Source organism: Cyanothece sp. BG0011, assembly GCF_003013815.1.
Lineage (GTDB): Bacteria > Cyanobacteriota > Cyanobacteriia > Cyanobacteriales > Microcystaceae > Crocosphaera.
The window spans coordinates 1-57671 of sequence record NZ_PRLH01000005.1 but is presented as its reverse complement, the minus strand read 5'-3'; the positions used below and the strand labels follow the sequence as shown (position 1 = coordinate 57671).

The 57671-nt window shown below is 39.0% G+C and carries 19 protein-coding genes and 1 pseudogene (1 of these 20 running past the window's edge); 9 read left to right on the top strand and 11 right to left on the bottom strand.

What is annotated here, in order from left to right; genetic code table 11:
• The 11 genes from C4E06_RS01815 to C4E06_RS01765 form a co-directional block, all read right to left on the bottom strand.
• Nucleotides 1-1860 carry part of the coding region annotated (locus C4E06_RS01815) for an AMP-binding protein (RefSeq protein ID WP_157951098.1) on the bottom strand (this coding region is incomplete at its 3' end). 428 nt of the annotated region lie to the left of the window's left edge, so 1860 of the 2288 annotated nt are shown.
• Nucleotides 1861-1904: 44 nt separating this feature from the next.
• Entirely contained in the window at nt 1905-7631 is a 5727-nt protein-coding gene (locus tag C4E06_RS01810) for a non-ribosomal peptide synthetase (protein ID WP_107666521.1), read from the bottom strand.
• A complete protein-coding gene (locus C4E06_RS01805; RefSeq protein ID WP_107666520.1) occupies nt 7631-10936 on the bottom strand; it encodes a non-ribosomal peptide synthetase in 3306 nt (1101 codons plus the stop codon). Before C4E06_RS01805 ends, C4E06_RS01810 begins: the two co-directional genes overlap by 1 nt.
• Nucleotides 10937-10995: 59 nt before the next feature.
• The gene (locus tag C4E06_RS01800; protein ID WP_107666523.1) at nt 10996-11991 is read right to left on the bottom strand and encodes a TauD/TfdA family dioxygenase; all 996 of its coding nucleotides are present in this window, start codon (nt 11989-11991) and stop codon (nt 10996-10998) included.
• 46 nt (nt 11992-12037) lie between these two features.
• Nucleotides 12038-21544, bottom strand: a complete 9507-nt coding sequence (locus C4E06_RS01795) for a non-ribosomal peptide synthetase (protein ID WP_107666519.1) — start codon at nt 21542-21544, stop codon at nt 12038-12040.
• A gap of 54 nt (nt 21545-21598) precedes the next feature.
• Nucleotides 21599-26050: a type I polyketide synthase gene (locus tag C4E06_RS01790; protein WP_107666518.1), complete on the bottom strand. Its 4452-nt coding sequence runs from the start codon at nt 26048-26050 to the stop codon at nt 21599-21601.
• Between the two features lie 31 nt (nt 26051-26081).
• Nucleotides 26082-29573, bottom strand: a complete 3492-nt coding sequence (locus C4E06_RS01785) for a non-ribosomal peptide synthetase (RefSeq protein WP_107666517.1) — start codon at nt 29571-29573, stop codon at nt 26082-26084.
• Nucleotides 29574-29622: 49 nt separating this feature from the next.
• Entirely contained in the window at nt 29623-33657 is a 4035-nt protein-coding gene (locus tag C4E06_RS01780; RefSeq protein ID WP_107666516.1) for a type I polyketide synthase, read from the bottom strand.
• Between the two features lie 86 nt (nt 33658-33743).
• Nucleotides 33744-38507, bottom strand: coding sequence for a type I polyketide synthase (locus tag C4E06_RS01775; protein ID WP_107666515.1), 4764 nt, complete (start codon nt 38505-38507; stop codon nt 33744-33746).
• 56 nt (nt 38508-38563) lie between these two features.
• Nucleotides 38564-41884, bottom strand: coding sequence for a type I polyketide synthase (locus C4E06_RS01770; RefSeq protein WP_107666514.1), 3321 nt, complete (start codon nt 41882-41884; stop codon nt 38564-38566).
• Nucleotides 41885-41933: 49 nt separating this feature from the next.
• Nucleotides 41934-43988: an AMP-binding protein gene (locus C4E06_RS01765; RefSeq protein ID WP_107666513.1), complete on the bottom strand. Its 2055-nt coding sequence runs from the start codon at nt 43986-43988 to the stop codon at nt 41934-41936.
• Between the two features lie 468 nt (nt 43989-44456).
• On the opposite strand from C4E06_RS01765, the gene C4E06_RS01760 reads away from it, so the two are divergent.
• From C4E06_RS01760 to C4E06_RS01720, 9 genes and pseudogenes are all read left to right on the top strand, one after another.
• On the top strand, nt 44457-45848 hold the full coding sequence (locus tag C4E06_RS01760; RefSeq protein WP_198648220.1) for an efflux RND transporter periplasmic adaptor subunit: 1392 nt from the start codon (nt 44457-44459) through the stop codon (nt 45846-45848).
• A 47-nt stretch (nt 45849-45895) separates the two neighbouring features.
• Nucleotides 45896-48970 (top strand): efflux RND transporter permease subunit, encoded by a 3075-nt coding sequence (locus tag C4E06_RS01755; RefSeq protein WP_107666512.1) that lies wholly within the window; start codon nt 45896-45898, stop codon nt 48968-48970.
• 21 nt (nt 48971-48991) lie between these two features.
• Nucleotides 48992-49762: a thioesterase II family protein gene (locus C4E06_RS01750; RefSeq protein WP_107666511.1), complete on the top strand. Its 771-nt coding sequence runs from the start codon at nt 48992-48994 to the stop codon at nt 49760-49762.
• A gap of 233 nt (nt 49763-49995) precedes the next feature.
• Complete coding sequence (locus C4E06_RS01745; RefSeq protein ID WP_107666510.1) at nt 49996-50649, top strand: MotA/TolQ/ExbB proton channel family protein; 654 nt, start codon at nt 49996-49998, stop codon at nt 50647-50649.
• The gene (locus tag C4E06_RS01740; RefSeq protein ID WP_107666509.1) at nt 50633-51034 is read left to right on the top strand and encodes a biopolymer transporter ExbD; all 402 of its coding nucleotides are present in this window, start codon (nt 50633-50635) and stop codon (nt 51032-51034) included. Before C4E06_RS01745 ends, C4E06_RS01740 begins: the two co-directional genes overlap by 17 nt.
• 344 nt (nt 51035-51378) lie before the next feature.
• Nucleotides 51379-53883, top strand: coding sequence for a TonB-dependent siderophore receptor (locus C4E06_RS01735; protein ID WP_107666508.1), 2505 nt, complete (start codon nt 51379-51381; stop codon nt 53881-53883).
• A 145-nt stretch (nt 53884-54028) separates the two neighbouring features.
• The gene (locus tag C4E06_RS01730) at nt 54029-55111 is read left to right on the top strand and encodes an ABC transporter substrate-binding protein (protein WP_107666507.1); all 1083 of its coding nucleotides are present in this window, start codon (nt 54029-54031) and stop codon (nt 55109-55111) included.
• 2 nt (nt 55112-55113) lie between these two features.
• A complete protein-coding gene (locus C4E06_RS01725; protein WP_107666506.1) occupies nt 55114-56433 on the top strand; it encodes an MFS transporter in 1320 nt (439 codons plus the stop codon).
• Between the two features lie 202 nt (nt 56434-56635).
• Nucleotides 56636-57259 (top strand): annotated as a pseudogene (locus C4E06_RS01720) (MFS transporter); the annotation flags it as partial.
• Nucleotides 57260-57671 lie beyond the last annotated feature (412 nt).

Sequence of the window (57671 nt, the reverse complement as noted above, 5' to 3'; positions counted from 1 at the left end):
ATGAAGGTAGTTAAGGAGTTGTCGGTGTTCGATGGCCACCCCTTTGGGTTGTCCCGTAGAACCGGAGGTAAAGATAACATAGGCTAGGGTTTCAGGGGTTAGTTGAATGTGAGGATTTTGGTTGCTATTTTGGGCGATGGTTGGCCAATCTTTGTCTAGATCAATAACTTTATAATTGGGTAAAGATTGGGGGGTAACTAGAGATTTTTGTGTGATTAAAATGTTGGCTTTTGCTTCTTTTAGCCGTTGTTGGAGTCCGGCAAAGGGAAGGGCTGAATCGATGGGTAAATAGGCTGCCCCTGCTTTAATAATGCCTAACATGGCGATGATCATTTCTAAGGAGCGATCGCCATAAACAGGGATGGGACTATCGGGTTTAACACCGAGTTTTATTAAGTAATGGGCGAGTTGGTTGGCTTGTTGGTTTAATTGTTCGTAGGATAGTTTTTTGTCTTCATAAACCAGGGCCGTATTTTGGGGGGTTTGTTTAACTTGTTGTTCAAATTTTTCTTTAAATGAGGTTAACTCATTATGTTTAGTTTTGGTATTATTTAATTCAATTAGTAATTCATTAATATGGTTATGATTGAGTATTTCTATGTCTTTGATTTGGGCGTTAGGATGGGTAAAAATGTTCATTAATAGGGTTTGAAAATAGTCAGCAAACCGTTGGACTTCTTCTAAGTTGAAGAGACTAGCATCATAATAAAATTGAGTTTTGAGACTATTTTCTTGGAGGAGACAAAAGAGTTTTAGTTTAAAGCGATCGCTACAGGTATATTGTTGATATAAACTGATAGTTATGTCATCACCTTGATACTGTTTTTCCTGGGTTTGAAATTCAAATGCTATTGGCGTAATTTCGTTTTTATCTCCTAAGTAATAGTCTTGCCAAGGACGATGATTACTAACGGTTTCATGGGTTTTTATTAGTAACTCATTTAAGGTCATTGATTGATCAATATGACTATAAACAGGAATCGATTTATCAACTAATCCTAAGATGTCTTGTAGTTCTTCATAAATTCTTCCCTTGTAGTTATGATTAACAACAATATGGGTTTCATTGGTTAGTTTTGATAGTAAAGTTTGCCAGCAAGTGAGAATAAAGTTATCAATAGTGACATTATAACTTGTAGCAAAACTTTTTATTTTTTCTGTAATTTCTCTACCAATTTCTAATGTATAGGTTTTCGGATTGAAAGAGTTTGAATTTTGCTGTTCAAAAGGAAGTTTTAAACTAGGTTTAGGGTGTTTTTTTTCTTGTTGCCAATAATTAAAGCCTTCGGTTGCCTCTTCTTCTTCTAATAGTTCGTTTTGCCATTCAGAAAACTGTAAATAGTCAATAATTTCGTCATTATTATCTTTTTGATGATAAATATTATAAATTTCTTGGGTTAAATTTTTTAGGGTTTCTGCATCGCCGTTTAATGCAGGTAAACTAATCAGTAAAAAATGTTTGGTTTCTGAAACCGTTAATAAGGATAAATAAAATAGGGTCGTTTCCTCTAGGTTATTTAACTTTTCTCGATGGGTTTGAAAAATATTTTCAATGGTTTGATCAAGGAATTCAGGGGAAGTTTTATCTTGTTGCCAATGGAGATAAAAAAATTCATTGACAACTTGGACAGGTAACTTAATTCCTTGAATTTGTTTATAATTTGTTCTTAGAATATCATATCTTTTAATCAGGGTTTCTAGAGCATTTTGTAGGCGATTAATTTGTAAGTTGCCTTGTATTAAAAGGGCAATTTGTGAACAAAATGGGTTACTAAAGGTAGAGTTAACTGTTTGTTGTTGTAACCATACATATTTTTGTTGTGGGGAAAGACGAAATCCTTGAATCGTTTGATTAATCATGTTGGTATCCTCTTCTTAATTTAAAAAGTATTTGATTTTGAAATTTATCTATCTGCTAAATTGACTAAATTGCCCATTGCTACAACAATTTTACGCTTTCCCTGGTAGGGATTTCGACTATGAGCAGTTAGCATATTATCTAACATCAAAATATCGCCTTTTTCCCAAGGAAAACTAACCGATAAGTCTTGATAAATTGTTTTGATTTGGTTCATCACTTCATCTTCAATGGGTGAACCATCCCCATAGTAAACATTTCTAGGAAGCCCTTCATAACCAAAGTTTGATAATAAAGATTGGCGAATATCAGGGTCAAGAAAAGAGATATGATGTAATTGAACTTGATTAAAAAAGACAGATTCTTGAGTGGTAGGATGTTGAATAATAGCGGGACAAACTTTCTTAGTTCTTAACCCATCATTAGGCAACCATTCCCAGTCAATGGTATTTTTTTGACAATATTTTTGGACTTCTTGTTTATCATCTGTCTTAAAAAAGTCTTGCCAGCTAACGTCAAAGTCTTTGATGTAATTACGGACATACATTAACTGTTTTTCTTCTAAGGTTTTTCTAATATTACTATCAAGGTTTTGATAAATTTTTCGACAGTCAACAATGGGGGTTTCTCCTCCTTTTTCCGCAGGTTGAACACAGAAAAACCAGATTTTTTGTGGCCAACTATTGAGATGAGAACTTTCGTTATGAAATAAGATAGCTTTATCGGCCGGATAAGGGGTTGAACCGTAAACTTTATTACTAATTCCTTCTCTGGGTAAGTCTCCGTAATTACCAAATAAATCAGGACAAATGGCTTGAGATAATGCTTCAAAATCAGAGACTTTATTAAAGTTAAATCCTCTGAATAAAATTGCCCCATGTTGTTGTAATTTTTCTTCTAAATAGGGTCGATTATTGTTTGCCCATTCCATGATATCAATATCATTAATATTGGGCTTAATGATTAAGGGTAAGGGTTCATCTGGTTGAAATTGTTCGGTTTTAATTAATTGTTCGGAGGATACCGCGACAGCTTTAGGTTGAATACGTTTGAATTTTTTAAACTTATTAAGTTTGGCTTTTTCTCGTTGAGATTTTTGTTCAATTTGTTGCTGTTTTTCGGCTTCGCTTTGCATTTCTAATTCCTCAATAGTTAAGTCTGGGTTGTTAACAATGCTTTGTAAAAGGGTTTGAAAATGATTAGATAATTGATAAACAGTAGAAGGGGTTAAGATGTTACTTTTATATTTCCAAGTTCCTTTAATTCCTTCGTTAGTTTCTTCTATAAATAAAACGAGATCAAACCTTGCTTCTCCTTCATAAAGTTGCACCGGTTTAAGGGTTAAATCTGATAATTCTAAGGGGGGAACGGGGGCATTTTGAAACACTAAAAGAACTTGAAATAAAGGAGTTTGGTCAAGACTTCTTTCGGGTTGTAAAAGTTCGACCAGTTTGGCAAAGGGAAAGTCTTGATGGGCGTATGCTTCTAGGGTAGTTTCCCTAACTCGTGATAGTAATTCTCTAAAAGTAGGCTTTCCTGATAGGTCATTTCTTAACAAAATAATGTTAATAAAAAAGCCGATTAATGCCTCAGTTTCTTTATGGTTACGGTTAGCAACATCCGTTCCGATGACGAGATCATCTTCTTTTGTATAGCGATATAATAAGACGTTGAATGCAGCTAAAATGGTCATAAATAGGGTGACACCAGATTGCTGTGAAATCTTATTAAGTTGCTCTGATAAAGTAGGAGAAAGGGTAAAAGATTGAGATGTATTAGATAGGTTTTGACCTGGAATCTTTCTAAGCTTTTTATTGATCTCAGCAAGGTTTAAAGTAGGAAAATGACCTAATTTTTCTAGCCAGTATTGAGATTCTTGTTCTAAAATCTCCCCTTGTAACCATTGCTGTTCCCAGTAAGCAAAGTCAGCATATTGTATGGGTAATTCCGGTAAAGGTGAGGGCTTATCTTGACAAAAAGCTTGATATAAGCTAGAGAGTTCTTTAACAATAACCCCACTTGACCAAACATCAAAAATAATATGATGCAAAGAAAAGAGTAAAATGTAACTCTTTTCTTCTAATTTGAGTAACTTAGTTCTCAATAAGGTATCCTGTTCTAAGTTAAAAGGGGTTTCGGTCTCTTGGATGGCAATTTCTTTTATTTTTTCCTCTTTTTTCTCTTCAGATACTAACTCTAAGTTCTCTTTTTCTAAAAAAATATAAACTTGAGAATTGATCACTTGAATGGGTTGACCATTATTCGTTTTAAATGTGGTTCTCAGGGCTTCGTGTCGTCTCACAATTTCATTGATACTCTTTTCTAATGCCTCCTCATTTAATTGTCCCTGTAACTGAATCGCCCCTGACATATTATAGCTATGATTTCCAGGATCAAATTGATCTAAAAACCATAATCTTTGTTGAGCAAAAGATAAGGGTAAGGGTTGCTCTCTAGACACTTTCTTAATGCTTGATTTGGCTGTTGTCTTGTGGTTATTAATTACTTGACTTAACTGGGAAATGGTAGGATATTCAAAAAGCGATCGCAAAGAAATTTCTATGTTTAATTGTTGTCGAATTCTAGAGATAACTTGAGTAGCTAATAAAGAATGTCCTCCGACGGTAAAAAAGTCATCATTAATGCTAAGTTTTACCCCTAAAATTTCTTGCCAAATGCTGACTAATTCTTTTTCTATAGGAGTGTTAGGGGGAGTAAATGTTTTATCTGTAAAGGTTTTATTAGGTTCAGGTAAAGCCTTGCGGTCAATTTTTCCGTTAGGGGTTAAAGGAAATTCATCTAAAGAAATAAAAGCCGAAGGTATCATATAGTCAGGTAATTTGTTCTTTAAATAACTCCTTAACTCTTCCCTGGTAATATTGTCTGGTTGTTTAGGAATATAATAAGCCACTAAACGATTAATTCCTGATGCTTCTTTTTTAGCAATGACCACAGCATTCTTGAGTGCTGAATGTTGATTTAACTGGCTTTCTATTTCCCCTAGTTCTATTCTAAAACCTCTGATTTTTACTTGATAGTCACTTCTGCCGATATATTCTACTTTGCCACTGGGTAAATATTTGGCTAAGTCTCCTGTTTTATAAATTTTCTCCCTAACTCCCTGCTCCCTGCTCCCACCTTGAAAAAAGGGACTATTGATAAATCTTTCTTCCGTTAAGTCTGGGCGGTTCACATAACCCCTTGCTAACCCATCTCCGCCGATATAAAGGTCTCCTGGTACCCCGACAGGTACGGGTTGTAAATGGTTATCTAGGATATATATTTGAGTATTATTAATCGGACGACCAATGGTGATGTTGTCTGCTGATTCTATTTTTTGAATCATTGACCATACGGTGGTCTCTGTTGGCCCATACATATTCCACAGTTCACCACTTTTTATGAGTAAGTCTTTGGCTAAAGTTTGACTCAAAGCTTCCCCACCACAGAGTATTTTTAAGTCTTTCTTTCCTTTCCATCCTGCATCTATTAACATCTGCCAAGTGGCCGGCGTTGCCTGCATGATACTGGCGTGACATTGGTCTATTTTCTCACTTAAGGCAACTCCATCCATAGCAGTTTCTCCACTGACTAAGACGACTTTTGCACCAGTTATTAAAGGTAAGAATATTTCTAACCCTGCGATGTCAAAAGATAAGGTGGTTACTGATAGTAAAACATCGTGAGGGTTTATCCCTGGTTGTTGGGCCATGGACCAGAGAAAGTTAACAATAGCTTGGTGGGATATTTCCACCCCTTTGGGTTTTCCTGTGGACCCAGAGGTGTAGATAATGTAGGCTAAGTCTTGGGGTGTCCGGGGTTCGGGGTTCGGGGTTCGGAGTTCGGAGTTTAGAGTTAGGGTATCAACTTCTATGATAGTTCGACTCTTGCCTCTTGCCTCTCCCCCCTTACTAAGGGGGGGTAGGGGGGGTTGCCCTTCCCCCCTTACCAAGGGGGGGTAGGGGGGGTTGCCTTCTTTTGACTGAGTTAAAATAACCTCAACTTGACTATGTTCTAAAATATAATTAATACGTTCAGAAGGATAAGCCGGGTCAAGAGGAATGTAGGTTCCTCCTACTTTGAGAATGGCTAAAAGTCCGATGACCATTTCAAGAGAACGTTCCATACAAATGGCCACTAAATCGTTAGGTTTAACCCCTGATACTTGGAGATAATAGGCTAATTGATTGGCTTTTTCATTGAGTTGAGAATAAGTTAATTTTTCGTTGTCAAATTCAACAGCAATGGTGTGGGGGGTTTGGTTAACTTGTCTTTCAAATAGTTGGTGTAAACAATCATTTTTAGGATAATTAGCGTCGGTTTTATTCCATTTAATTAACAGTTTCTGTTTTTCTAATTCTGTTAATAAATCTAAGGTTTGAATACTCTGACGAGGATGGAAAAGAATATTATTTAATAGGGTTAAAAAATGTCCTACCATTCTTTGGATGGTTTCGGCTTCAAAGAGGTCTGTTTTATACTCAAACATCCCCCATAACCCTTCCTCTGTCTCTTCCATGTTCAAGGATAAATCAAATTTTGCTGTTTTCCATTCCTTCTCTATCACCGCTACGGATAACCCAGGTAAGGAAAGGTTTTCTTTTGCCGTATTTTTCTGTAAAGTAAACAGCACTTGAAACAAAGGAGAATGATTTAAATGACGTTCGGGTTGTAATTGTTCGACTAATTTTTCAAACGGAAAGTCTTGATAGTCATAAGCATCTAAACAAACTGTTTTAACTCGATTTAATACCTCTAAAAAACTCGGATTTTCTGATAAGTCGGCACGAAAAACTAAGGTATTTAAGAAAAAACCAATTAATGGCTCAATTTCTGGGTGACTGCGGTTAGCAATGGGAGAACCGACACAGATATCTTCTTGCTGAGTGTAGCGATACAGTAAGACAAAAAATGCACTTAACAAGACCATAAATAGGGTGGCATCCTCTTGCTTTGCTAAAGCTTTTAACTGTTGTGTTACCTCAGAAGGCAACCTAAAACATTGACTGGCCCCGTTAAAGGTTGAGGTGAGGGGACGGGGTTTATCCGTGGGCAAGGATAAGGGAGTAATATGGGCGAGTTGCTGTTTCCAATAGTCCAGTTGATGGGCTAAGGCTTCCCCTTGGAGACGTTTTTGTTGCCAGTGGGCGAAATCGGCATATTGAATGGGTAAAACGGGCAGAGGGGACGGTTTTCCCTGGGAAAAGGCGTGATAAAGTTGTCTTAGTTCTTCGATAAAAACCCCTTTTGACCAAGCATCGGACACAATATGATGGAGGTTAAGGAGTAGTATGTATTCATTTTCAGTTAAACGCAACAGTTTTAAGCGAATTAAAGGACTTTTAGCCAAGTTAAAGGGGGTTTCTTCCTCTTCTCGGCTGATGCGTTCCACTTCGGTGGCGGTTGCTTCTGGCGACTGTCCCCGCAAGTCGATAATAGGAATGGTAAGGGTGACCTCAGGAATCACTCGGGCCTGGGGTTCTCCTTCAATTTCGGTGAAACTGGTTCGTAAAACTTCATGACGCTGGACAATCTCATGAATACTGTCCTCAAGAGCCTGAAAATTCAGTTTTCCTGTTAATTTTAATCCCCCAGGCAAGTTATAAGCGCAACTGTCTGGGTCCAACTGGGTGAGAAACCAGAGTCTCGTTTGCGCTGATGATAAGGGTATCTCATCAGAGTTGTCTCGTGGGGGAATACCTTGAGGTGAGGCAGTGTCTACCCCTTCGTCTTCGAGGAGATATTCAAATAATTCTAAGTCTTCTGCACGCATTATGGTTGTCCTCCTTGTCGTTTTTGTGCCAGCAGTCTTTGTTTTTCTTCGGGGGATAAACTGTTTAACTTTTTCAGGGTTTGGGCAATCTTTTCGGTTTGGCCAGGTTTGGGTTCACGGGATACTAGGGTTTGGCTTAAATGGGTGATGGTGGGGTCATCAAACAAGTCTCTTAGGGTTATGTCAGCGCGGAAGGTTTGACGAATACGGGCAATGAGTTGCGTGGCTAATAAGGAATGTCCTCCAAGGTCAAAAAAGCTGTGATTGACTCCTACTTTTTCTAAAGAGAGTAAATCTTGCCAAATATGGCATAAAATCTCTTCTATAACAGTGTTAGGAGCAACATAGTTAAGTTCAGGGCTGTTTCTATTGGGGGCAGGCAGTTGTTTATGGTTAATTTTGCCGTTGGGGGTTAAGGGTAAGGTGTCCAACCACAGAAAATGGTTAGGAATCATGAAATCGGGGAGTTTTTGCGCTAAAAAGTGTTTTAATGTTTGGTTTTCGGGTTTTTCTTCCCCTACACTGATAAGATAAGCCACTAAACCAGGGTTTCCTGGGGATGCTTCCCAAGGGGTGACGACGGTTTCTTGTATCTGGGGATGTTGTCTTAAGGCGGCTTCGACTTCCCCTAACTCGATACGAAAGCCTCTTATTTTAATCTGGCGGTCTTTTCTTCCTAAAAATTCAATGGTTCCATTGGGTAAATATCGGGCTAAATCCCCCGTTTTATACAGTTTTTGACTCAAATACTTTCTCCCTACTCCCTGCTCCCTGCTCCCTGCTTTAAAGAAGGGATTCTCGATAAATCGCTCTTCGGTTAACTCTAGCTGATTGAGATACCCTCTAGATAGGTTATCCCCACCAATATAGAGTTCTCCTGCGACCCCAATAGGAACCGGTTGCAAGTATCTATCTAAAATGTAGATTTGGGTGTTAGGGAGAGGAGTCCCCAAGGGAACGGTGTTCAAGTCGCTGACGGGTTTCTCTGAGGTGACGGGATAGGTTAACACGCCGATGGTGGTTTCGGTGGGGCCATAATGGTTATAGATGGGACAATGGGGAGCATATTGTTTTATTTTTTGGATTAATTGCCAGTTTAACCCTTCTCCCCCTAAAATTAGCCGTTTTTTAGGTAAAATCTTCTCAGGATGTTTAGCCGCGATTAATAGGGTAGATAGGTGCGATGGGACAATCTTTAAACAGTCAATGGGATGACGGTCAAAATATTCGGCGAACCTTTCTGCATCCATGATTCTATCTTGGGAGATAATATGGACACAGCCGCCTGTGGACAATGGCGGAAAAATAGCCGTATTGCCTAAATCTGCTGCAAAACTAGACACATTAGCAAAACGACTCTCTGGGGGAAAGTCTAGCTTCTGTTGAATGCCATAGACGTAGTTACACAGTTGTTTATGTTCGACTCCCACCCCTTTGGGTTTCCCTGTTGAACCCGATGTATAGATCACATATACTAAATGTTCGGGAGCCACTGGAATAGTGGGGTTGTCGGTAGATTCTTGGGCAATGTTATCCTCTTCTTGGTCTAAATTCAATATTTTGACAGGAAGATTAGCTAAATTTTGCTTTAAATGCTCTTGAGTAAGGATTAAACTGGCTTTAGCATCTTCTAAGCGCAATTTAAGAGCTTCTTGGGGTAAGGTTGCATCCAAGGGAAGGTACGCCCCCCCTGCCTTGAGAATAGCTAACATTCCGATGATAAAGTCAAGGGAACGCTCAATAAATAGGGGAACAATGTGATCAGGTTTGACTCCTTTTTTGATGAGATAATGGGCGAGTTGATTGGATTTTTGATTTAATTGTTGATAGGTTAATGATTGATTTTCGTCAACAATAGCAAGTCGTTCGGGTGTCTGTTTTGCCTGTTGTTCAAATTGTTGATAAATTAGGTTTTGAAAGGAATATTCTTGGGTAGTTTGATTAAATTGGTTTAAAATCTTCTCTTTATCTTCGAGGCTGAGAATGTTTAATTTATCGATGGGTAAATTTGATTTAACAATAAGGTTTTGTAATAAGATTTTATACTGATTACACAGCATTTTAATAGTTTTACTGTCAAATTTATTCTTATCATAAGCTAAAAATAGGTTTAAATTATCCGTTTGCTGTTGAATAAATAATTTAAGTTTAAAGGGTTCCGTAACACTTATCTTATCAATCAAAGAAAAAGAAACATTGTTAACTCTCTTTTCTGGTATGGACTCATCCCATTCAAAAGAATAGGACAAAATACTTTGATTAATTTCTCTTTCTTTTTCCTGAAAAGTATTCCAGGTAAAATAGTCTTGCCATTTCTTATTTTCTGAATCATTCAGTTGATTAAGTTCTAGTATTTCCAAAAAGGTTGATGTTTCCTTTAACTCAACTTGATCCGGTAAATATTTAGCAAATAACCCGATACCTTGTTCTAATTCTTCGTAACTACGTCCCTGAGTTTTTCTACCCAAGAAAAAAGATGGTTTTCCAGTTATTTTATAAATAAATGTCGCAAAACTGCTATAAAAGAAGTTTTCTAAGGAAATATCACAGCTTTCTGCCAATTGTTTGATCTTATCCCAGAGTTCAGATGATAGCTCTATTCTCTCTAACTGGGCAGTAAAGTCAAGACATTGTTGATTATATTGTTCAATAACTAAAGAAGAAAGTCCTTCATATTGCTCTCCTTTTTCGCGCCAAAAGGATCGAGCGATCGCCCCTTCTTCGTCTTCTAAAAGTTCATGAAACCATTCAGCAATATCAGCATATTGTATCTCGACATCTGCTAAACTTTGACCCTTATAAGCGTCAATAATTTCTTTAACCAAGAGGTTAAAAGACTGACTATCTCCACATAAAGCAGATAGACGAATCAGTAAAATAAACTTATCATCTAATACTCTCACTAATTTAAACTTAATGGGAGGAAATTTATCAAAGTTAAATAGAACTTGATTAAACTCAGTTTGTACAATGTTAACAGATTTTACTCCTTTTTTAGAATCAATTTCTCTTAAATCTTCCTCTTGCCAGTCTAATTTAGGGGTGGTTATTATCTGCTGAAAAGGAATACTCATTCCTGGCAAACAAGGGAAGATTGTCCGCAAAATTTCATGACGCTCCATGACTTGATAAATAGCCATTTTTAGACGTTCAATATCAAGATTACCCTCAATAGTTAGGGAACCGTTCACTTGATATTGATAACTAGACTCTAATCCTTGTAATAACCAAATTCTTTCTTGTTGAGGGGATAGGCGAAATCCCTCATTCATATCTGGTTGTAAAGATGTTTCAATCTCTGTCATGGTTATTGCTCCTCACTCTCAATAGAGAATAACATAGTTAAGAATATTTATCAATAAGTTTATCCCATTGCCACAACCACTTGCCGGGAACCAGAAAAAGGCTGGCGGCCGTGAGCGGTCAATAAATTATCAAGTAGTAATAAATCCCCTGACTGCCAAGGAAAGCAAACTGCTTCTTGTTCATAAAGATGACGAATTTCTGCTAATACTGAATCTTCTATCGGTTTACCATCGCCATAATAGGTATTACGGGGTAATTCTTCCTCTTTTAAAACAGCTAAAAGGTTATCTTTAACCTCTGGTTGTAAACTAGAAACATGGAATAAATGAGCTTGATTAAACCAAACCATTTCTTGTGTGTGAGGATGCTTAACAACAGCTTGACAAACTTCGCAGGTTCTGAGGTTATTTCCTCTCCATTGAAAGTCAATCCCTGCTTGTTTACAATAGGCTTCAACTTTAGCTTTATCATCAGTTTGAAAGACTTTTTGCCAAGGTAAGTCTAGTTTATCGCTATAGTTTCTAACATACATTACCCCTTTATTCTGAAACTTATCCCGAATTTTAGGATTAATTTTATTAAATATTTTTCGACTATTAGCAATAGGAGTGGCTCCCCCTTGTTCGGCTGCTTTAAGACAATAAAAAGCAATTTTTAAAGGGTAATTTGATGTATAAGACATCTCATTATGTAAGGAAATTGATTGATTAGAAGGATATTCTGTAGAAGTATAAACTTTACCGTCTAGCTTACTTCTGGGAGTAGAACCGTAAGAATAATCAAGGAGATGACCAAACACAGAAGTCATAAATTTTTCAAACTTCTCCACATTTCCTATCTCAAATCCTCGGAATAAAATAGCACCCTCTTGCTGTAAATGGTGATCAATCAAATCCCTATGATTAAGACTCCAAGATATCAGATCAATTCGCTCTTGTTGTGTTTCTATGACTAAAGGAATGGCACAATTATCTAATAAATATTGTTTCGTTACTTGAGCATTCGATAGATTAATAGAGCGCCGTTTAGTGGTTTTAAAAGTTTTAGGTGTCATCATTTTAATCTGAATTTTTTAACAACAAGCTGAGATAATTCCTTAATTATTGACGTTTGCGACGTTTAAGTTTTTGACGCATATTAGACAATAAAGCTTGTTCTTTTTGGGCTTTTCTTTCCTGTCTTTTCTGGTCAATCATAGCTTTGATATCAGTTAAATGTTGATCAGGATTATTAACTAAAGCAGTCAAGATTAGTTTAAAATCTTCTTGCATAGTAATGATCGTATCTTGATTAAATAAGCTGGTTTTATATTCAAAATAACCAGTCATTACTCCTGCTTTTTCTGACAATCTTAAACTTAAATCATGACGAACTGAGCGGTAATTAATGTCTCTTCTTTTCCAGCTTAAATCCTGTAAAACTAAATTAGAACTTAGATCCTCATCCATAACAAACCAGACTTGAAATAGGGGATTATAGCTTAAATTTCGGTCAATATTTAATGCTTCAACTATCTTCTCAAACGGTACTTCTTGATGGGAATAAGCATCAATAGCCATGGTTTTAACCCTTTGCAAAAGTTCTCTAAACGTAGGATTTCCTGAACAATTTGTACGTAATACTAAGGTGTTCACAAAGAATCCAATTAGGTTTTGAGTTTCTTGTCTTTGCCGATTGGCAATGGGAGAACCGAGACAAATATCCTCATCTTCACTGTAAGAATATAACAAACTATTGAAAGCAGTTAATAAGGTCATAAATAAAGTTGATCCTTCCCTTTGACTCAAGGTTTTGAGTTGCTCTGTCAACTGAGAAGATAATTGAAACTCTGAGCTATTTCCTTGATAATTTTGTTGTTGAGAACGAGGGTTATCAAGGGGGAAATTTAGGCAAGTGGGGGCATCTTTTAATTGATTTTTCCAGTAATTTAATTGTTGCTCAAATGACTCTGTTTTTAACCATTTTCTTTGCCAGATAGCATAGTCAGCGTATTGAATTTTTAGGGGAGGTAAAGATAGTTGTTCTCCTTGACAATAGCTCTGATAATAAGTCGATAGTTCTTGAATAAATAGCCCAATTGACCAAGCATCAGAGACAATATGGTGCATGGCAATCACTAAGATATTTTCTTCTTTTTCTAGAGGAATTAGGCTGACTCTAATTAAACTATCTTGACTTAACTCAAATGGTTTTGTTGCTTCTTTATCAATCAATTCTTGAAGATTATCATCAGAATTGACTGATAAAACTTTAATTTTAAAAGATGATTCTGAAAGGTCATTATTAATAACTTGAATGGGTTGTCCTTCTTGAGTTGTAAACCTTGTTCTTAAAATTTCGTGACGATTAATAATAGCATTAACACTATTTTCTAATGCTTCTAAATTCAAAGAACCGCTTAACTGTAACGCTCCTGCCATGGTATAGGCTGAGTTTGAGCCTTCTAGCTGTTCAAGAAACCAAAGTCTTTGTTGAGAGAAAGAAAGGGGAAGGAATGAAGAACGATTGCTGACTTCAATAGGTAATAATTCAACCGCTTGTTTATCTTGAGAAGCGGTTTCTATTGCGCTGCTAAAAGTTTCAATGGTTGGGTTTTCAAATAAATGCTTAATGGGAACTTCTACTTTCAACATCTCTTGGATTTTTGAAATCACTTGAGTCGCTAATAAAGAATGTCCTCCTAATTCAAAAAAGTTACTATTAATACTTACTGAATTTAAACCGAGTACCTCTGACCAAATAGCAGCGATCGCTTGTTGAATTTCTGTTTGAGGAGGGACAAAGTTATCATTATCACTTAACACAAATTCGTCAAGTTCAGGTAAAGCCTTACGGTTGATTTTTCCATTCGGGGTTAAAGGAAATTCATCTAAAGAAATAAAAGCCGAAGGAATCATATAATCGGGTAACTTTGTCTTTAAATAACTCCTTAACTTTTCATTAGTGACACTCTCTTCTTTTTTGGGAATATAATAAGCCACTAAACGGTTAATTCCTGATGCTTCTTTTTTAGCAATGACGACAGCATTCTTGAGTGCTGAATGTTGATTTAACTGGCTTTCTATTTCCCCTAGTTCGATTCTAAAACCTCTAATTTTTACTTGATAGTCACTTCTGCCAATATATTCTACTTTGCCACTGGGTAAATATTTGGCTAAGTCTCCTGTTTTATAGATTTTCTCCCTAACTCCCTGCTCCCTGCTCCCACCTTGAAAAAAGGGACTATTGATAAATCTTTCTTCTGTTAAGTCTGGACGGTTCACATAACCCCTTGCTAACCCATCTCCGCCGATATAAAGGTCTCCTGGTACGCCTACAGGTACGGGTTGTAAATGGTTATCTAAAATATAAATTTGAGTATTATTAATCGGACGACCAATGGTGATGTTTTCTGCTGATTCTATTTTTTGAATCATTGACCATACGGTGGTCTCTGTTGGCCCATACATATTCCAGAGTTCACCACTTTTTATGAGTAAGTCTTTGGCTAAAGTTTGACTCAAAGCTTCCCCACCACAGAGTATTTTTAAGTCTTGTTTGCCTTGCCATCCTGCATCTATTAACATCTGCCAAGTGGCCGGCGTTGCCTGCATCATACTAGCGTGACATTGGTCTATTTTCTCACTTAAGGCAACTCCATCCATAGCAGTTTCTCCACTGACTAAGACGACTTTTGCACCAGTTATTAAAGGTAAGAATATTTCTAACCCTGCGATGTCAAAAGATAAGGTGGTTACTGATAGTAAAACGTCGTGAGGGTTTATCCCTGGTTGTTGGGCCATGGACCAGAGAAAGTTAACAATAGCTTGGTGGGATATTTCGACCCCTTTGGGTTTTCCTGTGGACCCGGAGGTGTAGATGATGTAGGCTAAGTCTTGGGGGGTTAGGTGAGGGGGTGGGGTGTAGGGTGTAGGGTGTAGGGTGTCGGGTGTGGGGAGGGAGAATATAGTATTAATATCGATGATCGTATATTTTTTACTCTTGCCTTTTGCCTCTTGCCTCTTGCCTTCTTTTGACTGAGTTAAAATAACCTCAACTTGACTATGTTCTAAAATATAATTAATGCGTTCAGAAGGATAAGCCGGGTCAATAGGAATGTAGGTTCCTCCTACTTTGAGAATGGCTAAAAGTCCGATGACCATTTCAATAGAACGTTCCATACAAATGGCCACTAAATCGTTAGGTTTAACTCCTGATTGTTGCAAGTAATAGGCTAATTGATTGGCTTTTTCATTGAGTTTAAAATAGGTTAATTGTTCCCCTTGAAATTCAATAGCTACTGCATCAGATGTGTTTAAGACTTGCTCTTCAAATAATTGATGAAGACATTTATTTTTTGGATAGTTTGCTTTGGTTTTATTCCAATCAATTAATAACTGTTTCTTCTCTTTTTCCGTTACTAATGATATTTTCTGAAGGGAGTGGCATGGATTTGTCGCTATAGCGGTTAATAATTCCTGGAAATGAACGACCATCCGCTCAATGGTTGAAGCTTCAAATAAGTCTGTATTATATTCTATTTCTCCAGCTAATTCTCCTTGAGTTTCTTTCATGGATAAAGTCAGATCAAATTTAGCAACCCTATGTTCTCTGTCTAAAATGTCTAGGTCTAATCCTGATAATTCTAACGTTTGATTATTAGCATTTTGTAAGATAAACATTACCTGAAATAGAGGGGTATGACTTAAATTTCTTTCGGGTTGCAATTCCTCCACTAGCTTTTCAAAAGGAATATCTTGATATTGATAAGCTTCTAAACATACCTGTTTAACTTGTTCAATTAATTGATGAAAGTTTAAGTCATTAGAAAAATCGATTCTCATCACTAATGTGTTAACGAAAAAACCAATTAATGGCTCTATTTCAGCGCGATTACGATTAGCAATAGGAGAACCGATAACAATATCTTCTTGACGACTATATTTTGACAATAATAAACCCCATGTGCTTAATAATGTCATGAATAAAGTTGCCTCATTTTCTTGACTTAATTCTTTTAATTTCTCAGTTAATTCCTGATGTAATTGAAACGTTTGACAACCACCATTAAAAGTTTGTTTTGGCGGACGAGGATAATCCGTCGGGAGTTCTAATAAGGGAGGAATTCCCCTTAATTGATGTTTCCAGTAATTGATTTGATTCTCTATAATCTCCCCTTGTAAATAATCATGTTGCCACACCGCAAAATCTGCATATTGAATGTCTAAGGTCGGTAGAGAGGGGGTTTCCCCTTGACAATAACTTTGATAAAAAATTGATAATTCTTTGATAAAGATATCAAGGGACCAACCATCTGAGATGATATGGTGCAGGGTGATGAGTAAAATGTTTTCCTCCTTTTCTAAGGGAATTAAACTCACTCGAATGAGATGATCTTGACTTAAATCAAAGGGGTTTGTTGCTTCTTGATTAATTAATTGGTTAATCTCAGTGTCTGGGTCAATTTCTAAAATCTTAATCTCAAGATATTGGTCTGAGGAAACATTTTTAATAATTTGGACAGGTTTCCCTGCTTGAGCCTTAAAATTGGTTCTTAAGACTTCATGACGGGCAATAATAGCATTAATACTGTTTGATAATGCCTCAATATTGAGAACCCCTTTTAACCGTAATGCCCCTGAAAGATTATAGGCAGCATTAGTCTCTTCTAATTGTTCAAGAAACCATAATCTTTGTTGTGCAAATGATAAGGGTAATTCTCCCTCTCTGCTGACAGAACGAATGGGCGGAATATTTATATTAGTGTCAGCTTTGTTCAATTGTTCAGCTAATTTAACCACGGTTGGGTGTTCAAATAGAGAACGTAACGGCAATTCTACGGATAAACTTTGACGGATCTTAGAGATAACTTTAGTGGCCATTAGAGAATGTCCCCCCAATTCAAAAAAGTTATCCTCAATGCCCACTTGTTCGACATTTAGCACTTGTTGCCAAATATTGACGATGATTTCCTCTACAGGGGTACGAGGGGCAATATAGGGGGTTTCGGCCATGGCCTTTCCCTGGTCCGGAAGGGGTAACGCTTTGCGATCGACTTTCCCATTAGGATTAAGGGGTAGTTCCTGCAAGGGAACCCAGGCCGTAGGAATCATATAGTCGGGTAACTTTTCTTTGAGAAAGTCCCTGAGTTGCTCAAGATTCAAGGAATCATCTTCACTGATGACATAGGCAACTAAGCGTTTGTCGTTAGGAAGTTGTTCCGTTGCTATCACCACCGTTTCTTTAACTTGAGGATGGCTATTGAGTACCGATTCAATTTCTCCGAGTTCGATGCGGAAACCGCGAATTTTCACCTGGCGATCGACACGGCCGATAAATTCAATATTGCCATTGGGCAACCAACGAGCGAGATCCCCCATTCGATACAATTTTTCGGTCTTGTCTTGACTAAAAGGGTTAGGAATAAACTTATCCTGGGTTAACTCCGGTCGATTCAAATACCCCTGGGCCAGTCCATCACCTCCCACATATAGCTCCCCTGTCAACCCTGGGGGTAGAAGATTGCCATTGTTGTCGAGGATATAAATTTGTGTGTTGGCAATGGGTTTGCCGATGGGAATGGTATTTTTTTTGAGATATTCTTCTAAATCTGCGTTGGGATCTTCGGTAAACCTCAAACTTATCCCTTCTTGAGCTATTGCCGTCATCTCTGGCATAACCAGGTTGTCTAAAAGATTAACGTTAAGGTTTCCTTGATTTCTTGCTTCAATTTGATAAGCAATTCTCAATTGATCCTCAAGTACCCGATGTAAATCCGATGCTGTTGTATTAGGATTCGATAAAACGGTGCGAAAGACCACAATTTCTTGACCATAAGCAGGGTCAAGCAAGGTTGTTTTTGAAACAAAGGTTCTTCCTTGTTCAAATTGTTCTTTTTGTATCTGTTGATTGAGTTGATTAATGCGTTGAATCTCATCATCACTCAAAGCTTTTTGCTGAACTTTTTCTCTTAAATCATCGGGAATATATCGATAATTAACAATATTCAAAACCGGTTGTCGAATCAGTTCCAATGGCTCTAAACGGTCAATGAGTTGAGCGAAATATTGGGCTTTTTCGATGCCATTATTAATGAGGATCTCATATCCCTTTTTACCAATAATATGAAGGGCCCCATGCAAACATAAAGACAGTGCCGATCGCGACCCTTCAATGGTGAATCTGCCGACATCGTAGGTGTTTCTCTGAGCCTGATAACGGGCGGTGGTTGCAGCAAAGTTTAAGAGTTGGGGATCTTTAAACAAACAAACACTAATACCTTGGGGTAAGTAGAGTTGTTTATGACCGCAAATGGTGACAGAATCGGCTTTTTCGATCCCTTTTAATTTTCCTTTATGCTTGTCAGAAAAGACTGTCGGGCCGCCCCAAGCACCATCTACATGAAAATGAATGTTATATTTTTGGGCAATCTCTCCTAATTCTGATAAGGGATCAATTTCCCCGGTTTCGGTTGTTCCGGCAATACCCACCAAAGCCAAAATATATAATCTATTGTTCCGACATTCTTCGATTTTTGCTTCAACTTGGTTAAGGTTTAATTTACCGTCACTATTACTATCAATCAAGACAATATTATTGGTTCCTAAACCCAACATTGAAGCAGCTTTATTGAGGGAGTAGTGCATGAGACGAGAGCCAATAATTACAATGTCTTCATAGCCTTTTTTACTGAGAACCTGATAAAGACTGTCTCTTGATAACTCCCAAGGATTTTCTGTATTTAATAATCCAGCATTGCGGGCGCATAATAGGGCGCTGATGTTGGCCGTTGTGCCGCCAGTGGTGACAAGGCCCAAATTACGATTGGTTTGTTGAATATTTTCTTGATAAAAGTCCTCTGAGAAGTTATAAACCAGACGATGCAACATGGCGATCGCCTCTCTTTCTACGAATAACAACGACTTGGATGTCTCAATTTTGACCAGATTTTGATTCAACTGTGAGATCAGCTTGCTCATATCGTGGAGAAAATCCGGCAAAGCTGAGGTCATATGTCCGATGAAGGTGGGGGAACTGGTATCAATGACGTAGGGTAGCACTTCTTGGCTAAATTGCTCATAATAGTCATCAACGGTGACCGGATATAAAGGCAACTCACTGCGTTGAAACTGTTTCGCCAGCATATCCGAACTGACACCGGGCCGGGTAAAGGGTTTCTGCTCCCCATCTTCAGATGCACCCCGAACCACTTCGGGTTTGAAATATTGCAGGATTCTTTGACCGGTTTCCCAAAAATTCACCTCAAAATAGGTAACATCGGCGGACACTTCTGAGGAACCGTAAAGATTAAACAATCTCGCCGCGCTCAGTGTCTGGTGAAATTCTTCGGCTAAACTTAGGGGCAACGCTTCACCACTACAAAAGAAATATTTAAGCGATCGCAGGTCCGAAAGTTCTTGAGGCGCACTATCGATCATTGCTTTGAGTAAGGAGGGAACCAAAACAAGTCTCGTTACGTTGTGTTCTTTTAATAAGTTCATTAACCCCAAAACATCTCCCCGGCTCTCCTTGGGAACGATGATCAGAGGAATGCCTTGTAAAAGGGGCAAAAAGATTTCAGCAACATGATCGACAAAATTAATCGAGGTTTTCTGCACACAAACCTCATCATCCGCAAAGGGGAGACTCTCCCACATCCAATGTAAACGATTAATCAGCCCCCGCATCTTACCGAGAACCCCTTTCGGTCTTCCGGTTGAGCCAGAGGTATAAATAACATAAACTAGGTCTTCTAAGGTGGCATCACTGGCTAAGTTTTCGCTGCTTTGTTGAGCAATAGCCTGCTTATCCCTATCCAGACAAACGATCTGAGCTTGTTGAGGGGGAATTTTGGCAATTAATGGCTCTTGAGTCAACAAAATCTGCATCTTAGCATCTTCCAACATATACGTTAGTCGTTCTTGGGGATAGTTGGGATCTAAGGGTACATAGATCCCATTGGCTTTGAGAACCCCTAGGACACTCACCAAAAGCTCCATAGAAGGTTCAAAACAGATGCCGACGAGAACCCCTGAGTCAACCCCCAAAGAACGCAAATAATGGGCTAGTTGATTGGCCTGTTGATTCAGTTTTTCATAGGTTAATTGTTGCCCTTGAAATTCCAGGGCTACTGCATCAGGGGTCTTTACAACTTGTTCTTCAAATAACTGATGAATACCTTTATCTTTTGCATAATCAGTTTGAGTATGATTCCATTGGTTTAATATTTGTTCTTTTTCAAAGGAGGTTAATAGGCATAAATTATTAATCGGTTGTGTCGGATTGGTCGAAATTTCTACTAATATGTTTTGAAAATGACCGATCATCCGTTCAATGGTTGCCGGTTTAAATAAGTCACTTCGATATTCTATTTTTCCCCTTATTCCCTCTTGGGTTTCTTGCATTTCTAGGGTCAGATCGAGTTTAGCGACAATATTTTCTTTTTCCCTAATTTTAAGGTCTAATCCTGGTATTTTAAACTTTTGATTATTAGCATTTTGTAAAATAAACATCACCTGATAAATGGGATGGTTGCTCAAATTTCTTTCAGGTTTTAAGGTTTCCACTAATTTTTCAAAAGGGACATCTTGATTATCATAAGCATCGAAACAAACTTGTTTGACTCGCTGTAATAATTCGCTAACAGTGGGATTATTGGATAAATCGATTCTTAACGCTAAACTATTGACAAAAAATCCAATTAATGATTCTATTTCGGTTCGATTTCGATTAGCAATAGGAGAACCAATAACCAGGTCGGTTTCTTGACTATATTTTGAGAGTAAAATTGACCAACCTGTTAGTAATGACATGAATAATGTTGTGCCATTGTTTTTGCTGAGATGCTGTAATTTTTCGGTTAATTCTTGAGTTAACTGAAAGTGTTGACAACTCCCTTGATAGGTTTGTACAGGAGGACGAGAATAATCAGTTGGCAGTTTTAATAAGCTCGGACTTCCCTCTAATTGATCTTTCCAGTAATTAAGTTGATCAATAATAGCATCTTCTTGAATATAATTATTTTGCCACAGCGCAAAATCTGCGTATTGAATTTCTAAAGGAGGAAGGGGAGACGATTTTTCAGCACAAAAAGCCTCATATAATACGGCTAGTTCTTCCATTAAAATTTTACCTGACCAACCATCGGCAATAATATGATGTGAGGTAATAATTAATAAATTTTCTTCTTCATTAAGCTGTAATAATTTTAGTCGAATCAGAGGAATTTCTGTTAAATTAAAGGGGGTTTTTACTTCATTAATAGCGGTTTTTTTAATAACACGCTCTTGTTCTGTTGCTACAAGATCAGTTAAATCAATGACCGGCAATTTTAAAGTTAAATTCGGTACAATCACTTGAAAAGGTTGACCCTCTTCAGTTGTAAAAAGGGTGCGTAAAATTTCGTGACGACGGACAATTTCATTAAAGCTTTGTTTTAACTTAGAAATATCAAGTTTCCCTTTTAGTTGAATGATAAACTGTTCATTATAGGCAAAACTATCAGGTTCTAATTCTGCTAAAAAGCAAAGTCTTGCTTGACCCGAAGAGGTTGGGAAAATAAAAATATCTTCTGAATGAAATTTGTCGAGATAATTATTAATTGAAATGATTTCTTGTTGATGGTTCATGATAATCAAATAATTAAAGTGAAAGGATAAAATGTTATTATTGAGTTTTATTTTTTATTTTTTCAAACGATAGGAATCACGAGAAACGGCAGTGATTTTTGATGGTTTCTTTTCAGGTGATTTTGAATTGGTTTTGTCTAAAAAATTAGCCAAATCAGCAATCATTGGATAAGCAAAGAGTTCTCTGACTGACAATTCAACTTGTAAAGCTTCTTGTAAACGAGATGTCACTTGTGTCGCTAATAAAGAATGTCCTCCCAATTCAAAGAAGTTGTCATAAATTCCTACTTTTTCAGTGCCTAAAATATCTTGCCAAATCTCAGCAATAATTTGTTCTTTTTCATTACGAGGAGCAACATAAGCATTACCTAAGTTGGGCCGAGAATAGCTTTTTTTGGTTTGATGATTATTTCGATTTTTAGCCGTTAATTGATTTTGAATAGTCTGATGAATACTCATCATTTTTGGTAGGTTGCGGGTACTAACAATAATTTGAGGAATCTCTTCAGCTAAAATACGATTAAATGCTTCAATTCCTTCCTGGGAAGTGATACCTTGCTGTAAATGTTCTTGATAACTTTCCTGATGTTGATACGCTGACGCATTAGTGACCCCTAAACCAACTTCTTGCCAAAAATCCCAGTTAATGGCTACAGTAGAATACTGAGAGTTTCTATTAGCAAATCGGTCAAGAAAAGTATTAGCTGCTACATAATCAACTTGTCCAAACCCTCCCATAATTGTACTAACCGATGACCATAAATAGAGAAAATCTAAGGGAATCGTTTGACAGAGTTTTTCTAAGATTAAAGTTCCTTTGATTTTCGGGGCAAAAATGGGGTCAGAAAGAGTTTTAGTTTGTTCTTGAATCACTCCTTTTCCTAATAATCCTGCTGCGTGAATAATCCCATGAAGACAACCAAATTTTTGATAAATTTTATTAAAAGCTTCTCTCATTTGTGTTTCATCAGATACATCTGCTTGTAAGAGGAGAACTTCGGAACCCAGTTGTTCTAATTCTTGTATTTTTTCCAAGTTACTTGAATTAGTAGAACGACTTAATAAGACTAATTTTGCTTGGACTGTTTTGGCTAAATATTCAGCTAAAACTAAACCAATACCTCCCGTTCCTCCAGTAATTAAATAAACCCCTTCTTGTCGCAAACGAGATGGGTTTTCTCTCTTTTCTAAAGGTAGTTCTTCATAATGCTCAATCCAGCGATAATTACCCCGATAAGCAATAATAGAATCTTGCAGAGGTGTGGTTAATTCAGCAATGAGATTATCGATCAATTTTTGCTCTAATTTATTGCTAGATAAGACAAGATCAATGCTTCTAGCAGTTAGATTAAGATATTCTTGGGGAATAACTTTAACAGGCCCCAATAAGGTCGCTTTTTCAGGACAAATTGTTTCTTCTCCTGTCACTTGTTGCAGTTGCTGAGAAACAATATTAAGACATAAAGGATGCTCTACATTACGATGGCCAATGGTTTGAATCAAATGAATAATTGATTGATATCCTAACTGTTGAGATTCGTCAAATGAGTTAACAGAATTGACTGTCCATAGATGAGCAATTATCGGATTTTTGTTAGTTTTAAATAGTCTCTCTACTACTGTTTGATAATGCTCTTTAATATTAGGATTAATAACATAATGCTCTTCATTAATTTCTTTGAATTCTTCCCCAATTTCCACTTGAATAATGTCTTGATTATCCTCATTTTGAAGACGTTGAATAATTGCTTTTCCTAACCCACAATTATCTACAAAGAGTAACCAACAATTATCACTTTGTTTTAAATTAACTGAGGGGGTTTTTGATCGCTTCCAAGAGGGAAGATAGAACCAATCTTTAATCTCTGATTTTTGAGTATTACTAACTATTTGAGACGCTTGAGATGGTTCGATCCAATATTTTTGACGTTCAAAGGGATAAGTCGGTAAAGGAATGCGATCGCGGTCTTCTTCTTGATAAAAATTATCCCAATTAATGTCAATTCCAGTTAACCATAATTGCCCCAATCTTTCTAAAATAAAGGCAAGATCAGACTGATTATCTTTAGGGTGACGAATGGAAGATAAAATCGTTCTTTGGGGATCAATTTGTTTGGTTAAAGTGGTTAATGTTCGTCCTGGTCCCACTTCTAAAAAGATAGATGAAGACTGTTGCATTAATTGAGTCATTCCAGGAGAAAACTTAACAGGTTGGCGTAAATGTCTTGCCCAATAAATGGGCGCAGTTGCTTCTGTCTCTTTTATCCAGTTTCCGGTTACATTAGAAATAAAAGGAATACTTGGAGCATTTAAAGAAACGGTTTTAACTAATTCTGTAAATGGCTTAATTATTGGCTCCATCATAGGAGAATGGAAGGCGTGAGATGTATGTAAACGTCGATAGGTAATCGATGTTTCTGTTAACTTAGTTTCTAATTTTTTGATCTCCTCTAACTCACCAGAAACAACACATAAGTTAGGACTATTAATGGCAGCTAAGGACAGATTATCATCTAAAAACCTCTCGATTTCTTCAGAAGACAAATTAACTGATAACATCGCACCAGATGGCAATTGCTGCATCATTTTACCGCGATTAGCTACCAACATTAAAGCATCTTCAAGACTGAAGACATTAGCCAAACAAGCCGCCACATATTCCCCAATACTATGACCGATCATTGCTTGAGGAATAATCCCCCAAGACATCCATAATTGAGCTAAACCATACTCAATCACAAATAAAGCTGGTTGAGTTAACGCCGTTTCTTGTAATTGTTTTATCGCTGTTTCTATGTCTTCAGAATCAGGATAAATAATCTCTTTTAAATCAACATCAAGATGAGATTGTAATAACTCAAAACAGTGATCACAAGTTTCTCTAAAAACTGTTTCAGTTTCATATAACTCTCGTGCCATATTGACATATTGAGACCCTTGTCCCGTAAACATAAAAATAACAGGACGATTACTATCTCTTGTTTCTTGGGTTAAGATTCTTTTGCCATCATCAGACGTTAAAATAGTCACCGCATCATCTAGATTTTCAACCACCATCATCCGTCGGTGTGGGAATTGTTTTCGACCCACTTGTAAGGTATAAGCAACGTCAGCTAAATTGATATCGGAATGTTGACTTAAATAGTCCCCTAAATTATGAGTTGCTGTCTCTAAAGCACTGTCAGTTTTTGCTGATAATAACAGTAATTGATGGGATCTTGAATTAGTATTTTCTGGTAAGTTGGGAGCCTCTTCTAAAATGACATGAACATTGGTGCCGCCAATACCAAAAGAACTAATCCCTGCCCGACGCGGCATATTTTCAGGTTGCCATTCTTTTAACTTTGTATTGACATAAAAAGGACTATTTTCAAAATCAATTTGAGGGTTCGGTTGTTCAAAATGCAAACTCGGTGGCAATAACCCATGTTTCACTGCTAAAACTGTCTTAATTAACCCGGTTATCCCTGCGGCTGCGTCTAAATGCCCCACGTTGGTTTTTACCGAACCGATGGCACAATAACCCTGCTTCTGGGTACTGCTAAACGCCTCTGTCATGGCAGACACTTCGATAGGGTCCCCTAAAGCTGTTCCTGTGCCGTGTGCTTCAATGTAAGTAATGGTTTCAGGGTCCACCTCAGCTATCATCTGAGCCGCCTTTAATACCTTCACCTGTCCCGTTTCACTGGGGGCAGTGTATCCCACCTTCATGGCTCCGTCATTGTTCATGGCAGAGCCTTTAATCACTGCATAGATGCAATCCCGATCAGCGATCGCATCTTCTAGGCGCTTTAGGGTGACAACGCCCACCCCATTACCCCCGACAATGCCTTTTGCATTGGCATCAAAGGTCCGACATTTGCCTTCAGGAGAAACCACTTCCCCTGGGCATAAAGTAGTCTCATTTTGCGGTATTTTGACAGAAACCCCTGCGGCTAGGGCTATATCACATTCTCCTGCGAGTAAGCTTTGACAGGCTAAGTGAACCGCTACTAATGAACTCGAACAAGCGGTTCCCACACTAACACTGGGCCCTGTTAAATTCAATTTATAGGAAACCAAAGTCGGCACATAATCTTTATCAAAACTGATCACATTTTGTAGGCCATCTCGACTATCAAATTTTTTAGGATGGACATAAATATTATTGATCCAATAGGTACTTAATCCCACCCCGGCAAAGACACCAATGGGACGTTTTTCTCTTTCGGAATCATACCCTGCGGTTTCTAAGGCTTCCCAGGCTGTTTCTAATACAAAACGATGTTGAGGATCTAACATTTCGGCTTCTCTGGGATTAAAACCAAAAAAGGAAGCATCAAATTTCTCCACATCTTTTAAGATTGATCCGGCTTCGATTTTTTCCCCATTGTTTTGAGAAAAGATAGAAGTCAATTCTTTACCATCTAGAAGGTTTTGCCAAAAGTCTTCTACACTGTTACTGCCTGGGAATCTTCCCGAAACACCGATAATTGCAATTTCTAAGCCGTTTTGTTCAAAGTTCATGATAGTTAATAGTTAATAGTTGATTAAAATTTTAATTTCTTTTAAGTCTTTTTCGCCTTTCTTGAATGCGATTTTTGCCTTTTTTGATATTGTTAGCTAATTTTTGATTATCATGGGCTTTATTCTCTGAATTGTCTTGTTGATTTAAGTAATTAATAAAGGCTGTAATTGTGGGATATTTAAACAGTTCAACCACAGAGAAGTTTTTACTATTTTCTGGTAAAGACTGCTTTAAACCATTATAAACTTTAGTAATAAGTAAGGAATTTCCTCCTAAGTCAAAAAAGTTACGATTAACGCCTATTTTATCTACTTCTAATACTTCTTTCCAGGTATCAGAAATAATTTTTTCTAATTCTGTTTGTGGAGCAACATAATTATCATCGTTGCTATCATTAACCTCATCAAACTGCGGTAACGCTAGGCGATCAATTTTTCCATTAGTGGATAAAGGAAATGAGTCTAAAAAGAAGAAGTAAGAAGGAATCATATAATCGGGTAACTTTTCTTTTAGATAAGTTTTGATTCCTTCAACTTCAGGGCATGAATCAGAGTGAGGAATGAGGTAGGCACTTAATTTTCCATTACTATAATTAACTAAAGCAGATTTTATGTCAAGGTGTTTCAACAAAATTGACTCAATTTCTGACGGTTCAATGCGATGACCTCTGATCTTAATTTGAAAGTCAACTCGTCCTAAAATTCTAATATTGCCATCAGGAATATAACAACCTAAATCCCCTGTACCATAAATTATTTCTCCTGTTTTTGGATGAATAATAAATTTTTCGTGGGTTTTTTCTTCGTTATTCCAATAACCCTTTGCTACCTGGACACCAGCACAATACATCTGACCCGGAACTCCCACCGGACAATCTTCTAATCGTTCATTCAAAACATAATATTTACTATTCCCCATGGGTTTACCGTAGGGGATACTCTTCCAGTTGGGATCAACCCTATCCACTTCGTAACCAATGTTCCAAATGGTGGTTTCCGTCGGTCCGCCTATACTTAAGAGTGTCACCCCCTCGATCAATGATTTTAAACGGTTGGGTAAACTTAAGGGCAACCAGTCACCCCCCAAAATAGCTAATCTTAAACTGTCTGGGGCTGAATCTTGGTTATTTTCTAAGTATTCTAGCAACATCTCCATCATGGTCGGTACAGAGTTCCACAGGGTCACATTTTCTTGCTGCATCAACTCGGTCCAGTGTTGGGCATCTTTCACCCTCTCAGCATCGGGTAATACAATGGCGGCCCCGGCGCTTAACGGTCCGAAAATGTCATAGACTGAGAGATCATGATTAAGGGATGTTAACGCAAGGATGCGATCGCTTTCCTTCACCCCAAACCGTTGATTTGTATAGGTGACAACATTAACCACGTTACGATGAGGGATCATCACTCCTTTGGGTAAACCAGTGGTTCCGGAGGTGTAGATGACGTAGGCGAGATCGTCGGGGGTGTGTACTTCGGCAAGCTCAGCAACAGGGGTGTGGGGTGTGGGGTGTCGGGTGTGGGGTGTCGGGTTTTTATCGACAGAGATGATAGTTCGACTCTTGCCTTCCCCCCTTACCAAGGGGGGGTAGGGGGGGTTCCCTTCTTTCGACTGAGTTAAAATAACGTCAACTTGACTATTTTCTAGAAGATAATCAATGCGTTCTTGAGGGAGATTGGGATCAATGGGAACATAGGCAGCCCCAGACCCTAAAATGCCCATAACTGCTACAATTTGCTCCCATCCTTTTTCCATCAACACAGCAATTAATTGATTGGGTTTGGCCCCTAACTGCTGGAGTTGATGGGCGATCGCAGAAGCTTGTTGATACAGTTGTTCATAGGTTAAAGTGCGTTTTGATGTAATCACCGCCGCATTATCTGGGGTTTGACGGACTTGTTTAGTAAATAAGTCCCATAACGTCACATCAGGTAAAGCCATCTCGGTGGCGTTAATAGCCTCCCTTTGGGCGACTTGAGAGGCAGGGAGTAAGTCTAAGCTGGTTTGCTGCCAAACGTCTCCAGAGGTGGCTAACTGTTGCAGCAACGAACAATAGGACTCAAACATATCATTGATCATACCTGGGGGGAATAACTCGTCTACCGCGTCCCAGGTAAAGTTTAAACAGCCCTGTTGTTCACTGACTTGATGATCAAGCCAAACTTGTGACGCTTGACTGACTCCATACACCATTTTACCCAGGCGATCAAAGGTGGAAGTGCCTTGTCCCAAGGCTTCAAACCCTAGGGTACTGGTAAAAACAATGGGCATAGCGGTGGGAACATCTCTGCGAAGACGGTTTAATTCTCGCATCACCCGAACCCCACTAAAATAGCGATGATCCAGGTCTTGCCATAGTTGTTGTTGCAGTCGTTGGGCCCGTTGTTGAAAGGTGTCTAGGGCTGAGTTATCCACAGACAGAAGAGTGACAGAGGTAAAGTCCCCTAAAATGTTGTGAATGTCAGGATGAAAGGGAAGACGGTTAAATAAGGCTAAATTTAAGGTAAATTGGGGACTTTTTCCCCATCGGGTTAACACTTCACTAAAGGCAGCCAGTAACACCCCCGATCCGGTCATGCCCAACTGTTTGGCCCGTTGTTTTAACTGTTGCCAAGTACGACGATCCAATTCACCCTTAAACCGTTGACATTGATGTTTTTTAATAGTGGTTGGATTTTTGGCTAAAGGGAGATCAGGGGCAGGGGGTAAACTGGAAATTCGACTTAACCAATAATCACGGGATTGTTGATAAAGTTCCGTTTCTTGTAAGGCTTTTTCAGCATAAATATAGTCCCGAAAGGTAAACTCTAAATTAGGTAAACTGGCTTGAGAATCTTGAGAGAGTTGAAACCATTCTTCAAATAATCTAAAGAGACTCCAAGCATCAAAAATTTGTAAATCATAGCTAATATGTAACCTGATTTTATTCTCGTCTAAAAGGGTTGCTCGAAATTCAAATAATGGCCATTTGTCCCAGGGTAAAACTTGGTGAGACATTTCTTGACGAATGCTATTTAAATACTTATTAATTGTATTTTGATCTTTTTTTCTTAAATCTGTGGTTTTAATTTTGTAGTCAGAAACTTCTTTTAATACCTGTTGTCTTCCGTCGGGTAACATAACTGCTCGTAGCATATCATGACGGTTAATCAGTTGGTTTAATGCCCAGTTTAAACTATCTAAATTTAAATCATATCCTTCAATTTCATAATAACCATGGTTGGCGACATTGCCTAATTCTAAAACTCCCATGCGACCCACCCAGAAAGCGTGCTGCATATCCGTTAAAGGAAAGGGCTGATAACGATGCTCAGGATCGGCAATAATCGGGGGTAAGCCAGTATTTTTTGCTTGCTTATTTTGTTGTAAAAGCTTTATTATATCTGTTTTATTTTCCTTGAGTAATGCTTTATATTCGTCCGTTAATACTCCTTTACCTGCACGGATTTTTAATTGATCATTTTCCGTCCAAAGTTGAACACCAGCTTGAGATAATTCTGTTAATAATTGATTTAAATTCATATTCACTAATTTTCCTAACTGATAACTGATAACTGGTAAGTGATCACTGTTACAATGTCATTTCCTCAAAGTCCTCATGGTTACTGTTTGGGGTTGAAGTTGTCATCTGAGTAATGGTAATTTGTTCTTGCAAACTGCTGGCCAGTTGTTGAATACTGCGATCGCCTAACAGTTGTTCGAGGGACGCAGATAACCCCAGATCCCGTTCTAAATGACTTCTTAATTCCATGGCCATTAAAGAGTCTAAAAGGTTGATTAAAGACTGTTCAGCGTCGATCTCGCTGGGGGATACTTGCAATGATCGGGCTAAGGTTTGTTTAATATAGGTGGCTATTAACCTGTGACAATCTGTTAAATTAGCATCTAACAGTTGTTGACGAGTAATTTTTTGCAGTTTTTCTCCTACATTGTTTTGTTTATCTCTAATTTTGTCAAATTTTACCCGTTTTAACTCAGCGTTGATTATCTCAGCCACTAAGTTACCGTCGTTATCATAAAGAGAAAGGTGTCCAAAGACGGTCTTTCCTTGATCTTGACTGTGGGTTAACTGGCTATACCCCCAATACAGGGGAGTGTGAGGAGTTAGAGGGGTGTGGGATTTGTGGGAGGTAAAATGGCTTAAGGAGTAAGAACGAAAGCTTTCTAGACCGGTAAGTAAGTAAGTGGCTGAATCTTGCTGAAAAATGGCTGAAAGTAGTTGAATCCAAGCGTCCACTTCTCCTAAGGGCAAATAATAAGGGTTAGGAGAACTAGGGTTAATACTCGCTATGGCTTCTTGATCTTTTCGCCAGATTTGTTCTATTTGTTGACAGCTTGGGCCAAGAACAATCCCTTTTTCTTCAAGATTTTTATAGAATCTATCTTTTAAGATAATATCACAATCTGTCTTAGAAATGCAAGATAAATTTACATTTTTTGGAGAGTCTTTTGAAATTTTTGGAGTTTCTAATAATACAGTTCCAACGGCGTGAAGTTTCCACTTTAACTGAGAAGCATCCCTTTGACTAAAGATTTGAAATTCGACGGTTTTCTCATCAGTAGGGTTTAAAATAAGTTGGATATTATGACTATTTTCATCGGGAAAGGTTAACGCTTCAATAATTTTTAAATTTTTGACCTCTCCTAGGAGTTGATCCCAAACTTCTTTAACACCTTCTGAGAGAATTTCTAGGTAAACCACTAAGTTCATTAAGGGAATACCATTGATACAATGATCCTTAACTAAAGGCAAGCGATCGAGATTAATTGTTGATTGAAATTGAATGGCTTGTAAAGGGGAAGGAATACGGCGATCTAACAGAGGAGAATTGATGGTTTTATCGGGTTCTATTCTTATCCGTCTGTCCTCTGTCTCCTGTCTCCTGTTTTGATTGTGCCAATATTTTTTTCTTTGAAAAGCATAGGTTGGTAGAGAAATTTTCTGTTGAGATTGGTGACTTTTATAAACCTCATGCCAATGAATATCTAAACCTTGAGAATATAAAGTTTTTAGGCATTTAAAAATCAGGGATTGATCAGACTGTTGAGGATGAAGAGAAGCCAGCCAAACCGTATTAGTTAAATTATCAAAACAGCGTTGTCCCCTCTTCGTTAGGGTTGGCATTGACCCCATTTCTAAAAATAGTTGATAGTTTTTACTTTCTAATGTTTTGATTCCTTCAAAAAATTGAACCTTTTTCATAATATGACGACACCAGTAGTCAGCAGTTGCCATGTTTTCCGTGGTTTCGCCTAAATTAGAAACAATATCTATCTCATGCTGATGATAAGTGATTTCCTTAGCCACTGCTGAAAATTCTTTGATCATTGGTTCCATTAAGGGTGAATGGAAAGCATGAGAAACATTCAAATATTTGGTTTCAATTCCTTCATTTTCTAACTTAGTTATCCCTTTTTGGATGGCTTCTTTTTCTCCAGAAATAACCACATTCTTCGGGCCGTTGACAGCAGCAATACTAATCTGACTCTCTAACTGACTCAGGATCTTTTTTACCTCTTTTTCCGATGTCAAGATAGCTACCATTGCGCCAGTTTGGGGTAATTCATTCATCAACCGACCCCGACAAGCAATGAGTTTTAAAGCATCTGTTAAACTAAAGATTCCAGCCACACAAGCCGCTACATATTCCCCCACACTATGACCCATCATAATATCAGGTTCAACCCCCCAAGATTCCCAGAGTTTAACTAAGGCATATTCGAGGGAAAATAAAGCCGGTTGACTGTAAACAGTTTGCTCTAATAAACTTTTATCTTTCCTTTCATATAAAACTTCTAATAGAGGGATTTCTAAATAAGAATTTAAAAGGTCATTACACTCATTCAATGTCTCTCGAAACACCGAATAGTTTTGATAAAGGTCATAACCCATGTTGATATATTGTGACCCTTGACCCGTAAATAAAAAGGCAATTTTCGGCTTTTTGGGACTCGGTTGACTCTCATCTGACTCAAGAAAATTAACTAATTCTTGTTGCAAATCTTCTCTAGTTTGACCCACCGCAGCAAACCGATAATTAAAATGATCTCGACCCACCGCAGCCGTATAACATACATCTTCTAACTTAATCTCAGGATGATTATTTAAAAAGTTGTGATACTCCTTAGCTAACCCTTTCAAAGCTTGACCCTTTTTAGCAGATAAAGGTAATAAAAAATAACCTCCTGCCTCCTGCCCTCTGCCTCCTGCCTTCTCTGTATTCCATTCCTCAATAATAAGATGGGCGTTGGTTCCACTAAAGCCAAAAGAACTAACCCCGGCCATGCGTTTTTCACCCTCTTTAATCGTCCACGGAGTGAGTTGAGTCGGAATATGAATAGGCAGTCCTTCAATGAGAGGATTTAACTGTTTTAAGTGTAAATGAGGCGGAATTTGCTTATTTTGTAACCCTAACACCACTTTAATGAAACTAGCTACCCCGGCAGCCGCTTCTAAATGACCAATATTGGTTTTTACAGACCCCAAGGTTAAAGGGGTGTCTCTGCCATCTTTGCAGAAAACATCTGTCAACGCCTTAGCTTCTATGGGGTCCCCTAAGGAGGTTCCTGTCCCGTGAGTTTCGATATAATTAACCTGAGAGGGGTCAACCTTGCCATCTTTGAGGGCTGCCCGAATGCAAGCTTGCTGGGCCTGGCCATTGGGAACCGTTAACCCGCTACTGCGGCCATCTTGGTTGGTTGCGGTCCCACGAATAACCCCTAAAATGTTGTCTCCGTTGGCCACTGCATCAGAAAGGCGTTTTAACACCACCAGGCCGCAACCTTCCCCCCTAACGTAACCATCGGCCGCAGCATCAAAGGTCTTACAATAGCCGTCAGGAGATAAGGCTTTCATTTTTGCGACAGAAATCAGACTATTGGGGGATAACATGAAAAAACTACCCCCTGTTACTGCCATATCGCATTCTTGCTTCCGTAAGCTTTGGCAAGCGAGGTGAATGGCTACTAAAGAAGAAGAACAGGCCGTATCGATGACTAACGCAGGACCCTGGAAACCGTAATAATGGGAAAGACGGCCCGCAGCAATACTTAAGGCGTTGCCGGTAGCGGTGTAAACATCGATGTCATTAGGGTTTCCCTCAACTGCGGCCTCACTATATTCGTTGACACTGATGCCTAAAAAGACACCGGTTTGACTCCCCATGAGGGTTCGAGGGGCAATGGCCGCATTTTCTAAGGCTTCCCAACTGACTTCTAATAATAGTCGTTGTTGGGGGTCCATGGGGTTTATTTCCCTAGGAGAGAGGCCGAAAAACTCGCCGTCAAACTCGTCTATCTTGTCAATAAAGCCTCCTCGTTTACTGTAGCTTTTCCCTGGAATATCTGGGTTATTATCATAGTAAGCGTCCACATTCCAGCGATTTTCAGGAATATCTGTGATTGCGTCTATCCCTTGAGATAATGCTTCCCAAAAGGCAGCCGGACTATTGATACCGCCAGGAAATCGGCAACCCATCCCGACGATGGCGATAGGTTCAGTCTGTGACCGTTCCATTTTCTCTAGTTTAGCCCGCATTTCTTTGACGGCTAAGGCCGCTTTTTGTAAGGGGGAAAGTTGGTTAGAATTATTGTTTTGACTGTTCATTTTTCTAGCAATTTTTATTAGGTTAGGGTTTTAAAATCAGGTTTTTGGTAGGGTTTGATGGCCGTTCACCCCTACCAATGTTAAGGTTAGGTTTCTATAATTTGGTTAAATTCACTATCAATAAAAGCTGATAATTCTTCATCGGAAAGTCCTTCTAGTTCTTGAAATTCATTTTTTTCTTGGGTTTTACTCTCTTTTTGAGTTTCAGTTTCATCTTTAAATTGTTCTAAAATATAGTTACTAATTGCTTCAATATTGGGGTAATCAAAAGTTAGGGTATTAGGAAGCGATCGCCCTAACCGAGTTTGTAAACGTTGTCTAAATTCTAAGGCCATTAATGAGTCCATTCCTAAGTCGAAAAACCCTAATTGGGTCTCTAAATTTTCTTGAGCGTTTAACCCCAAAGATAGGGTAACATCTTCTTGTATTTTTTCGATTAATAGGGCTTTTCTTTTTTTAGTAGATAAGGGTTGTAATTGTTCCCATAAGCTTGCTTTTGGTTGTAAATTATGCTGTTTAATAATCTCAGATAATAACCCATTATTTTGATAAATAGGAAACTGTTGTAAGAACTTTTTCCAATCAACAGGAAAAACGGCTGTTTGACTCACCTTTTCTTGTAGCAGTCCCTTTAAAGTGGCTAATCCTTGATCAAGTTCAATTAAGTCAACACCGGCATTTTCCCATCGTTTCTCACTATTATTTGTCAGATTAGCCGCCATACCTGTTTCTGCCCAAGGACCCCAGTTAATGGTTAAAGTTGGTAAATTACGACTATTACGATAGTCAGATAAGCTATCTAAAAACGCATTACCTGCAGCATAATTTCCCTGTCCAGGCGACCCTAAAACCGAAGCGATAGAAGAGAAACAAACGAAAAAATCTAACGATAAATGTTGAGAATATTGATGTAAATTCCATGCCCCCATAAGTTTAGGAGAAAGAACTTTTTCAAACCGTGGCCAACTTTGATTAATTAATACCCCATCATCTAAACAGCCGGCTAAATGAACAATACCCCGTATATCGTCATTGTCTTGTAATAGGTTAGCCACTGCTTCAGCATCACAGACATCCACTTGCTTAACTTCGATGGTGACTCCTTGCTGTTGTAAGTCTGCAATAACAGCTTTTGCTTCCGGTTTGGCTTGACTTCGACCCAGTAAAATTAGATGCTTTGCGCCATTTTCAACCATCCAAGCCGATAATTTGAGTCCTAACCCTCCTAAACCCCCTGTTACTACATAAGATCCTTGATCAGACATAGAAAACTCTCCATTGTCTTTCCCCTCCCTTACCAAGGGGGGGTTAGGGGGGGATGCAACCAAACGAGACACATAACGCTGTTGAGAAGTTAAAGCCACCTCTGAGGCAATTTCTGGGTTTAATAGTTCTTCTCGTAAACCATTTATCACATTTTTACTATATTCTAGGGAAATATCAATTAAACCGCCCCAAATATCAGGATATTCTAGGGCAATAACTCGACCTAACCCCCAGACTGGTGTTTGAGAAAGGGATAAAGTTTCTTCCTTATTTTTAACTGGTTGTAAACTCTCCCTGCTCCCTGCTCCCTGCTCCCTTGCAGTCTCTAGTAGTAACTCTTCATTAAACGTTCCCTGAGTCACTACCCATAAACGAGGGTTCAAGGAAACGGTATTTAATGCTTGTACCAGATATAACAGACTACCACAGTTGCGTAACTGATCATTTTGTAAGGTTTGGGGGGTTAATGCGTCGGTGGCGTGACTATTGAGGTTCCAACAATGAACAATGCGATCGCAACGGGGAAGGGTTTTCAGCAACCGGTGAAAGTCTTGGGGGTTACGGATATTGATGGTCCATTGTTTCTCTGAGATGCTTTGATATTCCCCACCCGGAAACACCAAATAACAATGATGTCCCTCTGCTTCTAACTCTTGCGCTAGAGTAATAGCCACATTGCCATCGTCGGCAAACAGTAACCAATGGCCCCCAGTGAGTTGATCTTGTGGTTGTTTCGGTTGGGGTTGCCAAACCCTCTGATAAAATGCGTTTTCGGGTAGGGATGAAGGGGTTTGAGGGTTAGGAAGGGTATCCAACCAATAAGACTGTCTTTGGAAAGGATAAGTGGGTAACGGAAGACGAAAACGAGGATAGTCTTGATCGAACTGTTGCCAATCTATTTCAATCCCACAACGGTATAATTCCCCTAAACTCTGTAACATCGTTTCCCAGTTAGACTGGTTTGATCGCAAGGATGGCAACCATACCCCCACATTTTCTGGTAAGCAACGGCGGCCCATTCCTATCAAGGTGGGACTTGGCCCGATCTCTAAAAAGATGTCATAGTTTTGTTCAGATAGGGTTTGCATCCCTCTAAAAAATTGCACCGTTTGACGACAATTTTTAAGCCAATAATCAGCATTAATTACGTCTTGAGGTTGAATTCGTTTCCCTGTAACCGTAGAAATTATGGGCATATTAGGCAAAGCATAATTGATCTCTTTTGCTACATTTCTAAACTTATCTAACATAGGATCAATTAAATGAGAATGAAACCCTTGAGAAACCGTTAGTGAACGACTTTCTATCCCTAAAGATTCTACTTTTTTAACAGTCTCATCAATGGCTAATCTTTCCCCTGTAATCACACAGCATCGAGGGCCATTAATAGCAGCTATTTCTACATCAAAATTTTTGATAATCTGCTTAGTCTCTATTTCAGAGGCAAAAACAACCGCCATTTTACCCTGTTGCGGTAACGACTCCATTAACTTTGCCCTAGCTGCGATCAATTTTAACCCATCTTCTAAACTGAAAACCCCAGCCAGACAAGCGGCTACATATTCCCCCACACTATGCCCCATGACCACATCAGGATGAATACCCCAAGATTGCCACAGTTTAGCCAAAGCATATTCAAGAGAAAATAAAGCCGGTTGTGTATAAATCGTTTCATCTATTCCCCCACCTTGATAAGGGGGGGTTAAGGGGGGGTCATCTATTCCCCCACCTTGATAAGGGGGGGCTAAGGGGGGGTCATCTATTCCCCCACCTCCCTGACTAAGAGGGGCAAGGGTGGGATCATATAAAACATTAATTAAAGACTCATTTAAATAACTTTGTAAAATCCGATCGCATTGATTAATAATATTATGAAATAAAGGAGAGGTTTCGTATAACTCCCGTCCCATATTGATGTATTGAGAACCTTGTCCCGTGAATAAAAAGGCAATTTTTGACTGTTTTTTCACCTTTTTTATCGATTCGGATAAAGTGTCTAACTGTTGAGATAACTCAGGTAAGGTAGAAGCAAGGGCATAGCAACGATAATCAAAATGCGATCGCCCTACGTTGGCGGTATAACAGAGATTAGCTAAAGTAGGACTATTAGGAGATTGTAGATAGGTGCGATATTTTTGAATTAAATCTTGTAATGCCTTCTCCGTCTTGGCAGATAAGGTCAAAATGTGCAAAGGTCGTTCTCTTGCCCCTCTTTCTAAAGAGGGTTGGGGGGCTTCTTCTACAATAAGATGGGCATTGGTCCCACTCATGCCAAATGAACTAATACCAGCCATTCTCGGTGAATTATCCCGTCTTATATAGTCCATTTTCTCCATAGCAATGGTTAACGGTAAATTATCCCAAGAAATCCCAGGATTAAGGGTTTTTAAGTGCAAATGGGCCGGTAATTCTTGATGTTGTAAACTGAGGACAACTTTAATTAAACTGGCAATACCGGCGGCTGCTTCTAAATGGCCAATATTGGTCTTGACTGACCCCAAAATTAAGGGATTTTCCGCCGTTCTCTGGTAGCCATAGACATTGCTTAACGCCTCTACCTCAATGGGGTCTCCTAGGGCGGTTCCTGTGCCGTGAACCTCGATATAATTGACTTGATGGGGGGCAACTTGTCCGTTGCCTAAAGCGTCTTTAATGACCTTTTCTTGCGCTAGGCCGTTGGGAACCGTTAACCCACTACTGGACCCATCATGGTTAATGGCCGTTCCGCGAATGACTGCTAAAATTTGATCATTATCGGCGATCGCATCTTTATATCGCTTCAGTAACACCATCCCACATCCTTCTCCCCGTCCATAACCGTCCGCATTAGCATCGAAGGTTTTGCAGCGTCCATCTTTGGCTAATGCTTGCATCTTAGAGAGGATAGCGTAGGGTTGAGGGGCCAACATCAGGTTAACTCCCCCTGCTAAGGCCAGAGAACATTCTCGGTTCCGTAAACTTTGACAAGCAAGATGAACGGCAACCAGAGAGGAAGAACAAGCGGTGTCTATGGCTAAAGTTGGTCCTTGTAGTCCTAAATAATAAGAGAGTCGTCCGGCTGCTACACTGGGGGTGTTTCCCGTGAAGGCGTAGGCATCGAGATCCTTGTCGTTTAGTTGTAATTGTAGGTAATCTGAGGAATTAATGCCGATAAATACCCCTGTTTGGCTATCTTTTAAGCTATTAGGTGATATTGCTCCATATTCTAAGGTTTCCCAACTAATTTCTAATAATAACCGTTGTTGGGGGTCAAGATATTTAGCTTCACGGGGGGCAACCCCAAAAAAGGAAGCATCAAACTGATCAACAGGAATATTTAAAAAGCTACCAAAATGTTCTTTTTTTTGTGATTTCCAACGGCTTGTAGGGATTTTAATCGCCGCATCTCTCTTATCCTTTAACAGTTGCCAGAAACTTTCGGGATCATTGCCCCCTCCTGGAAAGCGACAACCCAGACCAATAATAGCGATCGCCTCTTCATTTTTATTTTCTTTTTCTGTTAGTTTATTTTGCATTTCTTCTAGGGCAAGGAATGCTTGTTTAATAGGAGATAAATGAGCAATTTTTACGGTATCCTGAGCCATTGTTTTATCAGTCAATATTTCAAAATTTTTGTATTATTTGATGGGGGTTTGATGACTTACTCGTTTAAAATTTCTGTGATTTTTTTCTTAATTAATGCTTCCACTTCTTCATCAGAATATTGGTTGATTTCTTTGACTAAACTGTGAAGACTTTTGTTAGTCTTAATTTTTCTATTTTTTTGTAATTTATCCAAGGGAAATTTATGTCTTCCTCCCCGTAGTTTTTCTCTTTTCCATCTCTGGTTAAGACGCTCTAATAAATAAGTTGATAAGGTTTGTATATTAGGATAAGTAAAAGCCAATGTGGTTGATAAAGCTAACCCAAAAGTCGCTTCTAATTTATTCCTTAATTCTACTGCCATTAAAGAGTCCATCCCCATTTGAAAAAATCCTACTTTGGCTCCGGGTGCCTGAGATTTATCTAACCCAAGAACTAGGGCTACTTGTTCTTGTACATATTCGATAATTAACAATAATTGTTCATTTTTAAAACTATTTTTTATTTGCTCAACAAACTCAGAGTTTTCCAATGAAGAATCATGATTAACAATATTAATCTTGTTTTTAATTCTTTCTATTTTTCTTGATAGATTAGAGGTTTCTTGAGTTTTCAAGTCAGAGGAAGATTCCTCAAACCAATAACGGGAACGTTGCCAGGGATAGGTGGGAATAGAAACAAAAGAACGATTATAATCTTGTTCAAATTGCTGCCAATTAATTTGATATCCTTTGATTGATAATTGAGCTAAACTCTCTAACATTTGTTCCCAGTCAGCCTTACCAGGACGTAAACTAGGTAAATAATGATAAGTTTTTTCTTGCTTATCTTCAATAATCATTCTACCCATAGTTAATAAAATAGGTTTAGCACCAATTTCTAACAAGATGTCACAATCTTCCTTTAATAAACTTTGAAAACCCCCATAAAAGTTAACCGGTGACGTAACATGATTAACCCAATAGTCAGGTTTCGTCATTTCTTCTTTAATAGAACATCCCGTGACATTAGAAATGATTTCAATGTTAGGCAAAGAATAGTTAATCTCTTCAGCAACTTTCTTAAATTCCTCTAACATTGGCTGCATCAACGGAGAATGAAAAGCATGAGAAACGATTAATTTTTTTGTTTTAATCTCTTGCTCTTTTAAACCCTTAATAACTTCGTTGATCGCCTTATTTTCCCCAGATATCACTAAACTTCTGGGCCCATTAATAGCGGCGATCGCTACCTTATCTTCATAGGGTTTAATAATACTATCTACTTGTTCTAATGTCCCTAAAACAGCCACCATTGAGCCATTTTTAGGTAAAGCTTGCATCAATTTACCTCTAGCCGCAATCAGTTTTAACCCATCTTCTAAACTAAACACGCCAGCGATACAAGCTGCTACATATTCCCCCACACTATGACCCATAACAACCGTAGGATGAACCCCCCATGACTGCCATAGTTTAGCCAAAGCATATTCAATGGAAAACAAAGCCGGTTGTGTATAAATCGTCTCATCTATTCCCCCACCTTGATAAGGGGGGGCGAGGGGGGGGTCATCTATTCCCCCACCTTGATAAGGGGGGGCGAGGGGGGGGTCATCTATTCCCCCACCTTGATAAGGGGGGGCGAGGGGGGGGTCATCTAAATAAGGCTTTAAAATGTGATCGCATTCATCAATAACCTGACGAAAAATAGGAGACGTTTCATACAATTGTTGACCCATGTTTACATATTGAGAACCCTGTCCCGTAAACAAAAAAGCCACCCTTGGATCACTTTCTTCTGTTATTTGTCCCTGAAAACAACCAACCACCGTTTCCCCTCTCATTAACCCTTCTAACTGCTGTTTTAACTGTTCAAGAGACTGAGACACGATGGCTAAACCATACTCAAAGGTCGAACGGCCAGTATTGGCACTAAAACAGATGTCAGCAAGGGTCGGAGTTTGAGGAGATTGTAAATAACTGTAATAATCTTGTACTAAATTTCCTAACGCTTTCTGAGTTTTGGCTGAAAGGGTAAGAAGATGTACCGGACGTTCAATGTTATTTTTGGCGATGTCTGCGTTGTTCTGATCACCCAAAACCGCAGCTTCTTCTACAATAAGATGGGCATTGGTTCCCCCAAAACTAAAGGAACTCACGCCAGCTAACCGTGACCCTTGTTGGATGTTCCAGGGTTCACAGGTTGTGGGAATGACAAAAGTAGTCTTTTTCAAAGAAATATAAGGGTTTAACGCCTCAAAATGTAAAACCGCAGGAATTTCTCTGTTTTGCAAACATAACACCGTTTTAATTAACCCTGCTATCCCCGCAGCCGACTCTAAATGACCAATATTGGTCTTAACTGACCCTAACCAGCAGGTTTGCTCTGTATTTCGTCCCTTCATTAACACTTTTTTAAGAGACTTAACCTCAATGGGGTCCCCTAAAGATGTCCCCGTCCCGTGGGTTTCTACATAACTAATATCGGAAGGGTTCACCTCTGCATTGGCTAATGCTTGACGAATGACTCGTTGTTGCGCCAAGCTATTAGGGGCGGTTAATCCTTGACTTAACCCATCTTGATTGATAGCTGAACCCCGAATGATGGCTTTAATATTGTTTCCGTCTCTTATCGCATCTTCTAAGGGTTTCAAGACAACAACCCCACATCCTTCTCCTCGCACATATCCATTGGCCCCTGCATCAAAGGTCTTACATTTACCATCAGGGGACATCATACGGTTGCGAGAAAAGGCAATGGTTTGATTGGGTGAAATAATTAGGTTAACTCCCCCAACTAAGGCGAGATTTGATTCTTTTTGTTGTAAACTGCCACAAGCTAAATGAACCGCAACCAAAGAAGAGGCACAAGCGGTGTCAAGGGTTAAACTGGGCCCTTGTAAATTTAATAAATAGGATAAGCGATTAGCTGCGATCGCTGGAGAAGTCCCGGTACTACAATAAGCATCACAACGGGCTGCATCTTGATACAAAAGACGATGATAGTCTTGGTTACTCAGTCCCATAAATACCCCTGTCTGACTACCACTCAGGGTTTCAGGAATAATACCCCCGTCTTCTAACGCTTCCCAAGCCACTTCTAAAATTAATCGCTGTTGGGGATCTAAATGTTGACATTCACGGGGAGAAATGCCGAAAAAATGAGCATCAAATTGATCAATATTATGGAGAAAACCACCCCAGCGTGTATTCATGGTCCCTGGAATATCAGGATCTTGATGATAATATTTTTCAATATCCCATCGTTGCAATGGGACTTCTGTAACGGCATTTTTGCCCGTTTTCAATAATTCCCAAAATTCTTGGGGATGTTTTGCCCCTGGAAAACGACAACCCATACCAATGATAGCAATGTCTTTTCTTGATTTATTGTTAACCATTTTCCCTCACAGAATCTTTCCTATTAAAATTAACAAAATTCGTATTTTTTTATTCATTGATTTCTTCTGCTAATCCTTCTGCTAAAGCTTTAATGGTAGGATAGTCATAGTAAATGGTGGGTTCAATTTCAATATTCAACCATTTTTCCAAGGCTTCAATTAGTTCAATTCCTATAACAGAATCTAATCCATAATTGGCTAAAGGAGTATTTATACTAAGGTTTTGAGGTTTTTTGTTTAATATTTTAGAAAAATAAGTAACCAACCAATCTTGAATATCTCTTGCTGTTATATCCTCTCTTGAAATAACCGAATGACCTAAACTTTCCTTCTCATTTCGATCATCAGTCAGACCTTTTTTTGCTGTCGGGTTTATCCAATTACTAACTAATTTAAGTTGATCATTTAGAAATTGTTGACGACACAAACGACGCTGAATCTTACCACTCGAAGTCTTAGGAATGGAGGCTGGTTTAATTAAAGCAATGGCATAAACAGACAATTCAAATGCTTCAAAAACCGCTTGACAAATAGCTTCTATTACCTCTACTTCATTTAACCGTCTTATCGCAGTTCTTGCCACTTCTTGAACAATCACTAATTGTTCTTCTCCCTCCACTTCTATGGTAAAAGCTGCGCTACAATCAGCCAATAAGTCAGGATGAGATTCAATCACACTCTGTTCAATATCTTGGGGATAATAGTTACCTCCCCGAATAATAATGACATCTTTGAGCCGTCCGGTGATGTAAAGTTGACCTTGATAAAGAAAACCATTATCTCCTGTGCGTAAATACGGACTTTCCCCCGTATCTGCGATAGTTGCACAAAATGTCTCTTGTGTCGCTTCAGGACGTTGCCAATACCCTCGCGCTATGGTTTTTCCCTTAACCCAAATTTCTCCCACTTCATCGTTTTGACAGCGTTGCAGGGTGTCTGGGTTGACAATAGCTATCTCTGTGTCAATTTCTGTCTGTCCACAACTAACTAATAGTTGAGAATTATCTAAGTTATCGGTTATAACAATTCTATTTTGACTTAAAGCTTCTTTCTCAACCTGACAAACTTGAATCAGCTGATCTTTAGTGACGGTTGTGACTTTTAACGTTGCTTCGGCTAACCCATAAGCAGGACAAAAAGTTTGGAAATTAAAGCCACAAGGGTGAAATTTTTGAGCAAATTCTTTTAAAGTTGCTATTTTTATGGGTTCTGCACCATTAAACGCAGCTTTCCACCCTTTTAAGTCTAACGCTTTGATTTGTTCTTCTGTAATCTTATCAACACAACGCTGATAGGCAAAATTAGGGGCCGCCGTGTGAGTTCCACCATATTTAGAAATGACTTGTAACCAACGAATAGGACGCTGTAAAAAGGCGATGGGGGGCATCATATAACAGGTAATTCCTTTGTAAACAGGGAATAAAATGCCATAAAGTAGCCCCATATCGTGAAAAGCTGGTAACCAAGTGACGATTACGCTATCTTGATCGTGTTTTGCCCCTAAATCTTGATCCAGTAAGTTAGTTAAGATATTTTCATGACTAACCATCACTCCTTTGGGATCGCCAGTTGAACCAGAGGTATATTGCAAAAAAGCTAAGGTATCTCCTGATATCTCTATTATTTGAAACTGGGAATTCTTTTCTTTATTTAAGGTATCTGTTGCGAGATAAGTTACGTTTTCTAACGCTAATTGAGAGGCTAAGGCTGATATTTGAGACTGAGTGCTTAAAATGACGTTTGTTTGTGCATTTTCGAGAATAGAAGCCACTCGCTTCATTTTTTGGTTCTTCTTGGGCAAATTAACGGGAATAGCCACAACACCAGCTAATAAACAGCCAAAAAAAGCGGAAATAAACTCTAAACCCGATGGATAGAGTAATAACGCCCGATCGCCTGGGGAAATGCGTGATTGTAGTTCAACCGCGATCGCTTCTGCTGACGCGAGTAATGTTCCATAAGTTAGCTGATCGGTTTCTGTTTCTCCATCTGCTAAGAAAGTGTAAGCGGATTTATCGGGTTGATATTCTCCCCGATAGCGCAGAATATCGACTAAGTTCGTGGATTCAAGTAAATTCAACTGGTTTTCTAAGCAAACAGTCATTTTATAGTCCTATATGGCCCTAAAAGTTATGGTCACGGTGAGGCATTAACTCAGAATTACTGCTAATAGCCGTAATTCGATGTTTGTCAGATTTTTTCAGATTTGAGTCCTATGATTAGTTGGAGCTTAATGAGAGTCTCTATCAATAATCTAGAGATGATGCTAAACCAGATTTTGATAATAGTCAAGGTATTAATGAAATTAATTATCACTAATCTTGAGATGTTAGACGATGGTTGGTTCAGATTTTCCTCTACAACTGGCTTTTGAAAGCATTTTTAGAGAAGAGACTTAGCAAGAGCCAAATGCTCATGACAATAGTTACATGATATATTTGTAAGGTTTGCTAGACTGTTATTGAAAAAATTCTCAATTATTAATCAATATGAGTTTTCAATAGTGGATGCACATTATTGTTTTTTTGTCAATGTTAAACTTCTATATGTCAGAACAATTTTAAAAATTATCGTGGCGAATAACTCTCTTAACCAAGACTCCGTTTTATCAACAGAGAAAAAGAAAAATGTCTTTTCCCGTGGGTTTTTCAAAGACAAACAACTGATTTTAGGGATCGCAATGGGGATGATGATCACCTTTGGCGCAATCAAACTATTACCCATGCTGTCAACAGAAGAGTCGCCAACCACTGCTACACCCATAACTCAGTCCCCAAAGACACCACAAACAGTGACAGTAACTAGCGTTGAGACCTATCCCCTTAAGCATACCCTTGAAGCCACAGGAACAATTGTTCCGGTGGAATCGATCCCCATTTACTCCCAAAAGACAGGATTACAAATTCTAGAAATCTTTGCCGATGAAGGGGAGTGGATTAACCCGGGTCAAACCTTAGTGAGTTTGGATAATTCAGTCGAACAAGCCCAATTACAACAAGCCAAAGCGAGGGTGGCTAAGCACGAGGCCCGTTTAGCCGAACTGCGCGCTGGGAACCGAGTTGAGGAAATTGCTCAAGCCAAGGCCAGCGTTCAACAAATGGAAGCCAACCTTGCTCAAGCCGAAGCCGATTTAACCTTAGCACAGGAACGAGTCCAGAGAAATCAAAGCTTAGAAGCCGAGAGTGTCATTACTCGCGATCGCTTAGATGAAGTGATCAACGAGGAACGCATCAAAAGAGGGACATTAGAAGAAAATCAAGCCCGTCTCACAGAAGCAAAAGAGAAACTCGCCCAACTAGAAGCCGGTCCACGAAGAGAAACCATTGCTCAAGCAGTGGCCGAGTTAGCAGAAGCCAAAGCAGAATATCAAGTCCGTTTAGCCCAACTGGAAAACACTAAAATCATTAGTCCTGTCAGGGGAAAAATCACGAAACGAGAGGCAAAACTAGGAGATATTACCACTGCTTCACGTCCCTTATTTACGGTGATTGAAAATGGTCGTTTAGAATTACAAATCAAAATCCCTGAAACACAATTAACCAGAATTCGTCGAGGACAAACAGTGCTCATTACCTCAGATAAAGATCCAACTCTAAAATTTCAAACAAAAATACGGGAAATCGAACCATTAATTGATGAAACCTCCCGTCAAGCTACATTAGTGGTCGATTTACCTTCAAACCCCTCCCTAAAACCAGGAATGTTTTTACGAGGAACCATTGTTACCCGTATCAGTAACACCTTAAGCGTTCCCCTAGAGTCAGTGTTACCACAAGAGGATGGCAGTGCTTTAGTTTACTTAGTTAAACCCGATAATACCGTTGAAGCGCGCCGTGTCGAAACAGGAGAAATTCTCTCTAACCAACGGATCGAAATTCTCAAAGGACTGAGAGAGGGAGAAACTTTAGTGCTCAAAGGAACCGCCTATCTCAAAGATGGCGATCCCATTGTTCTTCCTCAATAAGCCCCCTATCCTCCTAGAAACTATAGTATTGCAACAGATTTGAGATCATGTCCTTTCACCTTTCCACTTGGTCGATTAAAAATCCCATTCCCGTTCTTGTGGTCTTTCTGACAATAACGCTCATTGGCCTGGTGTCTTTTACTAATCTAGGCATTGATAATGAACCCAATATTGATGTTCCTGTCGTTAGTATCAATATTACTCAGCGAGGAGCAAGTCCCACGGAATTGGAAACACAAGTTACCCAAAAAATTGAGGATGCTGTGGCAGGATTAGGAAATATCGAAGAAATTCTCTCCACTGTAACCGACGAAAATAGTAACACCATCATTAACTTTGTCCTGGGAACCGATGCTAATCAAGCCAGCAATGATGTTCAAAATGCCGTCAATGGTATTCGTCAAGACTTACCCCAAGATATTGATGAACCCATTGTCAAACGGGTAGACTTTGCCGGGGGAGCGATCCTAACCTATGGGGTGGCTTCTCAACAACGATCGGTCGAAGAATTAAGCGATCTCGTTGACCGTGACATTGCCAGAGCCTTATTGAATATAGAAGGGGTAGGGCAAGTGAACCGTTTAGGAGGGGTTGACCGTGAAATTCGAGTGGATTTAGAGCCAGATGCCCTCTTAGCTTACGGTATTACGGCAACAGAAGTAAATGAACAAATTCGTAACTTTAATCTTAATTTACCAGGGGGACGCTCACAAATTGGGGGACAAGAACAAAATATTCGCACCCTCGGTAGTGTTCAGTCTATCTCCGCTTTAAAAGATTATCCCATTATTTTAAGTAACGGCGATCGCATTGCTTTGGACAGTTTAGGAGAGATTCAAGATAGTTACGCTGATCCGAGACAGTCAGCCTATCTCAACGGTCAACCTGTGGTTGGGTTCTCCGTAGTTCGCAGTACGGGCAGCACCTTAGTCACGGTAGAAGAACAAGTGCGTCAAGTGGTTCAAGCATTAGAACAAACCCTTGCCGACGATATTCAATTTACCTTAATTTTTACTTTGGGAGATTACATTCGCAGCACTTACAAAGGAACCTTTGACGCTTTAATGTTGGGTTGTCTTTTAACCGTGATAGTCGTGGGTTTATTTTTAAAAGATTGGCGAGCAACCCTGATCACCTCTATTGCTCTGCCTTTATCCCTCATTCCTACCTTTGCCGTCATGGGTTTGCTTAACTATACTCTCAATAGCATGACTTTGTTGGCACTGGCTCTGGCTATTGGGAATTTAGTGGATGATGCGATTTGTATGATTGAAAATATCGACTCTCATCTGCAAAGAGGCAAAGATCCCTTACAAGCGGCTTGGGACGGTTCGGTAGAAATTGGTTTAGCGGTGGTGGCCACCACCGCCACTATTGTCGGGGTATTTATGCCCCTTGGGTTTATGGGGGGTATTCCGGGTCAATATTTTCAGCCTTTTGGGGTAACTGTCTCGGTAGCTACCCTGTTTTCTACTTTAGTGGCTACTACGATTATTCCCCTATTATGTTCACGGTTACTGCAATCAAAACCTCGAAAGAAAAATAATAATAACCTTGAGCCTCAGCAATTTTATCCTCTCAATCTTTATCGTCGTCTCTTGATTTGGTCTTTACGTCATCCTATGGTGACGCTTTTGTTAGCGATTGTTTTTTTTATTGCCAGTTTACAGTTGGTTCCGTTTATTCCCAAGGGTTTATTTAATGCAGGAGATACAGGGTTAAGTCGTGTCAGTGTTGAGTTACCACCAGGGTCAACTTTGCAAGATACAGAAGAGGTGGTGCAACAGGCGACGGCTATGATGCAACCCCATCCGGCGGTGGCTCAAATTCTGTCCCATGTGGGGGATGATGGACAGGTGAATGAAGCTCTAATGTACATTAAATTACTACCGAAAGATGAGCGAAATATATCAGAACAAGGGTTTAAAGAGGAAATTCGTCCTCAATTATCCGCTATACCCGGAGCTAGAGTCACCTTTAGAAGCGAAGGGGCTGTGAGTGGTAGTAAAGACTTATCGATCATTCTCAAAAGTAGTAACCCCATGGCTTTAACCACCACAGCTAAGACCTTAGAACAACAGATGGCACAAATTCCCGGTTTGGTGGAAGTAACCTCTAGTCTCAGTTTAGTTAAACCAGAGATTATCGTTGAACCTGACCCCCAACGGGCAACGGATTTAGGGGTATCTGTACAAGCGATCGCCCAAACCACCAGCTTAGCTTTTTTAGGAGATGTCAACTTTAATTTAGCTAAATTTAACCTGCCAGATCGCCAAATTCCCATCCGCGTTAAAGTGGCTTCTGAGCAACAACAGGATATTAATACCCTCAAAAATCTTCGAGTTCCTAGGGATGATGGAACGTTAGTTCCATTAAATGCTGTGGCCACCCTGCGTTATGGTAGCGGACCGGCCCAAATACGGCGATTTAATCGTTATCGTCAAGTGGAACTTTCTGGCAATTTACAAGGCATTTCTTTGGGGGATGCTCTAGACCAAATTAGGGCCTTACCTGCCATGAATCCTTTACCCCCTGAAGTGTCTGAAGAACCTTTTGGAGATGCCAAGATTATGAAGGATATCTTCAGTCGCTTTTTGGGGGCGTTGAGTTTATCAATTCTCTGTATTTATGTGATTTTAGTCTTACTTTACAGCAATTTTCTCTATCCTTTGACCATTATGATGTCTTTACCTCTATCCATTGGTGGGGCTTTATTGGGATTATTATTAACTCAAAAGGAATTAGGTTTATTTGCTTTAATTGGGATTGTTTTATTGATGGGTTTGGTCACTAAAAATGCAATTTTATTGGTTGATTTTGCCTTAGCTGCTATGGAAAAAAATCAGCCCAAATTTAAGGCCTTGGTGGGGGCAGGGTTATGCCGTTTGCGCCCCATTTCCATGACAACCCTCTCCACCATTGCCGGAATGTTACCCATCGCTTTGGCCTGGGGTGCCGATGGAGAAGTGCGAAGTCCTATGGCCATTGCCGTCATTGGTGGTTTATGTACCTCTACTTTATTGACATTAATAGTCATTCCTGTCATCTTTAGCTATATGGCTGATTTGATGACTTTTAACAAAAAGATAAACCGCTCTCTCAAGATGAAACTCAAACAGTAAGTTTTCCTTAATTCAAAAAAAATGGTGCTTTCTACTAATCCTTGGCTTTACTTACCTCAGCCGAATCCTAAGGCAAAAATTCGTCTTTTTTGTTTCCCCTATGCAGGAGGCGGAACTCGAATCTTTCGACATTGGCCCAATCATTTATCAGATACCATTGAAATTTGTGCGATTCGACTACCGGGAAGAGAAGGAAGAATCTCAGAAACCCCCTTGACTAAACTTCTTGATTTAGTAGAAACTATAACCCCCAATTTACTTCCTTATCTCGATAAACCTTTCGCTTTTTTTGGTCATAGTTTAGGTTCATTAGTCTGTTTTGAAGTCGCCCATCAATTACGTCAAAACTACGGCATACAACCCTTTTTTCTTTTTGCTTCCGGTCATCCTGCGCCTCAATTACCGGATCTCGATCCCCCAATTCATCAATTACCAGAGCCTGATTTTATCAAAGAAATTAATAAGTTAAATGGAACCCCGAAACAAGTATTAGAAGACAAGGAATTAATGCAGCTTTTGATGCCAATTTTAAGGGCAGATTTTGAAATTTTAGAAACCTATCATTACACACCCAAACCTCCTTTAAACTGTCCCATTACTGTTTTTGGCGGACTCAATGATCCCGAAGCTAATGAAACTGAATTAGTCCCCTGGTCTCAGCACACAAATAACTCATTTGAACATTATCTGTTTCCTGGGGATCACTTCTTTATTCACTCGGCCCAATTGGAAATTTTTCCCATTTTGGAGCGATCGCTGATCCAGTGTCTAGACCATCAGCAATCTTCTTGATTATTTTGATAATAATTTTGGATAAGAGATTTTCATAGGTGGATAAGTTAAGATAAGTTTTTGGCTGAAAACCTTTATTTTAAGGGGTTTTTGATGATTTGCAATTGAAGCCCTTACCCCATAGCTCACCTCGGTTATCAAAAAATTATTGATAATACTTGTCAAAATTTATAAAAGTTAGTATACAATACATTGAAATAGATTCTCAATAAACAGATAGCTATCGATAAGTGATGTCTCTTACAAACTTTTTTGTCTCTGGTGGTATTGTGGCCTGGCCACTCTTATTGTTTTCCTTGTTAGGTGTGGCCTTAATTATTGAGCGAGGGATTTTTTGGTATCGCATCAAGTCTCGCCAAAGCAAAGTAGTGACGACAGTGTTAAAACTCTATCGGGCTGAGCAAGGGATTGCGGCGATCGCAAAACTTAAGCAAAATCTCGATCTCCCCATTTGTCGTATTTTTCTCGAAGCTTTAGCCCTGGAAAATGCCACCCCGACAGATTTTCGCTTAGCCTTAGAAACGGCAACTCAAGCCGAATTACCCCTTTTTAAACGCTTTAATACGTTATTCCAAACAATTATCGCTGTTTCCCCTTTATTAGGGCTGTTAGGGACAATTTTAGGATTGATGCAGTCTTTTTCTGCCTTGGACATCGGTAATGTCGGCGGAACCAATGCGGCCGGGGTAACAGGGGGTATCTCCGAAGCGTTAACCTCGACAGTAATGGGGTTAGTAGTGGCTATTTTTACCCTTGTCTTTGCCAACTCGTTTCGCTCTTTTTATTTAAGAGAACTGGCTTCAATTCAAGAATATGGCGGTCAGTTAGAACTCTTGTATCGTATGTTTTATGAAAAAGGAGGAAAAAGCTATGCGACTTCCCGATGAAACCGAAACCACGGCAGAAATTAATATTGTGCCGATGATTGACGTTATTTTCTCAATTTTGGCCTTTGTTATCATTTCTACCATGTTTTTAACCCGTTCTGAGGGATTACCCATTAATTTACCCTCGGCGAAAACTGCCGAACCCCAACAAACCAAGCAAATTAACGTTACTATTGAGCCGGATGGAGACATCTTTGTTGATCGTCAGCCAACTCAAGTGGATAGTCTTAAAAGTTCGATTACAGGCTTAATTGGGGAAAATCAGCAAGGTTTAGTGATTATTAATGCTGATAAACAAGTGGATCATGGTCGTGTTGTTACGGTAATGGATAGGGTTCGCCAAGTTCAAGGGGCTAAATTAGCGATCGCAGCGACTAAACAGTGATCGCCAGTGTAGGGAGAGTCGAAAGAAGATCAACCGTTTCCTCCCCCTGCTCTTTATTCTCTTCTTTACTTAAAATTTTTTGTCTTCTTATTGATAATATCTATTGATAATAAGCTCAAAATTATTGGTGATTTAACCCACCTATCCTAAGAATTAATCTCAGGCAACCCCTGTCCTTAACTCTGTTTAAGGGCAATATTTCCTATGAATTGATTAACTGAAACCAGATCCCTTTGAGCCTTGAAAAATATTTGACAAAAATTATCATTATCAATTACCGTATTTACTTAGGAAAAATTCTTAATAGAGCATTAAGGATTTAATCGTTAATTTTGTGGTGTGAAATGAAATTAAATAATGTTGTTTCTGGAGTGTTATGGGGTGCAATGGCCGTGTGTATTGCCCCTTCAGTCCAAGCACAAATCAGTGTTACCAATATCCAAATCAATCCAACAGACGGAGGGCTAGAGATCATCTTAGAAACCCCACCAGGAGCCGAGCCTGCCATTTTTTCAGGGAGTTTCGGAACCACCTTTTTTGCTGAAATCTCTAACGCACAATTAAATCTTTTGACCGGGGGAAACTTTCTGCAAGAAAACCCCACAGAAGGAGTTGAAAGCATTAGGGTGACCCAACTACCCAATAATGTGGTTGAGATTACTGTCATTGGTAGAGAAAGCTTACCGACAGTAAATCTCAATAGGGAAGATGGACGACTGGTGTTGAGTTTAGATACAACCGAACAACCCCCAGACACCGAAACCGAAGAAACCCCAACAGAAGAAACCACAGAAGACGACGAAGCGATCGAATTAGTGGTAACGGATGAAGTTGAAGGAAGCGGGTATTTTAACCCCGATTCACCGGCAACTAGTCGTACCGCCGTAGGAACTGATACACCCTTAAGGGATATTCCTTTTTCCGTTCAAACCGTTCCCGAAGAGGTTCTTCGAGATCAACAAGTGATCCGCCTTGATGATGCATTAAGGAATGTCAGTGGGGTCCAGCAAAACTCAAGAGATCCCAGGGGTCAACGGTTCCAGATACGGGGGTTTGATAGTTCTAGCGTATTGCGAGATGGATTTCGGCAAACCTTTGGAAGAACTGGTAACAGTGGTTTCCAAGATTTAACCAACGTCGAAAGTGTCACTGTGTTAAAGGGGCCGGCTTCCATTTTATACGGTGCATCCGAACCCGGTGGGGTAATCAATATTGTTACCAAACAACCCCAAGAAGAACCCTTTTATGAAGTACAATTTCAAGCCGGAAATCGAGGGTTTTTAAGTCCTAGCATTGATTTGAATAGTCCCCTCAATGCGGATAAAACCCTATTGTATCGCATCAATTTTTCCTATCGTAATGAAGAAAGTTTCCGAGACTTTGACACTTATATGGAGCGGAAATTTATCGCCCCTAGTTTAACCTGGCAACCGAGCGATCAGACAAAATTGAACATTAACCTGGAATATTCCGACGATGATCGCCCTGCGGACTTTGGGGTACTTGCCATTGGCGATGCGGTAATTAGTACCCCCAATGCCCGTGTTTTTGGAGAACCTCAAGACTTTTTAAGAGGAGAAACCTTAAGGGTTGGCTATAAATTTGAACATGAATTTAGCGATAACTTCAAGTTTGAAAATGGCTTTACCTATTTGCGGTATGATACCAAGTTTACGAATGCGTTTAGTATCTTTTTTGATGAACAAACCGATACTCTTTTTCGTAGCTTTATTGAATTGGATCAACCCAGTACCAACTATGAAATGCAAACGAAATTAATTAGTAAGTTTAATACTTGGTCAATCAAACATAAATTTTTAGTGGGTTTGGATCTCAACCGACGAGAGCAATTAGGTAATATTGGAAGAGGACGTTTTTCCCCATCTGGTTTTATTCCTTTAAATGTTTTTGATCCAGTTTATGGAACGGTTCCTCGTCCTGATTTTAATCAAGAACCCATTTTTACTTTTATTGATACTCAAGTTGATCGTTTAGGGGTTTCGGTGCAAGATCAAATTGAATTATTTGAAAATTTAAAGGTAGTGGCAGGGTTTCGTTATGACAGTACAGAACAAGAAAGCTTGAACAGAAATAATCCTAATGCGGATGAAAATGTACAGTATGAAGACGCAGTTTCTCCGAGGGTAGGTATTGTGTATCAACCCATAGAAGAAGTTTCCTTGTATGGAAGTTATAGTGAATCTTTCTTTCCTAATAGCGCTCAAACAGTTGATCTTGAATTTCTCGATCCAGAACAATCTGAACAGTATGAAATTGGCATTCGGGCAGAACTTTTGAATAAAAAGCTGTCTATTAATTTGGCTTATTTTGATATTACTAAAAATAATGTCGCTGTAGCTGATCCCCTATTTCCTAATTTTTCAGTAGCGGTGGGAGAACAAAATAGTCGAGGGGTTGAATTAGATGTTATCGGTGAAATTATTCCAGGGTTAAATGTTGTTTTTAACTATGCTAATATTACCGCAGAAATCACAGAAGATAATGATATAAGTCTCATCGGTAATCGTTTGTTTAATGTCCCTGAACATAGTGCTAATTTCTGGGTAACTTATCAAATTCAAGACGGCTTTTTTCAGGGGTTAGGATTTGGCGGTGGTGTGAACTATGTTGACGATCGCTTTGGGGATCTTGATAATAGTTTTCGTCTCGAAAGTTATACCCTAGCAAATGCAGCTATCTTTTATGAACGGGATAATTGGCGGTTAGCTTTGAATATTAGAAATGTTTTTGATGATAATTATATTCAAGGTAGTGAAAATAGCCGTAATGATGAAATTTATCCAGGGGAACCCTTTACCGCTATTGGAAGTTTTACGATTCGTTTTTAACCAATTCAGGGGTTAGCAACAGTGAATAGAATTAAGAATGTAGAATGCAGAATTTAGAATATTTAACTAATTCTCAATTATCAATTTTTAATAACTGATAACTGCTTTAACCCCTACTTATGTTCTTATCTCACTTAAACAGCTTATGTTAACCATTTCTAAAACCCTAAAATTAATCTTTCTGAGTCTTATTACCTCCTTAATGATTGTTGCTTGTAGTGCTTCTGATACAACGGTTCAACAAACATCGAATAGTAATCCATCTAATAACGATTGTCGTACCATTGAACACGCTGTAGATACCACCGAAATATGTGGCAAACCAGAGAAAATTGTCGTCTTGAGTCCTCATTATCTCGACTTACTTTTATCCTTGGGTTATCAACCGACTGGGTATGGGTTTCCTTACGCTGCACCGGGGGTTTTTCAACCAGAAGATAGATTTAACAATCCGTCTCAACAAATACCCTATTTAGGGGAAAAAGTGACCACACAGCCGGTTAATGTGGGTTTAGGGGGGGAACCCTCTTTAGAAAAATTGGCCGCGTTGAAACCTGATGTTATTTTCGGAGAAATTAGAAATAAAGGCAGTTATGATCTCCTTAAACAAATTGCCCCTACTTTTATTTGGGGGGTTCGTACGGTGGGGGGACAATGGCAAGAAACCATCAAAGATATGGCCAAAATTTTAGGGGATGAAGAAAAGGCCGAACAAGCGATCGCAACTCATCAAAAAGCCATTGATCAAGCCCGTCAAGACTTAGCTTCTGTGGTGGAAAAATCCCCGAAATTATTACTTTTGGGGATGAATAATTTACAAGATCAAGTGATTGTTATTCAACCGAATACTTATCTAGGAGAAGTGATGCAAGGGGTCGGTTTTGAGATAGTTTCTTTACCCTCTGTCAAGGCAAAAGGTCCCAGTATTCCCATTTCCGTTGAAGCGTTACCTCAATTAAATGAAGCGGATATTATTATTGTGATGGGTTACAGTCAGGATACAGACGAAACCATAGACAGTTCATCAGAAAAATCTCTGGATTCTTTTGTTAAAACCAGTCAATCAAAACCAGCCCAACAGAGTTGGCAAAATAATCAAATTGCTAATGGTTTAGAAGCCAGTCAAAACGACAGAGTTTATTTTACAACTTATCATCTTTGGAATGGACTCAACGGACCCAACGGAACTCAATTAATCCTAGAAGAATTACGAGACTTTTTGCTGTAATTATGGTTACTTTTTTTATCATTTGGTTAGGTCAACTGGCTTCTTTAATTGGTTCAGAAATGACCAATTTTGCTGTCACTATTTGGGCTTGGGAAACCACAGGGCAAGCCACCCCGTTATCCCTACTTCTCTTTTTCTCTCAAACCCCTAAAATCCTCGCTGCTTTGTTTGCGGGGGTCATTGTTGATCGTTTTGATCGCAAACAATTATTAATGATTGGTGATGGAGTAGCTGGACTATCTACTATCGTTATTTTATTACTTTTTTTAACTAATGATTTGCAAATTTGGCACTTATATTTGACCGGTGCCATTAATGGATTATTTAGCCAGATTCAAACCCTAACCTTTCTGCCATTAATTGCTTTAATGGTTCCTAAAAAACACTACACAAGGGCAAGCGCTATGAATGGGGTACAACAAGGAATCGCTTATACAGTTGCCCCCATGTCAGCCGGATTTCTCTATGCTTATATTGGATTTTCAGGGGTTCTTACTGTTGATTTAATTACGTTTATTATCGCAATTGCTACAATTATTTATGTCAGGATTCCTCCCGGTTCTACTCCTGAAAATATAACTCAAAAATTTCTCAACTGGGAAACTTTTTTTCAAGAGTTAACTTTTGGGTTTAATTATTTAAGTCAGCGTCCGAGTTTAGTGGCTTTACTTTCCATTTTTTTGGTTCATCTTTTTATTTTAAATACTAATGTAGCTATTTTGTCTCCGATGGTTTTAGCGAGGAGTGGAACTCAAGAAAAAGTCTTAGGAACGGTTATGATGATTTTTGGTATTGGTAATATGTTAAGTGCTGTTTTTATGACCATTTGGGGAGGAACAAAAAATCGGGTCAATAATCTTTTGTTAGGTCGAGGGTTACAATTAGGTAGTTTAATGATGTTAGGATTATTTCCTGATCCTATTATTTGGATTATTTTTGCTTTTAGTGGGGGCTTTTTTGCTCTATTCCCAGGGAGTTTTTATCAAAGTATTTGGCTATCTAAAGTAGACACTTCTGTACAGGGAAAAGTGTTTGCCACTCGCTCTTTAATCAGTCAAATTGTGTTAACCTTAGCTTTGGTTATCGGTGGACCGATGGCCGATTATCTTTTTGAACCGGCTATGGAGAAAGGAGCGGTTTTAGCTAACCTTTTGGGGGGTATTTTTGGCACAGGAGAGGGGGCAGGAATGGCTTTACAATGTGCTTTATTATCAGCCATTGGCGTGCTACTTTGTTTATTGGGCTATCGTCTCCCTCTTTTACAAAATTTAGAGAAGAATTTACCTGATTGTGATTATAGTTCTTTGGAAAAACTACCGTAGGGGCTTAATATTATTAAGCCCCTACATAATTAATAATTTCTAAAATCTCGTAACTATGTAGCTGGTTATCAATAAACGTAAGGTGGGCAATGTTAAGAAAAAGCTGACAAACCTGAATCAGAAACTATTTGAGACATTGCCCACCCTACAAGTTTTATCCATTTAATTATGTCTATTTACTTAATCACTCTCAATTAGTTTCATGTCTTCTCATAAACCCTCAAGTCAATCAAAGAAAGGATTAAAAAATATTGATCGTAATGTCTGGATCTTGGGCTTAGTTAGCCTATTTACAGATTTTGGGACAAAAGCCATTCAATCGATTTTACCCTTGTTTTTGGTGTCTATTTTAGGTGCTAATGTCAGTATCATAGGGCTGATTGAAGGAATTGCTGAATCTACCGCCTCGATTTTGAAACTGTTTTCAGGGGCATTAAGTGATTATTGGGGACGGCGCAAAGAACTAGCAATCCTTGGATACGGACTCTCAACAGCAATTATTCCTTTATTTGCCTTAGCTAATAGTCCAATTTGGGTCTTAATGGCGCGGTTTGGCGATCGCCTGGGAAAAGGGATTCGAGTCGCTCCCCGTAACGCTTTAGTTGCCGATGTTACCCCCATAGAGCAACGGGGGGCCGCTTACGGGTTACGTCAAACCCTTGATACCATTGGCGCATTTTCTGGTCCTTTAGCAGCCACTCTTATCCTTTTAATCTCTGGGCAAAATTTTCGTCTGGTGTTTTGGGTTGCTCTTGTATCAGGAATCATATCTGTGTGCCTACTGGTTAAAGGGATTCAAGAAACCCCTTCCTCTCAAGAAAAACGAATTATTGCCGGCTAACTATTTAGCAGGGTTTTTGTGGCAAATAACTACTCCTCAAACTCCTTTTTTATTAGGAAGTTTGTTGGCTATTTTAGCTAGTTTTATATTACTATTGGGGTTTCGTCATCAATAAATAACCCCCCACACCCCCCACACCCCCCACACCCCCCTTTATAAGGGGGGCAGGGGGGTTAGGGGGCAGGGGGGGTTAGGGGGCAGGGGGGGTTAGGGGGCAGGGGGGGTAGGGAATGGGGAATAGGCAAGGGTTCTCCCCCTCACAAAAGGGGGCGTTAGAGGGGGTAGCAATAGTGTTTATTTTTGAGTGTAACTCATTGAGAATTGATTCTCTCTAGTCTTTTGGTTGGTTTTTATGTAAGGGGTGCAAGATGTCAGAATAAAAAATTATCCTACTGTT

Bases quoted from the DNA above. Each gene is read 5' to 3' on its own strand.
- C4E06_RS01810 (WP_107666521.1), bottom strand. From the start codon at position 7,631: ATGCGTGCAGAAGACTTAGAATTATTTGAATATCTCCTCGAAGACGAA.
- C4E06_RS01805 (WP_107666520.1), bottom strand. From the start codon at position 10,936: ATGACAGAGATTGAAACATCTTTACAACCAGATATGAATGAGGGATTT.
- C4E06_RS01800 (WP_107666523.1), bottom strand. From the start codon at position 11,991: ATGACACCTAAAACTTTTAAAACCACTAAACGGCGCTCTATTAATCTA.
- C4E06_RS01795 (WP_107666519.1), bottom strand. From the start codon at position 21,544: ATGAACCATCAACAAGAAATCATTTCAATTAATAATTATCTCGACAAA.
- C4E06_RS01790 (WP_107666518.1), bottom strand. From the start codon at position 26,050: ATGAACTTTGAACAAAACGGCTTAGAAATTGCAATTATCGGTGTTTCG.
- C4E06_RS01785 (WP_107666517.1), bottom strand. From the start codon at position 29,573: ATGAATTTAAATCAATTATTAACAGAATTATCTCAAGCTGGTGTTCAA.
- C4E06_RS01780 (WP_107666516.1), bottom strand. From the start codon at position 33,657: ATGAACAGTCAAAACAATAATTCTAACCAACTTTCCCCCTTACAAAAA.
- C4E06_RS01775 (WP_107666515.1), bottom strand. From the start codon at position 38,507: ATGGCTCAGGATACCGTAAAAATTGCTCATTTATCTCCTATTAAACAA.
- C4E06_RS01770 (WP_107666514.1), bottom strand. From the start codon at position 41,884: ATGGTTAACAATAAATCAAGAAAAGACATTGCTATCATTGGTATGGGT.
- C4E06_RS01765 (WP_107666513.1), bottom strand. From the start codon at position 43,988: ATGACTGTTTGCTTAGAAAACCAGTTGAATTTACTTGAATCCACGAAC.
- C4E06_RS01755 (WP_107666512.1), top strand. From the start codon at position 45,896: ATGTCCTTTCACCTTTCCACTTGGTCGATTAAAAATCCCATTCCCGTT.
- C4E06_RS01750 (WP_107666511.1), top strand. From the start codon at position 48,992: ATGGTGCTTTCTACTAATCCTTGGCTTTACTTACCTCAGCCGAATCCT.
- C4E06_RS01745 (WP_107666510.1), top strand. From the start codon at position 49,996: ATGTCTCTTACAAACTTTTTTGTCTCTGGTGGTATTGTGGCCTGGCCA.
- C4E06_RS01740 (WP_107666509.1), top strand. From the start codon at position 50,633: ATGCGACTTCCCGATGAAACCGAAACCACGGCAGAAATTAATATTGTG.
- C4E06_RS01735 (WP_107666508.1), top strand. From the start codon at position 51,379: ATGAAATTAAATAATGTTGTTTCTGGAGTGTTATGGGGTGCAATGGCC.
- C4E06_RS01730 (WP_107666507.1), top strand. From the start codon at position 54,029: ATGTTAACCATTTCTAAAACCCTAAAATTAATCTTTCTGAGTCTTATT.
- C4E06_RS01725 (WP_107666506.1), top strand. From the start codon at position 55,114: ATGGTTACTTTTTTTATCATTTGGTTAGGTCAACTGGCTTCTTTAATT.